Origin of the sequence: Streptococcus sp. 27098_8_186 (assembly GCF_041432055.1) — a bacterium.
Classification (GTDB): Bacteria; Bacillota; Bacilli; order Lactobacillales; family Streptococcaceae; genus Streptococcus; species Streptococcus dentalis.
This window is the reverse complement of the sequence record NZ_JAPVYV010000003.1, coordinates 115,344-173,014: the sequence shown is the minus strand read 5'-3', so window position 1 is coordinate 173,014 and position 57,671 is coordinate 115,344. Positions and strand designations below refer to the sequence as shown.

At 44.7% G+C, this 57,671-nt stretch carries 51 protein-coding genes and 2 pseudogenes (2 of these 53 cut by a window edge); 26 read left to right on the top strand and 27 right to left on the bottom strand.

The window, feature by feature from the left end; genetic code table 11:
* Both O3602_RS05010 and O3602_RS05005 read left to right on the top strand, forming a co-directional pair.
* Positions 1 to 359, top strand: the final stretch of a protein-coding gene (locus tag O3602_RS05010; protein WP_003005422.1) for a magnesium transporter CorA family protein. Its footprint begins 586 nt before the window's first position; the window shows 359 of its 945 coding nt (coding positions 587-945); the start codon falls outside the window, past its left edge; the stop codon is at positions 357 to 359.
* A gap of 27 nt (positions 360 to 386) precedes the next feature.
* Positions 387 to 1,064, top strand: a complete 678-nt coding sequence (locus O3602_RS05005; protein WP_223344914.1) for a DUF1129 domain-containing protein — start codon at positions 387 to 389, stop codon at positions 1,062 to 1,064.
* 34 nt (positions 1,065 to 1,098) lie between these two features.
* Here the strand turns inward: O3602_RS05005 and O3602_RS05000 are convergent, their stop codons facing one another.
* The 4 genes from O3602_RS05000 to rpsF all read right to left on the bottom strand — a co-directional run bounded on the left by O3602_RS05000 (position 1,099) and on the right by rpsF (position 2,995).
* On the bottom strand, positions 1,099 to 1,620 hold the full coding sequence (locus O3602_RS05000) for a GNAT family N-acetyltransferase (RefSeq protein ID WP_371611268.1): 522 nt from the start codon (positions 1,618 to 1,620) through the stop codon (positions 1,099 to 1,101).
* A gap of 285 nt (positions 1,621 to 1,905) precedes the next feature.
* Positions 1,906 to 2,145: a 30S ribosomal protein S18 gene (gene rpsR, locus O3602_RS04995; protein WP_000068664.1), complete on the bottom strand. Its 240-nt coding sequence runs from the start codon at positions 2,143 to 2,145 to the stop codon at positions 1,906 to 1,908.
* A gap of 41 nt (positions 2,146 to 2,186) precedes the next feature.
* Positions 2,187 to 2,684, bottom strand: coding sequence for a single-stranded DNA-binding protein (locus O3602_RS04990; protein ID WP_003005554.1), 498 nt, complete (start codon positions 2,682 to 2,684; stop codon positions 2,187 to 2,189).
* Positions 2,685 to 2,704: 20 nt separating this feature from the next.
* Positions 2,705 to 2,995 carry a 30S ribosomal protein S6 gene (gene rpsF, locus O3602_RS04985; protein WP_003005040.1) on the bottom strand — a complete coding sequence of 97 codons (291 nt, stop codon included), beginning with the start codon at positions 2,993 to 2,995 and terminating at the stop codon, positions 2,705 to 2,707.
* Positions 2,996 to 3,294: 299 nt separating this feature from the next.
* Here rpsF and O3602_RS04980 point away from each other — a divergent pair, with 299 nt between their 5' ends.
* The 3 genes from O3602_RS04980 to O3602_RS04970 are packed head-to-tail and all read left to right on the top strand — an operon-like array spanning position 3,295 to position 5,624.
* Positions 3,295 to 4,347 carry a GtrA family protein gene (locus O3602_RS04980; RefSeq protein WP_371611267.1) on the top strand — a complete coding sequence of 351 codons (1,053 nt, stop codon included), beginning with the start codon at positions 3,295 to 3,297 and terminating at the stop codon, positions 4,345 to 4,347.
* On the top strand, positions 4,334 to 5,236 hold the full coding sequence (locus O3602_RS04975; protein ID WP_003013470.1) for a phosphodiester glycosidase family protein: 903 nt from the start codon (positions 4,334 to 4,336) through the stop codon (positions 5,234 to 5,236). The genes O3602_RS04980 and O3602_RS04975 overlap by 14 nt, the downstream gene beginning before the upstream one ends.
* Entirely contained in the window at positions 5,217 to 5,624 is a 408-nt protein-coding gene (locus O3602_RS04970) for a hypothetical protein (RefSeq protein WP_371611277.1), read from the top strand. Before O3602_RS04975 ends, O3602_RS04970 begins: the two co-directional genes overlap by 20 nt.
* A gap of 111 nt (positions 5,625 to 5,735) precedes the next feature.
* Here O3602_RS04970 and O3602_RS04965 read toward each other — a convergent pair whose 3' ends face one another.
* Both O3602_RS04965 and hutI read right to left on the bottom strand, forming a co-directional pair.
* The gene (locus tag O3602_RS04965) at positions 5,736 to 8,120 is read right to left on the bottom strand and encodes a phosphoketolase (protein WP_371611266.1); all 2,385 of its coding nucleotides are present in this window, start codon (positions 8,118 to 8,120) and stop codon (positions 5,736 to 5,738) included.
* Positions 8,121 to 8,412: 292 nt separating this feature from the next.
* Positions 8,413 to 9,660 carry an imidazolonepropionase gene (gene hutI, locus O3602_RS04960; RefSeq protein WP_270299668.1) on the bottom strand — a complete coding sequence of 416 codons (1,248 nt, stop codon included), beginning with the start codon at positions 9,658 to 9,660 and terminating at the stop codon, positions 8,413 to 8,415.
* Positions 9,661 to 9,859: 199 nt separating this feature from the next.
* On the opposite strand from hutI, the gene O3602_RS04955 reads away from it, so the two are divergent.
* The 8 genes from O3602_RS04955 (at position 9,860) to hutG (ending at position 20,015) form a co-directional block, all read left to right on the top strand.
* A complete protein-coding gene (locus tag O3602_RS04955; RefSeq protein WP_003005205.1) occupies positions 9,860 to 11,890 on the top strand; it encodes a urocanate hydratase in 2,031 nt (676 codons plus the stop codon).
* An 83-nt stretch (positions 11,891 to 11,973) separates the two neighbouring features.
* Complete coding sequence (gene ftcD / locus O3602_RS04950) at positions 11,974 to 12,873, top strand: glutamate formimidoyltransferase (protein ID WP_003008641.1); 900 nt, start codon at positions 11,974 to 11,976, stop codon at positions 12,871 to 12,873.
* A gap of 12 nt (positions 12,874 to 12,885) precedes the next feature.
* Positions 12,886 to 13,515 carry a cyclodeaminase/cyclohydrolase family protein gene (locus O3602_RS04945; protein ID WP_371611265.1) on the top strand — a complete coding sequence of 210 codons (630 nt, stop codon included), beginning with the start codon at positions 12,886 to 12,888 and terminating at the stop codon, positions 13,513 to 13,515.
* A 35-nt stretch (positions 13,516 to 13,550) separates the two neighbouring features.
* Positions 13,551 to 15,224: a formate--tetrahydrofolate ligase gene (locus O3602_RS04940; RefSeq protein ID WP_003008645.1), complete on the top strand. Its 1,674-nt coding sequence runs from the start codon at positions 13,551 to 13,553 to the stop codon at positions 15,222 to 15,224.
* A 15-nt stretch (positions 15,225 to 15,239) separates the two neighbouring features.
* Positions 15,240 to 15,818, top strand: a complete 579-nt coding sequence (locus tag O3602_RS04935; RefSeq protein ID WP_003013270.1) for a HutD family protein — start codon at positions 15,240 to 15,242, stop codon at positions 15,816 to 15,818.
* A 21-nt stretch (positions 15,819 to 15,839) separates the two neighbouring features.
* Positions 15,840 to 17,183, top strand: coding sequence for an APC family permease (locus tag O3602_RS04930; protein WP_003005025.1), 1,344 nt, complete (start codon positions 15,840 to 15,842; stop codon positions 17,181 to 17,183).
* 215 nt (positions 17,184 to 17,398) lie between these two features.
* Positions 17,399 to 18,940: a histidine ammonia-lyase gene (gene hutH, locus O3602_RS04925; protein ID WP_070595442.1), complete on the top strand. Its 1,542-nt coding sequence runs from the start codon at positions 17,399 to 17,401 to the stop codon at positions 18,938 to 18,940.
* Positions 18,941 to 19,022: 82 nt separating this feature from the next.
* Positions 19,023 to 20,015 (top strand): formimidoylglutamase, encoded by a 993-nt coding sequence (gene hutG / locus O3602_RS04920; protein ID WP_024054987.1) that lies wholly within the window; start codon positions 19,023 to 19,025, stop codon positions 20,013 to 20,015.
* 143 nt (positions 20,016 to 20,158) lie between these two features.
* Here hutG and O3602_RS04915 read toward each other — a convergent pair whose 3' ends face one another.
* The 10 genes and pseudogenes from O3602_RS04915 to O3602_RS04870 form a co-directional block, all read right to left on the bottom strand.
* Positions 20,159 to 23,095, bottom strand: coding sequence for an AAA family ATPase (locus tag O3602_RS04915; RefSeq protein ID WP_371611264.1), 2,937 nt, complete (start codon positions 23,093 to 23,095; stop codon positions 20,159 to 20,161).
* Between the two features lie 132 nt (positions 23,096 to 23,227).
* Positions 23,228 to 24,103: a methylenetetrahydrofolate reductase [NAD(P)H] gene (metF, locus tag O3602_RS04910; protein ID WP_003013322.1), complete on the bottom strand. Its 876-nt coding sequence runs from the start codon at positions 24,101 to 24,103 to the stop codon at positions 23,228 to 23,230.
* Between the two features lie 113 nt (positions 24,104 to 24,216).
* Positions 24,217 to 26,466, bottom strand: coding sequence for a 5-methyltetrahydropteroyltriglutamate--homocysteine S-methyltransferase (gene metE / locus O3602_RS04905; protein ID WP_003013223.1), 2,250 nt, complete (start codon positions 26,464 to 26,466; stop codon positions 24,217 to 24,219).
* A gap of 604 nt (positions 26,467 to 27,070) precedes the next feature.
* On the bottom strand, positions 27,071 to 28,678 hold the full coding sequence (locus O3602_RS04900) for an alpha-glucosidase (protein WP_371611263.1): 1,608 nt from the start codon (positions 28,676 to 28,678) through the stop codon (positions 27,071 to 27,073).
* Between the two features lie 68 nt (positions 28,679 to 28,746).
* Entirely contained in the window at positions 28,747 to 30,978 is a 2,232-nt protein-coding gene (locus tag O3602_RS04895) for a glycoside hydrolase family 31 protein (RefSeq protein WP_003005408.1), read from the bottom strand.
* Positions 30,979 to 31,125: 147 nt separating this feature from the next.
* Positions 31,126 to 31,218: pseudogene (locus O3602_RS04890) on the bottom strand (CPBP family intramembrane glutamate endopeptidase); the annotation flags it as partial.
* A 355-nt stretch (positions 31,219 to 31,573) separates the two neighbouring features.
* Positions 31,574 to 32,239, bottom strand: coding sequence for a TrkA family potassium uptake protein (locus tag O3602_RS04885; RefSeq protein WP_003005075.1), 666 nt, complete (start codon positions 32,237 to 32,239; stop codon positions 31,574 to 31,576).
* 9 nt (positions 32,240 to 32,248) lie between these two features.
* Positions 32,249 to 33,631 (bottom strand): TrkH family potassium uptake protein, encoded by a 1,383-nt coding sequence (locus tag O3602_RS04880; protein WP_371611262.1) that lies wholly within the window; start codon positions 33,629 to 33,631, stop codon positions 32,249 to 32,251.
* Positions 33,632 to 33,662: 31 nt separating this feature from the next.
* A complete protein-coding gene (locus tag O3602_RS04875; protein WP_371611261.1) occupies positions 33,663 to 34,427 on the bottom strand; it encodes a nucleoside phosphorylase in 765 nt (254 codons plus the stop codon).
* Positions 34,424 to 34,993 carry a sugar O-acetyltransferase gene (locus O3602_RS04870; RefSeq protein WP_371611260.1) on the bottom strand — a complete coding sequence of 190 codons (570 nt, stop codon included), beginning with the start codon at positions 34,991 to 34,993 and terminating at the stop codon, positions 34,424 to 34,426. Before O3602_RS04870 ends, O3602_RS04875 begins: the two co-directional genes overlap by 4 nt.
* Positions 34,994 to 35,180: 187 nt before the next feature.
* Between O3602_RS04870 and O3602_RS04865 the strand changes: the two genes are divergently transcribed.
* From O3602_RS04865 to O3602_RS04850, 4 genes are all read left to right on the top strand, one after another.
* A complete protein-coding gene (locus tag O3602_RS04865; RefSeq protein ID WP_371611259.1) occupies positions 35,181 to 35,924 on the top strand; it encodes a DeoR/GlpR family DNA-binding transcription regulator in 744 nt (247 codons plus the stop codon).
* 12 nt (positions 35,925 to 35,936) lie between these two features.
* Complete coding sequence (locus O3602_RS04860) at positions 35,937 to 36,746, top strand: Cof-type HAD-IIB family hydrolase (RefSeq protein WP_371611258.1); 810 nt, start codon at positions 35,937 to 35,939, stop codon at positions 36,744 to 36,746.
* 270 nt (positions 36,747 to 37,016) lie between these two features.
* Positions 37,017 to 38,441 carry a vWA domain-containing protein gene (locus tag O3602_RS04855; RefSeq protein ID WP_371611257.1) on the top strand — a complete coding sequence of 475 codons (1,425 nt, stop codon included), beginning with the start codon at positions 37,017 to 37,019 and terminating at the stop codon, positions 38,439 to 38,441.
* Positions 38,442 to 38,595: 154 nt separating this feature from the next.
* Positions 38,596 to 41,310, top strand: a complete 2,715-nt coding sequence (locus O3602_RS04850; protein ID WP_155124649.1) for a DEAD/DEAH box helicase family protein — start codon at positions 38,596 to 38,598, stop codon at positions 41,308 to 41,310.
* A 52-nt stretch (positions 41,311 to 41,362) separates the two neighbouring features.
* Here the strand turns inward: O3602_RS04850 and O3602_RS04845 are convergent, their stop codons facing one another.
* Together O3602_RS04845 and O3602_RS04840 are read right to left on the bottom strand one after the other, a co-directional pair.
* A complete protein-coding gene (locus tag O3602_RS04845) occupies positions 41,363 to 42,400 on the bottom strand; it encodes a zinc-binding dehydrogenase (protein WP_371611256.1) in 1,038 nt (345 codons plus the stop codon).
* 78 nt (positions 42,401 to 42,478) lie between these two features.
* Positions 42,479 to 43,384: a cation diffusion facilitator family transporter gene (locus O3602_RS04840; RefSeq protein WP_371611255.1), complete on the bottom strand. Its 906-nt coding sequence runs from the start codon at positions 43,382 to 43,384 to the stop codon at positions 42,479 to 42,481.
* 282 nt (positions 43,385 to 43,666) lie between these two features.
* Here O3602_RS04840 and O3602_RS04835 point away from each other — a divergent pair, with 282 nt between their 5' ends.
* Positions 43,667 to 44,206, top strand: a complete 540-nt coding sequence (locus O3602_RS04835) for a TetR/AcrR family transcriptional regulator (protein WP_151378732.1) — start codon at positions 43,667 to 43,669, stop codon at positions 44,204 to 44,206.
* A gap of 39 nt (positions 44,207 to 44,245) precedes the next feature.
* A pseudogene (locus tag O3602_RS04830) lies at positions 44,246 to 44,577 on the top strand (glucuronide permease).
* Positions 44,578 to 44,626: 49 nt separating this feature from the next.
* On the opposite strand, the gene O3602_RS04825 reads toward O3602_RS04830, so the two are convergent.
* Complete coding sequence (locus O3602_RS04825; protein WP_270299065.1) at positions 44,627 to 45,565, bottom strand: AEC family transporter; 939 nt, start codon at positions 45,563 to 45,565, stop codon at positions 44,627 to 44,629.
* A 224-nt stretch (positions 45,566 to 45,789) separates the two neighbouring features.
* On the opposite strand from O3602_RS04825, the gene O3602_RS04820 reads away from it, so the two are divergent.
* Together O3602_RS04820 and O3602_RS04815 are read left to right on the top strand one after the other, a co-directional pair.
* On the top strand, positions 45,790 to 45,951 hold the full coding sequence (locus tag O3602_RS04820; protein WP_001062367.1) for a hypothetical protein: 162 nt from the start codon (positions 45,790 to 45,792) through the stop codon (positions 45,949 to 45,951).
* Positions 45,952 to 45,953: 2 nt separating this feature from the next.
* A complete protein-coding gene (locus tag O3602_RS04815; protein ID WP_200893080.1) occupies positions 45,954 to 46,094 on the top strand; it encodes a hypothetical protein in 141 nt (46 codons plus the stop codon).
* Positions 46,095 to 46,175: 81 nt separating this feature from the next.
* Here the strand turns inward: O3602_RS04815 and O3602_RS04810 are convergent, their stop codons facing one another.
* The 5 genes from O3602_RS04810 to O3602_RS04790 form a co-directional block, all read right to left on the bottom strand.
* Entirely contained in the window at positions 46,176 to 46,976 is an 801-nt protein-coding gene (locus O3602_RS04810) for an energy-coupling factor ABC transporter ATP-binding protein (protein WP_371611254.1), read from the bottom strand.
* Positions 46,963 to 47,799, bottom strand: a complete 837-nt coding sequence (locus O3602_RS04805) for an ABC transporter ATP-binding protein (protein ID WP_003005501.1) — start codon at positions 47,797 to 47,799, stop codon at positions 46,963 to 46,965. The genes O3602_RS04810 and O3602_RS04805 overlap by 14 nt, the downstream gene beginning before the upstream one ends.
* The gene (locus tag O3602_RS04800; RefSeq protein ID WP_371611276.1) at positions 47,775 to 48,566 is read right to left on the bottom strand and encodes an energy-coupling factor transporter transmembrane component T; all 792 of its coding nucleotides are present in this window, start codon (positions 48,564 to 48,566) and stop codon (positions 47,775 to 47,777) included. The genes O3602_RS04805 and O3602_RS04800 overlap by 25 nt, the downstream gene beginning before the upstream one ends.
* Positions 48,566 to 49,168, bottom strand: a complete 603-nt coding sequence (locus tag O3602_RS04795; protein ID WP_021153833.1) for a hypothetical protein — start codon at positions 49,166 to 49,168, stop codon at positions 48,566 to 48,568. Before O3602_RS04795 ends, O3602_RS04800 begins: the two co-directional genes overlap by 1 nt.
* 388 nt (positions 49,169 to 49,556) lie before the next feature.
* Positions 49,557 to 50,582, bottom strand: coding sequence for an acyltransferase family protein (locus tag O3602_RS04790; RefSeq protein ID WP_371611253.1), 1,026 nt, complete (start codon positions 50,580 to 50,582; stop codon positions 49,557 to 49,559).
* A 118-nt stretch (positions 50,583 to 50,700) separates the two neighbouring features.
* Here O3602_RS04790 and pabB point away from each other — a divergent pair, with 118 nt between their 5' ends.
* From pabB to O3602_RS04770, 4 genes are all read left to right on the top strand, one after another.
* On the top strand, positions 50,701 to 52,428 hold the full coding sequence (pabB, locus tag O3602_RS04785; protein ID WP_371611252.1) for an aminodeoxychorismate synthase component I: 1,728 nt from the start codon (positions 50,701 to 50,703) through the stop codon (positions 52,426 to 52,428).
* Positions 52,428 to 53,042 carry an alpha/beta fold hydrolase gene (locus tag O3602_RS04780; RefSeq protein ID WP_371611251.1) on the top strand — a complete coding sequence of 205 codons (615 nt, stop codon included), beginning with the start codon at positions 52,428 to 52,430 and terminating at the stop codon, positions 53,040 to 53,042. Before pabB ends, O3602_RS04780 begins: the two co-directional genes overlap by 1 nt.
* Positions 53,043 to 53,327: 285 nt before the next feature.
* Positions 53,328 to 54,236, top strand: coding sequence for an ABC transporter ATP-binding protein (locus O3602_RS04775; RefSeq protein WP_003013333.1), 909 nt, complete (start codon positions 53,328 to 53,330; stop codon positions 54,234 to 54,236).
* Between the two features lie 54 nt (positions 54,237 to 54,290).
* Positions 54,291 to 55,043 carry an ABC transporter permease gene (locus tag O3602_RS04770; RefSeq protein WP_021153840.1) on the top strand — a complete coding sequence of 251 codons (753 nt, stop codon included), beginning with the start codon at positions 54,291 to 54,293 and terminating at the stop codon, positions 55,041 to 55,043.
* A 20-nt stretch (positions 55,044 to 55,063) separates the two neighbouring features.
* On the opposite strand, the gene O3602_RS04765 is transcribed toward O3602_RS04770, so the two are convergent.
* Positions 55,064 to 55,951, bottom strand: coding sequence for a sensor histidine kinase (locus O3602_RS04765; RefSeq protein ID WP_371611250.1), 888 nt, complete (start codon positions 55,949 to 55,951; stop codon positions 55,064 to 55,066).
* On the bottom strand, positions 55,951 to 56,640 hold the full coding sequence (locus O3602_RS04760; RefSeq protein ID WP_371611249.1) for a response regulator transcription factor: 690 nt from the start codon (positions 56,638 to 56,640) through the stop codon (positions 55,951 to 55,953). The genes O3602_RS04765 and O3602_RS04760 overlap by 1 nt, the downstream gene beginning before the upstream one ends.
* A 203-nt stretch (positions 56,641 to 56,843) precedes the next feature.
* Here O3602_RS04760 and O3602_RS04755 point away from each other — a divergent pair, with 203 nt between their 5' ends.
* A complete protein-coding gene (locus O3602_RS04755) occupies positions 56,844 to 57,377 on the top strand; it encodes a hypothetical protein (protein WP_371611248.1) in 534 nt (177 codons plus the stop codon).
* Positions 57,378 to 57,491: 114 nt separating this feature from the next.
* Here O3602_RS04755 and O3602_RS04750 read toward each other — a convergent pair whose 3' ends face one another.
* A protein-coding gene (locus O3602_RS04750) for a 6-phospho-beta-glucosidase (RefSeq protein ID WP_223141610.1) crosses the window boundary here: on the bottom strand, positions 57,492 to 57,671 show its 3' portion. Its footprint extends 1,260 nt past the window's final position; 180 of the gene's 1,440 nt are visible here — the last part of the coding sequence; the start codon falls outside the window, past its right edge — the gene reads right to left on this strand; it ends in the stop codon at positions 57,492 to 57,494.

The window sequence follows — 57,671 nt, the reverse complement described above, 5'->3', positions numbered from 1 at the left end:
CCAGTGCCACTAGTAACATCAAGAAATACCTAGAAGACGAGGATCTGTTGGAAGATACCTTGATCGAAACCCAGCAGGCCATCGAGATGGCAGATATTTATGGAAATATCCTGCACTCCATGACCGATACCTTCGCATCGATCATCTCCAACAACCAGAACAACATCATGAAGACCCTGGCCCTCGTCACCATTGTCATGTCCATTCCAACCATGATCTTTTCGGCCTATGGGATGAACTTCAAGGACAATGAGCTTCCGCTCAATGGCGAACCCCATGCCTTCTGGCTGATTATTTTCATCGCCTTTGCCCTGACCGGGTCCCTCGTCGTCTACCTCATCCATAAAAAATGGTTCTAACCAAACTTGTACATCAAAGGAGTAACTATGTCTCACACCGACCTTCATCAACTTAGTAAGAAAAATCAAGAATTTATCCGCATCGCCAAACACCAATTGCTTGAAAACGGAAAGACAGAGGAAGAAGCCGAAAGCCTCATCCAAGAAATTCTACCAGCTATCCATGAAAACCAAGGAAAAGGAATTCCGGCACGGACCCTTTTTGGAGCTCCAACTGTATGGGCGAACTCTTTCAGCGAGAAAGAACGCTATGAAAAAGAGCATCCGAAATTAAACGATGCTCCCTCTCTCATGATTTTGGATTCCTTCCTCTTTATCTTTGGTGTTTTTGCTGCGATTAGCGCCTTTATGAACTTGGTCGCACCGCGTCGTACTGGCTATGGGTTGATCACCTTGATTCTTGGAAGTTTGACAGGGGCCCTGCTCTTGTATCTCATGTACTACTTCTTCTATCAGTATATGGATGGCACCAAAGATCGCAGCGAGCGTCCCTCTCTTTGGAAATCCATGCCGATTCTTGTTGGAGTCATGTTCCTTTGGGTCATTGTCTTGTCCTTTACTTCCCTACTCCCACAGGTTCTCAACCCAACTATTCCAGATGTCCTTGCCATCGTTTTAGGAGCTTTAGCACTTGTCCTTCGCTTCTACCTCAAGAAACGCTTTAATATTAAAAGTTCGAGCACAGCACCCGCAACTCGTCGCTAAAAAGAAACGGATGAAGTTTTCATCCGTTTTTGTTTTACTGTATTTCCCTGTTCAATCTTTTTGAAAAATAGAGGACTAAGTCATCATTGTTTTCACAAGAACTGTAAGGGGCTAAGGGGTGATCACTAAACCAAACCCCAGATCCATCTGGGATATAGCCCCGTTTGACATACAGTCTTTGAGCTGGGCCATAACCCGAGTGTAAACCAACCCCTAAAGTAACAATCTCTGATAGTAGCTGGACTCTTTTTTCTGCCTCCTCTAAGAGTTGATTCCCAATCCCTCGATTTCTAAATGGTTCAAAAACATTAAAATCAGATAGTTCAGGATAGACTCCCACGAAAGGGCCATGCTTGGCAGCAGGCAATATAGTGATATAGCCTGCCACAAATCCATCCGACTCAGCTACTAATACGTCCCTCTCTCTATTCTCCTGCTCCTGAAAATAGCTAGTCAAGATATCCTCTCTACCCGGCCACCCTTGGTGGATAAAAGCTTGAGAGATGTGCTCAATATCTGCCTTTATCATCCTCCTGATGATTACACCTTCCTTCATAGTTCCCTCCTTGATACCTTTCTCCCCTCATTATAGCATAATCAGAGCTTGGGAAAGGTCAAAGAGCTTCACACGGACCTAACACACTATCACATTTCTATGCTCGCAAAAAAAGACCCGTAGGGGGCTTAATTCGCTCTCTTGTCTTCAAGCTCATGAAAAAGAGGTCTACTGGACCTCAACTCGCTCTTACATTTCCAAGCTCGTGAAAAAAAGACCCATCTGGGTCTTAATTCGCTCTCTTGTCTTCAAGCTCATGAAAAAGAGGTCCACTGGACCTCTTTTTTAATCTTCGTTTACGAAAGGCATCAAAGCCATTACGCGAGCGCGTTTGATAGCTGTTGTTACTTTACGTTGGTTCTTCGCTGAAGTTCCAGTTACACGACGAGGAAGGATTTTCCCACGTTCTGAAACGAAACGGCTAAGAAGCTCAGTATCTTTGTAATCAACATATTCGATTTTGTTTGCTGCGATGTAATCAACTTTTTTACGGCGTTTGAATCCGCCACGACGTTGTTGAGCCATGTTTAATTCTCCTTTATAGTTTTAATTCGTTAAACCCACTCTTAGAATGGAAGATCGTCGTCTGAGATATCCATTGGATTCGCTCCAAATGGATTTTCTTCACGACCAAAGTTTGGCGCTGCATTGCTTGGTTCAGATCCACCAAAGCTTGGGGTTGCATTTCCAGCAAAACCACCATTGCCTGATGAATAGCCACCAGCTGCATGCCCTTCGCGTGCTGCACGGCTTTCCAATAGTTGGAAGCTGTCTGCTACGACTTCAGTGACATAAACACGTTGACCTTGCTGGTTTTCGTAATTACGTGTTTGAATGCGACCGGTAATCCCAATCAAAGCACCTTTCTTAGCCCAGTTGGCTAAGTTTTCTGCTTGCTGACGCCAGATCACACAGTTGATGAAATCGGCTTCGCGCTCTCCATTTTGACTCTTGAAGTTGCGATTGACAGCTAGGCTGAAAGTAGCAACTGCTTGATTGCTTGGAGTGTAGCGAAGTTCAGCATCACGGGTCATACGACCGACAAGTACAACATTGTTAATCATAAGTCACCTCTGATGATTTCTTACGCGTCAACTTTTACGATCATGTGACGAAGAATGTCACCGTTGATTTTTGAAAGACGGTCGAACTCGTTAAGAGCTACAGCGTCGTTCGCTTCAACGTTTACGATGTGGTAAAGTCCTTCACGGAAATCTTGGATTTCGTATGCAAGACGACGTTTTTCCCAATCTTTTGATTCAACAACAGTTGCACCGTTGTCAGTCAAGATAGAATCGAAACGTGCTACCAAAGCGTTTTTAGCTTCTTCTTCAATGTTTGGACGAATAATATAAAGAATTTCGTATTTAGCCATTGATAATGTTCCTCCTTTTGGACTAATGACCCCCTGTCTTTGCAAGGGGTAAGTGAGGTTTACTCACAAGAAACTATTATACCAGACTTTTCGAACAAAGGCAAGAATTATCTTTAGGATTTAAAAAATGATTCTGGACGTTCGCTTCTAAAGGAAAGAAATGCCCTAAAAAGTGATATTTTATAGTAGAAACTATTCCCACTCTTCCTCGCCTTTCCTTAAAAAAAACTGATATCAGTTAGCTTTAAGCTTGAGTCTTTATACTAGCTACAACAAATCTCAAGAAACGAGGAACGATTATGAATTATCTTATCATCCCCGCCTATCAACCGGATCTGAATCTTGTCAAACTGGTTCGCTTGGTCCACGCTAAAAGCGATCTCCACATCATCGTGGTCGACGATGGGAGTGACGCTGACAAGAAAATGATCTTTGACAAATTAGAAGGTCTTGCGACAGTTCTGACTCATGAGCACAACCAAGGAAAAGGACAAGCTCTCAAGACTGCTTATGCCTACATCCTAGAAAGAGGTACCTATGGAAGCATTGTTACAGCTGATGCAGACGGTCAGCACAAAATTTGGGATATTTTCAGGGTTGTTAACCAATCTCAAGAGCATCCTGGAACACTTATTCTAGGAGCCCGTGCCTTCTCTGGAAAAGTTCCTTTGCATTCTGCTTTCGGGAATAAATTGACCCGCTTCTTGTTCAAACAACAAACTGGAGTGGCGGTCAGCGATACCCAAACGGGCTTACGAGCTTTCACTACGAATCTCTTGCCTTTCATGCTTGAAGTTGAAGGACAGCGTTATGAATATGAAATGAATGTGCTCCTCGTAGCAAGCAAGTCCTTCCCCATCGTAGAAGTTCCCATCGAGACGGTCTATATCAATGACAACGAAGGCTCTCACTTCCGACCTATTCGAGATGGCCTCATGATCTACAAGGACATGTTCAAGTTTGCCCTCTCCTCTCTGAGTAGTTTTATCGTTGACTATCTGGTCTACGCCTTCTTCCTTTTCGTGATGATGGCCGTGCCCATTAGTCTGCGTATTCTCCTAGCCAATGGGATCGCTCGTGTAACGAGTTCCATCTTTAACTACTCGACCAATAAGCACCTAGTCTTTAAGAACAAAGACAGCGTCGCTAAAACTGGAAGTGGCTACTTTGGCCTAGCCCTCGGCCTCTTTATTCTCGATACGCTCTTGATTCGACTCTTCTATACTGCTTTCGGGCTCAATCTCCTGATCAGTAAGATTATCGTCGGCTTCCTCCTCTTTCTGGTCTCATGGGTGATCCAGAAAAAAGTGATCTTCAAAGAAAGGACTGCTCCCCACCATGAAATTCTTTAAAAAATCTTACACCTATGCTGCCTGCTTTGGCCTTCTTTTGACCAGCAGTTTTAGCTACTCGATGCTCAAGACCTTTGTCTTATCCGATGCCATCCAAACCGTAAAAGCTACGACTACGGACACCAAGGCAGCAAAAAAAGCAGCTGCATCGGCTACAACGACGGATACTAGCTATTCAGATGACAATATCCAGGTGAGCCTAACAGAAAAAACGATTGAAAATACCCAGGTTTACATTGCAGATATTACAGTCAGCTCATCTGACTACCTCAAAACAGCCTTTGCACAAAATACTTACGGAACCAACGTGACTGCTAAAACCTCTGTCACAGCCGCCAACAACAGTGCCATTCTAGCAGTGAATGGTGACTATTACGGAGCTAACAGTACAGGATACGTCATCCGAAATGGAGTGGTCTACCGCGATACCGTTCGGGAAGATTCAAGCAATGGTGACCTGGCCATTTACAAGGATGGATCCTTCAAAATTATCTACGAAGATGAGATCTCTGCGGATCAATTGGTCAAAAACGGGGTCGTCAATCTCCTCGCTTTCGGTCCTTCCTTAGTTGAAAATGGAGAAATTACCGTCGATACCAACTCAGAGGTCGGGCAATCTATGGCGTCAAATCCACGGACAGCGATTGGGATCATCGATGAAAACCACTACATTATCGTCGTGTCAGACGGACGGACTTCAGAAAGTGAAGGCCTGTCTCTCTACCAATTAGCAGAAGTGATGAAGTCTTATGGCGTTAAAACAGCCTACAACCTGGACGGGGGTGGATCTTCTACCCTTTACTTCAATGGCCAAGTTATTAACAAACCAACAACAAATGGTACTATCTCAGAAAGGGCGGTGAGTGACATTGTCTACATCGGTTACTAATCCTATCAAACAACGGTTGAAAAAAACGATTCTCTGGTATACTCTGATTTCAGCTTTCTTCTTCGTTGGAAGTCGCATCTATGAACACTTTAGTTTTGGCGAAACCTCTGCCTTCATGCACTACCTATTCTTGATTCCTTTGATCGGTGGCACCCTACTAGTGCTTCTACAGTTGATGGTGAAAGGCTTCTCTCGCCTGAGTCTCAATCTTTGGAATTCAGGAGTGGCTACGCTCACAGCTGGAGCCCTCTACCGAGGGATTGTCAACCTCTCTGGTCGATCTACCACAATGGATCAACCCTATTATTACCTTGGAGTCGCCTTTCTAGCACTAGCTCTGATCACCCTCTTCTTTGTCCGCAGTGTCTGGGTGGAGAAAACAGTCTAAGACATCAAAAACGTCCGTTTCTTTATAGAACGGACGTTTTAGTTTGAAGTCAAAGTTTTTAATATGACTTAGTCTTAAATCTGAAAAGCCGGATTGCTCCGGCTCTTTTTCTTATTTATTTACATTTTCCCATTTCCAGTTTTGAACTTCTGGAATATCGTCTCCGTTTTCACGGATGTAGTCATGGTGGAAGGCGATTGTTTCATCCATCTTCGCTGCAAATGCGCTTGCTGCTTCTCCAAGAGCTGCATTAGCTGCATCTTGTGCCAAGTGGAAGCGATCCAACTCAGACATCACACGCATATCAAATGGTGTGGTGATATCCCCGTTTTCACGGTAACCATGCACGCGCAAGTTATGGTTGTGACGGTTGAAGAAGATATCACGGATCATGCCTTCGTAACCATGGAAGGCAAAGATGACTGGTTTATCAGTTGTGAAGACTTTGTCAAATTCTTCATCTGAAAGTCCACGCGCATCAACGGATGGGTGACGCAATTTCAAGATATCTACCACATTGACAAAGCGGAGCTTCAATTCTGGGAAGGCTTTATGCAAGATTGTGATGGCTGCAAGAGCTTCTAAGTTTGGCTCTGTACCTGCAGCTGCAATGACAAGATCTGGCTCTTCATCTGCTGAAACAGTTGATGCCCAATCAATCACTTTGTATCCTTCACGTACCAATTCTTCAGCTTCATCTACTGAGTAGAATTGTGGACGTGGGTGTTTAGAAGCTACAATCAAGTTAATCTTGTCTTCTTCCTTGAAGGCTTGGTCCATCACCGCAAGCAACGTATTGGTATCTGCTGGCAAGTACTCACGGATGTATTCAGGAGTTTTCTCAGCCAAGTGAGTCAAGATACCTGGATCTTGGTGAGTGTAGCCATTGTGGTCTTGTTGGAATACTGTTGAAGTCGCAATCAAGTTCAAGGCTGGGTAGTTTTTACGCCATGTCGTGTGAGTCTTAGATTTACGCAACCATTTGAAGTGTTGAGTAATCATAGAGTCTACAACACGAAGGAATGATTCGTAAGAAGCGAAGAATCCATGACGACCTGTCAAGACATATCCTTCGAGCATTCCTTCCGCTTGGTGTTCTGACAATTGAGAGTCAATCACACGTCCAGCAGGGCTCAAAGCTTCATCGTAGTCTAGTTTCATACGTCCTAACCATTGACGGCTTGTACGAGTAAAGACTTCTTGAAGACGGTTTGATTTGGTTTCATCTGGTCCAAAGATACGGAAGTTGTCTGGGTTCGCATCCACAAGATCTGCTGCATACTTACCAAATTCGATCATATCTTGCGCCATGATAGCACCTGGTGTTTCGATCTTGAAGGCATGTTTCTTCCAATCAGCAGTGTCCATTGGCTTGATGACACCTGCGTTTGTGATTGGGTTCATAGCCATGCGTCGATCACCTTTTGGTGCGATTTCAGCAATTTCAGGAAGTAATTTACCAGTTTCGTCGAACAACTCAGCTGGACGGTATGATTCCAACCAAGAAAGAAGAGCATCCACATGCTCCATGTGGTGAGCATCTACTGGGATTGGCACTTGGTGAGCACGGAAGCCACCTTCAATTGGTGTTCCTTCCCAAGCTTTTGGACCTGTCCAACCTTTAGGAATACGAGCAATCAAGACAGGGTATACTGGTTGAGTTGCTTCTTCTGCAGAACCTTTACGAGCTTCTGCTTGGACTTTCTTGATTTCTTCAATCGCTTCGTCCAATTTTTCTGCAAACAAAGCATGAGATGCTTCGTGGTCGTCAGAAATAGCGGTTACGTCTGCAAAGATTGGTTTCCATCCAAGACCTTCAAAGAAGAGGGCCAATTCTTCGTCTGTTTTGCGTTCGAAGATGGTTGGGTTGTGGATCTTCCCACCATTGAGGTAGAAGATTGGAAGGATCGCCCCATCGTTGACTGGGTTCAAGAAGGTATTTGACAACCAACCAGCCATCAATGGACCTGTTTCTCCTTCACCGTCACCGATAACTGTGGCAGCAATCACATCTGGATTATCCAATACAGCACCTGCAGCGTGAGAAAGGGCATAACCAAGTTCTCCACCTTCGTGGATAGATCCTGGTGTTTCAGGCGCAGCGTGAGAAGCGATTCCTCCTGGGAATGAGAAGATCTTACACAAGTGTTTGAAGCCTTCTTCATTTTGTGGGATGTTTGGATTTAATTCAGTATAAGAACCATCTAAGTATGAGTTCGATACCATTACTTGCCCACCGTGACCTGGTCCTTCAATGTAGAACATATCCAAGTCGTATTTGTTGATGGCACGGTTCAAGTGAGCATAGATAAAGTTTTGCCCTGGTACAGTTCCCCAGTGTCCGATTGGGTGAGCTTTCAAGTCATTTTCAACGACTTCGCGCTTCAACAATGGGTTATCTTTCAAGTACATTTGAGCAGCTGAAATGTAGTTGGCTGCACGCCACCAAGCGTCTACTTTATCCAAGTAAGCTTTGCTGTTATAATCGACAGTCATCTTGTCTCCTCACAATTTCTAGACAGGTCTGTTGAACAACCTGTTCGTTTGATGAATAATTTAAACAATCTGTTTTCCAGTCAAACAGATGATATTGAAGAAAATATTCAATATTACTTCTATTCTATCAAGAATTTCCCTTTTTGTACATTAGAAAGTAAGAAAAATATTCTTTGAACGTCAAATTTTAATTTTCTACTAAAGTGGTCCTATTCCCTACAGGGATAGGTTTTTAAAAAAAGACTTTGCTGATTTTTGCAAACGAGCAAAGTCCCAAATGAAATGGAGTCGGTTAAATGACTTTTTGACCTTTCTTGTAGACATCTGTCACGAGATTTGTCGCAAAGAAATAGAAGAGATAATCTAGATTTGGTGCATCAAAGATGGTAATGTCAGCCTGTTTGCCAACATCAAAAGAGCCAATTGTTTTAGCACGATCAACTGAGTAGGCCGCATTGATGGTCACCGCATTGAGAATTTCTACTGGAGTTAGGCGCATCATGAAGCAACCCAGATGCATGGCAAACTGGAGATTGGCTGTCGGACAAGACCCTGGATTGCTGTCCGTTGTTAGGGTGATGGCCATGCCAGCATCCAACATCTTACGAGCCGGTGCATAGGTATCTTCCATGAGGCTGAAGGTTGTAGCTGGCAATAGATTTCCAATCACTTTTGCTGCAGCTAATTTTTGAATGCCTTCATCCGTAATCACCATCAAGTGTTCTGCACTAGTGGATTCCAATTCAGCCGCCACGTCAACACCACCAATGGATTCGATTTCATCGGCATGAATCCGCAGTTTGAAGCCCATCTCCTTAGCTTTAGAAAGAAGATAGCGGGATTCATCTGCTGTAAAGACACCTTTTTCACAGAAAATATCACAGAACTCAGCTAGCTTTTCTTCTTTCACTTTGGGAAGCATTTGCTCCACAATGAGATCTAAATATTCTTGGGAACGGCCCTTGTACTCTGTTGGGATCGCATGGGCTGCCATAAAGGTTGATACCAGATCAATTTCATGGTCACGGTCCAAGGCAGCTACTACATCCAATTGTCGTTTTTCAGTTTCCCAATCCAAACCATAGCCACTCTTGGCTTCAACTGTTGTCACCCCATGACGCAACATGTAATCCAACAGTCGTTTGGACTTGTCATAGAGAGTGTCAAAAGAAGCTTCCCGTGTTGCCCGAACCGTGCTCAGAATTCCACCGCCTTGAGCGAGGATATCTAAGTAAGAAACACCTGCTAATTTTTTAGCAAATTCATGTTCACGACTGCCTCCATAGACCAAGTGGGTATGGCAGTCAATCAGGCCAGGAGTCGCAACTTTTCCTTCACAGGATTTTACTTCCGTATGGTCATCGATCAGTTCTGGATCTGGTTGCCCTGTCCCAACTGCAAGAATCTTTCCATCTTTAATGGCGATATAAGCATCGGAAAGAATTTTTGCCTCTGCCATCTCCTTGCCATAGAGAGGATGGCCTAAATCATTTGGACAAAACAATTGGTTAAAGTGGGTTAATAGGATATCAGCAGACATATGAAACATTCCTTTCTATTTCCATTGTTATTCATTTTACAATTCTACAGAAAAAGCGTCAAAAAAAAGTCAAAAAGTTTTTCCCTCATTTTTTTTTGCTTTATTAAAAATTATATTTTTTTTTGACTCTTTATTGACGTTTCTTCGATACAATAAAGAAAATATAAATTCACAGTCCAACTATAAGGAGGGTTCTGCTATGTCATTTATAGACGAGAAAGAAATTGCAGCTGCTATGTCTGTCAAACTTGACTTTGATGTCCTACCTGAAAAGGCGACTTTTCAAGAAGGCATCCGTCGAGCACCTGATAGAGGCTTCCGCTTAACGCAAGCTCAGACTGAAATTGCCCTTAAAAATGCTTTGCGTTACATTCCTAAAAAATTCCACCAAGAGTTGATCCCAGAATTTCTGGAAGAACTAAAAACGCGCGGTCGGATCTATGGCTATCGCTTCCGTCCAAAAGATCGGATCTACGGAAAACCAATTGATGAGTACAAAGGAAAATGCACAGCTGCTAAGGCTATGCAGGTCATGATCGACAACAACTTGAGCTTTGAAATTGCTCTTTATCCATATGAATTGGTCACTTACGGAGAAACAGGTTCTGTCTGTGCTAACTGGATGCAATACAACTTGATCAAGAAATACTTGGAAGTCATGACAGAAGACCAAACCTTGGTGGTTGAATCTGGTCACCCTCTGGGCCTCTTCAAATCGAAACCAGAAGCTCCTCGTGTCGTCATTACCAACGGTCTCTTGATCGGTGAGTATGATAACATGCGCGACTGGGAAATTGCTGAAGAAATGGGAGTGACGAACTACGGTCAGATGACGGCCGGTGGCTGGATGTACATCGGTCCTCAAGGGATCGTTCACGGTACTTTCAACACCCTTCTCAATGCCGGTCGTCTCAAACTCGGTGTGCCAGATGACGGCGACTTGACCGGTAAACTCTTCATTTCATCTGGTCTCGGTGGGATGAGTGGCGCTCAAGGGAAAGCAGCTGAAATCGCAAAAGCGGTGGCCATCGTTGCAGAAGTAGACCGCTCTCGGATCGAAACCCGTCACTCTCAAGGCTGGATTAGCCAAGTGACCGACAGTGCCGAAGAAGCTGTGAAATTGGCTCAAGCAGCACTGGAAGCTGGTGAATCCACTTCGATTGCCTACCATGGTAATATCGTAGACTTGCTCGAATATGTCAACGAACACCAAGTCCATGTTCATCTTTTGTCTGACCAGACCTCTTGCCACAACGTTTATGATGGTGGCTATTGCCCAGTTGGCATTAGTTTTGAAGAACGGACACGTTTGCTGGCAGAAGACAAAGAAACCTTCCATCGCCTGGTTGATGAAACCTTGGCTCGTCACTTTGCAGTGATCAAAGCCTTGACAGCTAAAGGTACCTACTTCTTCGACTATGGTAATGCCTTCATGAAATCTGTTTACGACTCAGGCATCAAGGAAATTTCTAAGAATGGTCTCGATGACAAAGACGGCTTCATTTGGCCATCTTATGTAGAAGATATCATGGGACCTATGCTCTTTGACTATGGTTATGGTCCATTCCGTTGGGTCTGCCTCAGCGGTAAACACGAAGACTTGATTGCAACTGACCATGCAGCTATGGAAGCGATCGATCCAACTCGTCGCTACCAAGACCGCGACAATTACAACTGGATCCGCGATGCTGAAAAGAACCAATTGGTGGTTGGTACACAAGCTCGTATCCTCTATCAAGATTGCATGGGCCGTGTCAACATTGCTTTGAAATTCAATGAACTCATTCGCCAAGGTAAGATCGGACCGGTCATGATCGGACGTGACCACCACGACGTATCTGGTACAGATGCTCCATTCCGTGAAACCTCCAATATCAAGGATGGTTCGAACGTCACTTGTGATATGGCGGTTCAATGTTACGCTGGTAACGCTGCTCGCGGTATGAGTCTCGTTGCTCTCCACAACGGTGGTGGTACTGGTATCGGTAAAGCTATCAACGGTGGATTTGGGCTCGTCTTAGACGGTAGCCACCGGATCGATGAAATCATCAAGTCTGCCATTGCCTGGGACACTATGGGTGGGGTTGCTCGTCGGAACTGGGCACGGAATAACCATGCCATTGAAACAGCGATCGAGTACAACCGTCTCCATGCAGGAACAGACCATATCACCATTCCTTATCTGGCAGATGAAGATTTGGTCAAAGAAGCCGTTCAAAAATTGTTTTAACATCAAAAAATAAAAACTGAGAAAGGGGAGGAAAATACAAAGACTCCTCCTCCCCACCTTCTCCTATAAAAAGAGGTAATCATATGGCAAAAATTGTTGAGTGTATTCCAAACTTCTCTGAAGGACGCAATCAGGCTGTGATCGACGGATTAGCAGCTACAGCAAAAAGTATTCCAGGTGTCACTTTACTAGACTACTCGTCCGATGCCAGCCACAACCGTAGCGTCTTTACACTCGTTGGGGATGAAGAAAGCATTCAAGAAGTGGCTTTCCAATTGGTGAAATACGCTTCTGAAAACATTGATATGACCAAGCACGAAGGCGAACACCCTCGTATGGGGGCAACAGACGTTTGTCCATTCGTTCCGGTTAAGGATATCACTACAGCTGAATGCGTTGAGATTGCTAACAAAGTAGCCGAACGCATCAATCGTGAATTAGGTATTCCAATCTTCCTTTATGAAGATGCTGCAACTCGCCCAGAACGGAAGAACTTGGCTAAAGTGCGTAAAGGACAATTTGAAGGAATGCCAGAAAAATTGTTGGAAGAAGACTGGAAGCCAGACTACGGTGAACGCAAGATTCACCCAACTGCAGGGGTTACAGCTGTCGGTGTCCGTATGCCACTCGTTGCCTTCAATATCAACCTTGATACAGACGACCTAGAGATTGCCAATAAAATTTCTAAAATCATTCGTGGATCAAGCGGTGGATACAAATACTGTAAAGCGATCGGCGTCATGCTAGAAGATCGCAACATCGCCCAAGTCTCCATCAACATGGTCAACTTGGAACAATTCCCATTGTATCGTGTCGTTGAAACCGTTCGTTTCGAAGCGCAACGCTATGGTGTTCGCATCATCGGAACAGAACTCATTGGACTGGCTCCTGCTAAGGCTTTGATCGACTCTGCTGAATACTACTTACAATTAGAAGACTTTGACTACAGCAAACAAGTCTTGGAAAATCACTTGTTGGGTTAGAAAGGGAGTTCTATGAAACTAGTTGACTTAAGTATTACGGAGTTTGCCAAGGTCCTTGGTTCAGATGCTCCAGCTCCAGGTGGTGGTTCTGCTGCTGCCCTATCCGCTGCAAATGGGATTTCCCTTACAAAAATGGTCTGCGAACTGACCATTGGAAAGAAAAAATACGCTGAATTTGAAGACCACATCAAAGCAGTTCATGAAAAAAGCGCTCACCTCCAAGACCAATTACTAGAAGCCATCGACAAGGATACAGAAGCCTTCAACGTTGTATCAGCTGTCTTTGATCTTCCAAAAGAAACGGAAGAAGAGAAAGCTGCTCGTCGTGAAGCCATGCAAAAAGCTTTGAAACATGCGACAGTATCTCCTTTCTCTATGATGGAGCTCATCGTTGAAGCTCTTGAAACCACCAAAGAAGCTGTTGGCAAGTCCAACACCAATGCGGCTAGTGACCTAGGGGTAGCTGCTCTGAATCTTAAAGCTGGCCTTCAAGGTGCTTGGCTCAATGTCTTGATCAACATTTCAGGAATCAAGGACCAAGACTTCGTCCAAGAATACCACGGCAAGGGACTCAAACTCCTCCAAACCGGTTCTGATCTTGCAGATAACATTTACCAAACCATTTTAGAAAGTCTATCTTAAACCTAGCAAATAAAAATAAAGAAAGAAGGGATTCTATGGTTTTATCGGATATTGAAATTGCCAATTCTGTCCAAATGAAGCCAATCACTGATATCGCTGCTGAACTTGGATTGACCGAAGACGATATTTCGCTCTACGGAAAATACAAGGCAAAAATTGATAGCAACCAACTGGAACAACTAAAGGACAAGGAAGATGGAAAGCTGATTCTCGTGACAGCCATCTCTCCGACACCTGCTGGAGAAGGAAAGACAACCACCTCTGTTGGCTTGGTCGATGCTCTTTCAGCTATTGGTGAAAAAGCCGTCATTGCCCTGCGCGAACCTTCACTTGGCCCTGTCTTTGGAATCAAGGGTGGAGCTGCCGGTGGCGGGTACGCCCAAGTGGTTCCAATGGAAGATATCAACCTTCACTTTACCGGAGATTTCCATGCCATTGGGATTGCCAACAACCTCCTTGCAGCCTTGATTGACAACCATATCCATCACGGCAATGAGTTGGGCATCGATTCTCGTCGTATTACCTGGAAACGGGTGGTCGATATGAACGACCGTCAACTCCGTCATATTGTCGATGGCCTTCAAGGAAAAACAAACGGGGTTCCTCGTGAAGATGGCTTTGACATCACCGTGGCTTCTGAAATCATGGCCATTCTCTGTCTCTCAGAAAACATCCTTGATCTCAAAGAACGTCTTGATCGCATCATTATCGGCTACAACTACCAAGGACAACCGGTCACAGCCAAAGACCTCAAGGCTGGAGGTGCCATGGCAGCTGTCCTCAAAGATGCCATCCATCCAAACTTGGTGCAAACCTTGGAGCATACTCCTGCCATCATCCACGGCGGACCATTTGCCAATATCGCCCACGGCTGTAACAGTGTGTTGGCTACTAAACTAGCCCTCAAATATGCAGACTATGTTGTGACAGAAGCTGGTTTTGGAGCAGACCTCGGTGCTGAAAAATTCATCGATATCAAGTGCCGCATGGCCGGGCTCAAACCTGCTGCCGTTGTCCTCGTCGCAACCATTCGTGCCCTCAAAATGCATGGTGGAGTTGCTAAAGCAGACTTGGCTACGGAAAATGTCCAAGCCGTTATCGATGGTCTACCAAACCTAGACAAACACTTGGCCAACATCCAAGAAGTCTATGGTCTACCTGTGGTCGTTGCCATTAACAAATTCCCACTGGATACAGAAGCCGAACTAGAAGCTGTCTATGAATCTTGTAAGAAACGCAATGTAGATGTTGTCATTTCAGATGTCTGGGCAAAAGGTGGAGCTGGTGGTCGTGACTTGGCTGAAAAAGTCATTCAACTGGCTCAAGAAGAAAACCACTTCTCTTATGTCTATGACGAAGAAGACAGCATTGAAACAAAATTGACCAAGATCGTCACAAAAGTCTATGGTGGTAAAGGCATCAGCTTAACACCAGCAGCCAAACGAGAACTCAAAGAATTAGAAGCTCTTGGCTTCTCGAACTACCCAATCTGTATGGCCAAAACCCAATATTCCTTCTCAGACGATGCGAAGAAAATGGGAGCACCAAAAGATTTCACAGTTAAAATCAGTAACCTTAAGGTGGCTGCCGGAGCTGGCTTCATCGTAGCTCTCACTGGTACCATTATGACCATGCCTGGCCTACCTAAAGTTCCTGCCAGTGAAAAGATTGATATCGATGCCCACGGCAATATCACTGGTCTCTTTTAAGAAAGAAGGCGTCCTATGGTGACTCTCCTTCATCTTACCCCCGCAGATTATCAAATTTCTACCTGGTCCGGTGGCCAAACCACCCAACTCTTTCTCTCCCCAGAGGGAGGAAGCTATCCAGATCGGACCTTTGACTTCCGCCTCTCTACTGCAACGGTAGAGGTTGAAAAAAGTAACTTTACCGATCTCACGGGCTACCACCGAATCTTGATGCCCTTGAATGCCTCCATTAGGCTCACCCATCACCATAAAGAAGTGGTTTTGAACCCCTTTCAAAGCTACTTCTTTGATGGGGGAGATCCTGTATCTAGCCAAGGGACTTGTCAAGACTTTAATTTAATTTACAAACCTTCTTATCAGGGGCATATGAGTGCTATATCCCCAAAAGAGAGTGTCAAAAGTCAGAGTCGCTATCAATTGATCTACGCTCTCTGTCCACTAACACTCGAATGGGGAACCAATCATTCTCAAACCCTCCAAACTCACGAGCTCCTGGTGATCGAACAAGCATCTCCTCTTCAAGAGATGACAATCACGTTTTTACCCCATCAGTCTGGGGAGCAACCGATTGCTATCTGGACTGGACTACAATAATGTTCACAAAGGAGAAACATTATGAACGGAGCACATAAACAGTCGATTGAGGAACAAGAAAAAGCGAAATTCAGCTTTAGCGGTGCCACTCTTTACGGTATCAATGCCGTGATCGGATCTGGTATCTTCCTCCTCCCTCAAAAAATTTATTCCGGCCTCGGACCAGCTTCTCTAGCCGTCATGTTCGGGGTTGCCATTCTCGTCATGCTACTATCAGCCTGTCTGGCTGAAACAGCTGGCTACTTCGACAAAAACGGTGGAGCCATGCAATACTCAAAAGCCGCTTTCGGAGACTTCGTTGGCTTTAACGTTGGGATTCTCGGTTGGGCCGTTACTGTTATCGCTTGGGCTGCCATGTTAGCCGGCTTTGCTAAGATCTTCATCATCACCTTCCCAGCATTTGAAGGCTACAACCTTCCGATCAGTATCGGTATGCTGATTCTCTTGAGTCTGATGAACATTGCCGGTCTGAAAACCTCTAAGATGTTTACTCTGACAGCTACTGTTGCAAAATTAATTCCAATTGTCCTCTTCTCACTCTTTGCCATCTTCTTCATTTCCGGTGGCGTGAGCAAAGGCAACTTCACACCTTTCCTTCAATTGGAAAGTGGAACAAACCTCTTCAGTTCTATTTCTAGTACAGCCGTCTACATCTTCTACGGTTTCATCGGATTTGAAACCATGTCTATCGTTGCAGGGGAAATGCGCAACCCTGAAAAGAACGTTCCCCGCGCTATTCTAGGTTCTATTAGTATTGTATCTGTTCTCTACATGTTGATCATCGCAGGAACAATCGCCATGCTTGGTGGTCGCATTATGCAAACCGGTGCACCGGTACAAGACGCATTTGTCGAAATGATTGGCCCTATCGGAGCTCCACTCGTTTCTTACGGAGCCCTCATTTCAATCGCCGGTCTAAACATCGGTGAATCCATCATGGTCCCTCGTTTTGGTGCCGCATTAGCAACTGAAAAACTCTTGCCAGAAGGGCTTGGAAAAACAAACTCTAAGAATGCCCCTGTCATTGCCATTATCATTTCTGGTATCTTCGCCTTCTTACTCTTGTTATCTGGCTCTTTCGAAACATTAGCAACCTTCAGTGTTGTCTTCCGTTTCTTCCAATACATTCCAACTGCTTTGGCAGCCATCAAACTCAGAAAAATGTACCCAGACAAAAAGGTTACCTTCCGAGTACCATTTGGTCCCGTTATCCCAGTTCTAGCCGTTGTGATCAGTATCTTGATGATTGCAGGGGACAACATGATGAACTTTGTTTGGGGTGCCATCGGCCTAGTGATCGCAAGTGGACTCTACTTTGTTTTCCACGGTGATAAACTACACAAATCTAAAACCCTTCCTCACTAATTTTCTTTACACAGTAGATGGGAACAGAGACGGGAGCGAAGCTCGGTTTTGCTCCCTAACCCATCTAGGACTCCACGAATATCAAACCTGAGCCCTTTTCTCTATGACTCTTTTCAATTTTTTAGATCAATAGACAATGGGCCCATGTTTGGTATTCAAACCGAAGTAAACAACACTACTTCCACAGAACAACTATTCATAATCGGAGGTTTTATATGACTCAATTGATTCATTTAGATGGTAATAGCTTAACACTCGAAGAAGTCATCGCTGTAGCTCGGCACGGTGCCCAATGTGAGCTTGATGAACAAGCCAAAGAAGCCGTTATCGCATCCCGTAAAATCGTTGATGACATTGTCCGGGAAAAACGAGTCGTCTATGGTGTAACCACTGGCTTTGGTTCCCTCTGTAATGTCAGCATCTCTCCAGAAGATACTGTTCAACTTCAAGAAAACCTGATTCGAACTCACTCATCTGGCTTCGGTGATCCACTTCCTGAAGATGCCGTTCGTGCCATCATGCTGATCCGTATTAACTCACTCTTGAAAGGTTATTCTGGCATTCGTCTGTCAACCGTTGAAAAACTGTTAGAATTGCTCAACAAAGGAGTCACTCCTTATATCCCTGAAAAAGGCTCTCTCGGAGCTTCTGGAGACCTTGCTCCTCTTTCTCATATGGTTTTACCAATGTTGGGTCTTGGACGTGCCTATTACAAAGGAGAACTTCTCAGTGGTCAAGAAGCCCTAGATCGTGCTGGAATTGAAAAGATCCAATTGGCTGCCAAAGAAGGGCTTGCCTTGATCAACGGTACAACCGTCCTAACGGGTATCGGTGCTCTTGCGACTTATGATGGTATCCAATTGCTCAAACTCTCTGATATCGCTGGTGCTCTCTCAATGGAAGTTCACAATGGAATTACCAGTCCATTCGAAGAAGACCTTCATACCATCCGCCCACAAAGTGGACAATTGGCAACTGCTCGCAACATCCGTAACCTTCTTGAAGGAAGCAAGAATACCACTGTTGCGACTCAACAACGGGTACAAGATCCTTATACACTTCGCTGTATCCCTCAAATACATGGAGCCAGCAAGGATTCTATTGCTTACGTAAAAGAAAAAGTTGAAATCGAAATCAACTCTGTAACAGATAACCCAATCATCACCAAAGAAGGCCACGTCATCTCAGGAGGTAACTTCCACGGTGAACCGATGGCGCAACCATTTGACTTCCTAGGAATCGCCCTTTCTGAAATTGGGAACGTATCTGAACGTCGGGTGGAACGCTTGGTCAACAGCCAACTCAGTAAATTACCATCCTTCTTGGTCAAACACCCTGGACTCAACTCAGGCTTCATGATTACCCAGTATGCTTGTGCATCCCTTGCATCGGAAAATAAAATTTTGGCTCACCCTGCTAGTGTCGATTCTATTCCATCTTGTGAAAACCAAGAAGATTTCGTCAGCATGGGAACGACTGCCGCTCGTAAAGCAGCAGAAATTCTTAAAAACTCACGTCGCATCGTTGCTACTGAAATCATGGCAGCTTGCCAAGCCTTGGATCTCAAGCCAGAAAATCATGAACTTGGTAAAGGTACAAAACCAGCTTATGAGCTGATTCGTCAAAAACTGAACTTCATTGAATTTGACAAAGATATCGAAATCTTTGAAGAACTCAATAAAGCATCTGCTGTTGTCGAAAGCGAAGAATTCTTAGCAACCATCGAAAAAGCAGTTGACTTAAGCATTCAATACTGATACAGTAAGAATAAAGCAAAACAGAGGCTGGCGATCTTCTCAGCCTCTGCCTGCTTTCAGAAAAATAAGGGAGGCGACAAGCTTGCTCACAAACTACTATCCAATGACCTACAGCTACTACCAAGGTAGCATCGAGGACAATCCCTACACGGCCAAATGGGGAATGGTCACCAAATTTTTAGACCTAAACGACGAGACCCTCACTCCATTTGAGGGGATGACCTTTGGGATCATCGGCTTTAAGAGCGACAAAGGAGTCTATATCAATAATGGGCGCGTAGGAGCGGTCGAGGGTCCTACAGCCATCCGTTCTCAAATCGCTAAACTTCCATGGCACTGGGGAACCAATGTGACAGTGTATGATGTGGGAAATATTGACGGGCCCAACCATTCATTAGAAGAACTCCAAGAAAGTCTCTCACAAGCGATCCAGCGTATGTACCAATTAGGAATCCAACCTATTGTCCTAGGAGGCGGTCACGGAACTGCTTACGGCCACTATCTAGGGATTCAATCCAGTTTAGAAAAAGATGAACAACTGGCTGTGATCAATCTGGATGCCCACTTTGATTTGCGACCTTACGACCAAACCGGTCCCAATTCTGGAACAGGTTTTCGTCAAATGGCTGATCATGCGAAAGAAAAAGGTCAGGACTTCCCTTACCTCATCCTGGGGATCCAAGAGCATAATAACAACCTCTTCCTCTTTAATTACGTTGCTAAAACACCAAGCATTGATTTTTTAACTGGCCAAGATCTCTTCCAGATGAGCCACCAAGCCATTCTGGATCGAATCGATCAATTTTTAGAAAACCAAACCGCGATCTATCTGTCTATTGATATGGATTGCTTTGCGGTCGGCTCTGCTCCTGGTGTTAGCGCCATCCAATCACTTGGTGTCGATCCTAAACTAGCCCTCCTGCTTCTCCAACACATTGCTGCTAGTGGCAAACTAATCGGATTTGATGTCGTGGAAGTTTCTCCTCCTCATGACATTGACAATCATACTTCAAATCTTGCTGCGACCTTTATCTTTTACTTGACCCAAATATTGGCGCAACAAAAACTGAACTAGGAAGATTTCTACACACATAAAAAGCATAGAAACACCCATTGCTGGTGTATTTCTATGCTTTTTCTTCAATTTCAGACACAATGATCTTTGTCTGAAAGGAGGACAGGCCACTTAGCCCTCTCTTATGATTTAGGCAAGAGACACTACATGTCTTTTAATTTCTTAAGAAGCTGACGATCTCTGTAGGGATTCAAGTGTTGCTCTGCCACCTTTTTGTAGTAATTCTTATCTTCTTTCAAGAAGGTCCTTAAGGCAGGAGCAAGCTCTTCTCCTCTCTCCTTTTGATCAGATAAGTAAGCTAATAGATAATGAACCATCCCCTTATCCCGTGAATTGGCCGATTGTTTCATCGTCCTTTCTTTTCGAGCCAGATAAGCCGCAACCTTTTCTTGATATTCTTGCTGACAGGCGATCAAGGATTGATAAAATTCGAGCAATTCTTCCTTCCAAGGGAAGCGAACACTGGACAAAATCTTCTGAGCTCTGTCAAAACAGAGACGAGCTTGAATCAAATCTCCCTTCCAATAATAGGCGATCCCAAGATCAATATCAAAGACGACACGGACGGAATCAACAGCCTGATCTCCCACCAAACGCAGAACCTCTTCTAAGTGGGTGACAGCTACTTGGAAATGGCCTCTCACTTGCTCGATTTCAGCGAGGTAGGCCAAAGAAGCCGCAATTTGAATGGCATACTTGGCCTGCATGCTATTGGTCAAACTAAAGCAATCAATGGAGCGATACAGATGCCGGGTCGCCTGCTCCTCATCCCCAACCATCAGGTGATACAAGCCTTTCAAACGCAACTGGATCGCGATGACCTCATGATTATTAGCTTGGATGGCATCTTCCAAAGCCAAATCTGTATAATAGGCCATCTCAGAGATATTTTCCGTTTGAATGCAATAATAAATGATTTGCCGATAACCCTCTAAGAGGAAGTCGGATTGCTTGAGTTCCCGCGCATAGGAGATGACTTTTTGGATATCATGAATCCCCTTTTGATACTCCCCACTTCGAATAAAATAGCGACCTTCTAAGTACAAGTAACGCAGTTGTAAATACTTGTATTCTCTATCTCTTTGGTGCCTTGAAAAGAGGTTATCTAATTCTTGACGTATGCGGGATAGCTCTCCAAAAATGTCCAAATGGCTATTTGAACCATCTGATAGGAGCCCCTCATCTGCCTTGGAATAAATCGGAAACAGCTCATGCTCCAGCTGAAGGATTTCTTCTAGATAGGTCAACTCAAAAGATAAGGAACGCAAAAGATTTTGGGATTGCTTGTATTGGTAGGCAGTTTCCTTATAAAGAAGAAGGTCCGTCGAATCTTCTAAAGTTTCTTCCAATTTTTGCGCAATTTGTTGGTGGAAGAGCCGCCGTCTAGCTGGCGAAAGAAGATGGTAAAAGTACATAGCTACCAATTGCTTGCAGAATTGAACCATGAGAGCCTCTCCTTCTTCTACGATTGAGACGACCGTTCTTTCAGATAAAGGCTCGATTAATTCTATCAAAACAGGAAGCTCTGTAGCCGTCAATTCTGCCAAGATAGACAGAGAAATTGGCTTATGAAAACAAGATAAGTAGTGTAGAAGAGCCTCTTCCTCACTGCTCATATCCCCAAGTTCCTGAGAAAGATAAGCTTGAATGATATCAGGCAAGGGTTCTAAATTTTCATTTTCTTTCCACTCTTCGATATAGCTGGACAGCAAGAACGGACTGCCTTCACTCCATCCGACCATCTGCTCCATCACTGCCGGCTCTATTGCTCCCAGTTCCCCTTTCAAGAGAGCACGACTTTCACTTGGATCAAAATTGGTCAACTCTAGTTGAGACAGCCGTTTCTCTACCTTCAAGCTCCCCAAGAAGTTGACAAAGGAAGCTGGTAGAGGCTCTTCAGCTGTAAAAATCAGTTGCCATTTCTCCTGGTTTCTTCTCTCCTCTAGTTGTTTCACTTTTTCTAGAGACACTGCATCGATCCACTGGGCATTTTCAAGCAGAATCAGGAGCGGTTTTTCTTTGCTAAGGCTCTGAAGCTGATTCCATACCGAAATGAGATCATCCTCCTCTTCCAGAAGGAAAATCCCCATCTCATCGCCTAGTTTCTCTAGCGCTTGTCTGAAATCATTCCAGCTGCTTCCTTCGTAGCGCTGGCTAGTAGCTCTTCCTTCCACCTTGATAAAATTAAAACTGCGATTGGACATCAAGACTAACTGCCGCAACAGACGTTTCTTACCTGTTCCAGATTGCCCTATCACGAGAAACGGTCCTACCGCTTCACCCGTCTCCACTAAAGAGAGGTATTCCTCGAGCTGAGAGAGTTCTTGCTTCCGACCAAAGAAGGGAAGTTCATGGATATTTAAGCGATGACTCAGTTTATGAGTTCGTTTGGCTTCCAAAACGGAGTGATAAAGTTCCTCAATCGCTCGACTGGGATGCACACTGAGCTCGCGATCCAATAAATCGACTAGCTTATAATAAGTCTCAAAAAATTTTCCTAGCTGATGATGGAAGCTATAATACTCCATCAAGAGCTGGTAGTTTTTCTCTTCAAATTCATCCAGCTCTACCAAATGATGGAGCAAGAGTTCTATACTAGGATCTGCAAAACCGACTTGCTCAATTTTTTGATAGCAACTTTCGACATAGAGCTTCCTATAAGCATCTCGTTTGCGAGAAGCCCACTGGTCAAAGTCTTCATCATCCTTGACATAGAAGCCCTCTAGAAAGTCTCCCCGATAGAGATCCAAGGCACTTAGTGGATCTCTTTCAAAGAGCTGAACATCCAGCGAAAGATTCAAGTCAGGATTAAGGGCCAAACTACTCCGGCTTGGTGAGACAATGATATCTCCCTCAAAGATTTTATTGGCTTGGTAAACCGTATTCCGTAAGTTTTTGCGAGCTACTTGATTTTCCTTATCTCCCCAAAGGATACCGGCTATTTCATCACGGTTGACTTGCCCCATGACCGCCAAGTAATAAAACAAGGCCTCCATCTTAGAGAAAGAAAACCGAATAGTTTTCTGATTGAAAACAACCTTAGGGGGTCCAAATAACTTTAACGTGAGATCTTTCTTCATTGCAAGCGCCTCCAAAATCGTCTTAGTTATACTATAAAAAAAAAGTTGGCTTTTAGCAAGTGATTTATCCAAATAAAAAGAGATTGAGAACGATTCTTTCTCAATCTCTACACTTCCTACTAAAAGTGTTGATTAATTCACTTCAAAATTCGGTTGATGAGCAAATAACGCCTTTGTTGCTTGATAGACGTGGTAAGCGACATCTTCATTGTTCATGGTGTAAAGGTGGACACCTGCCACATCTTGAGTAACCAAATCAACGATTTGATCAACTGCATAAGCCAAACCAGCTGCGCGAAGAGACTCTGGATCATGCTCATACTTGTCCAGAATGGCTTTAAACTTCCGTGGGATATGAACATTTTCACAAGTCTTAAGGAGACGAAGGGCCTGATTGCGATTGAGAATCGGCATCACTCCTGCATGAATGGGAACATCGATCCCAGCCAAGGTACACTTATCTTGAAAATCATAGAAACGCTCATTGTCAAAGAAAAGTTGAGTGACCAAGCTAGAGCACCCTGCATCTACTTTCTTTTTAAGATTTTGAATATCTGAAATTTGGTTTGGAGAATCTGGGTGTCCCTCAGGATAGCAAGCACCAATCACCTCAAAATGAGGAGCTTCTGTTTTAATAAATTCAATCAGATCCGTTGCATAACGAAAGTCTTTTAAAGGTTCCACACCAGGGATAATATCCCCACGCAGAGCCAAAATCCGATGCACCCCAACTTCATTTAACTCCTGAAGAGTATCAGCCACTTTTTCCTTGCTCAAATAGACTGCTGGCAAGTGAGCAATTGTCGGAATAGACAATTCATTTTGAATGTAATTGGCTAAAGCAACAGTCGTCTCTTTGATATTGTATTTATTATTGCTAGCGGTCACACTAATAAAGTGAGGAGCTAGCTCCTGCATATTTGCCAAGGCACGTAAGAGTTTGGCATTGCCTACTTCAGGATTTGGAGGAAAAACTTCAAATGACAGAGACGGTGTGTGTTGTGACATATTCTATCCTTTTCTTTTGTTTCTTTGATCAAGAACTCTGAGCCACTATTTCTAGGATAAAGGAACGATTCGAAAACCCTCTACACGATGATAGAAGGTCCTCGAAACATTTCTTACAAGTGTCCACGCGCTTCTTTAGCAGCATTAACGAGCTTGATCAAGCTTTCTTTTGTTTCTTTAATTCCGCGAGTCTTCAAACCACAGTCAGGGTTGATCCAAACTTTGCCACTTGGTACTTTTGCCAAGATTGCTTCGATAGTATGATCAATTTCACCGTCTTGTGGGACACGTGGTGAGTGGATATCGTAAACCCCAGGTCCAACTTCTGTTTGGAAGTTTTTCGCTTTCAACTCATCCAAGATTTCAAGGTTTGAACGGCTTGCCTCAAATGAGATAACGTCTGCATCCAAGTTGTCGATAGCTGGGATGATATCTGTAAATTCTGAGTAACACATGTGAGTGTGGATTTGGGTGTCTGGTGCGACAGTTGAGTGTACCAAACGGAAGGCTGGAATCGCCCAGTCAAGGTAGTCTTCATACCAGTCGCTACGACGGAGTGGCAATTTTTCACGAAGAGCAGCCTCGTCGATTTGGATGATCTTCACGCCTGCAGCTTCAAGGTCAAGAACTTCATCCTTGATAGCAAGAGCAATTTGGAGAGTTGAGTCCTTGATAGAGATGTCTTCACGTGGGAATGACCAGTTAAGGATGGTAACAGGTCCAGTCAACATCCCTTTAACCGGTTTGTCTGTACGGCTTTGTGCGTAGCTAGACCATTTGACAGTGATTGGGTTAAGACGAGTCACATCACCCCAGATGATTGGTGGTTTCACCCCACGCATACCGTATGATTGTACCCAACCGTTTTTAGAGAAGAGGTAACCAGACAAGTTTTGACCGAAGTACTCAACCATGTCGTTACGCTCGAATTCACCGTGTACAAGTACGTCAAATCCAACTTCTTCTTGCCATTTGATCCATTCGTCGATCGTTTCAGCAAGGAAGGCATCGTATTCTTCTTGTGTCAATTCACCCTTACGGAAGGCCAAACGTTTGGCACGTACTTCCTTAGTTTGAGGGAATGAACCAATGGTAGTTGTTGGAAGTGCTGGAAGCTTGAAGGCTTCTTTTTGGATTTCTTCACGTTCTGCGAAAGCTGGCAAACGAGTGTAGTCTGCTTCTGTCAAAGCTGCGATGCGAGCATGAAGTTCAGCATTTGCTCCAACGCGTTCTGTTGCAAAGAGTTCCTTGTTGGCAGCAAGAGCTTCTGCCCCTTGACCATTGCGGATGGCATCCAAGTCACGCAATTCACCCAATTTTTCAACTGCAAAGGCGAAGTGGTTCAAAATAGCTGGTTCAAAATCTTCGTTAGCCGTTGTAAATGGCACATGAAGAAGGGAGCAAGAAGTTGTCAAAACAACCTTTTCAGCTGGAACTTGATCCAAGATTTCCAAGCTCTTTTCATAGTTGTTGCGCCAGATGTTCTTCCCATTCACAATACCAGCATAAAGGGTCTTATCAGCTGGGAAGCCACCTTTCACCAATTCAAGTGTTTTCTTGCCTTCAACAAAGTCAAGACCAATACCATCAACTGGCAAGTTCACAAGGTCATTATAGACATCACGAACATCACCAAAGTAGGTTTGGATCAAGACTTCAAGGCCTTTCTTGTCAGCCAAGAGTTTGTTGTAGAGGTTCAAGAAGAGAGCTTTTTCTTCAGCTGACAAATCTTTGACAAGAGCTGGCTCATCGAGTTGAATACGAGTCGCACCAAGCTCAGCCAATTTGGCAAAGACTTCTTGGTAAGCAGCAACCAAGCTGTCTACGAAGTCTTCAGCTTTCACACCATCTTCAAAGTCAGATAATTGAAGGAAAGTGAATGGTCCAACCACTACTGGACGAGAGTTGATTCCCAATTCTTTGGCTTCTTGGTACTCATCAAAAATCTTGTGACCAGCCAATTTCACTTCTGTTGTTTTTTCAAATTTAGGAACGATGTAATGGTAGTTGGTGTTGAACCATTTTTTCATTGGAAGGGCACGAACATCCCCTTTTTCACCTTGGTAACCACGCGCCAAAGCGAAGTATTGTTCAAGGTCTGTCAAATCCAAGTTTTGAACAGATGCAGGCACAACGTTGAAAAGGAAGGCTGCATCAAGGAAATTGTCGTAGTGTGAGAAGTCATTTGAAGGAATCTCTGAGATGCCTTGTTCTTTAACGATATTCCAATGTTTAGCACGCAAGTCTTTAGCAGCTGCCAAGAGCTCGTCTGCTGAGATTTCTTTTCTAAAGTATTTTTCAGTTGTAAATTTTAATTCACGGAATTCACCCAAACGTGGGAAACCGATAATTGTAGTTGACATGTTGTGTCCTCCAAAAATTCTAATTGACACTATCATATCAGAAGATAGCTGTCTTGTATAATTGCTTTTACACGAATTTTGATATAGCCAAAAACTATAACACAGATTTAATGGGCCTTGAGAGCAGAAATCAAAAGCAAAAACTAGGACTTCTTATAAATATTTCCTATAACCCAAGCATCCCCAAAACCATTTTTGAGCGGATTTTGAGCGGATTTTTGAGCGGATTCTGCTAGAAGAACAGCCCCTAAAAAGTAAAGAAGGCCTTCTCTGCTGAGAAAGACCTGTGCAAGCATAAACAAATTACTTCTGTTTACAAATCTTAGAAATTCTATAAAAATGTATTCGTTAAAATGATTCTATCATCTAGTGAAACTTTCCGCCGTGAGAAAAGTGCTAGAAACACTATTGTTTCTAGCACTCGGAATTATTGAGACCTAAGGCTCAATAATTAGTCTTGGAACTTCGTAGAAGTTCGCTGACGTCCGTCCTCACCTAAGGAAAGTTTTTTAGATGACGTCGTTCCCAATCTGACAGGCCTTCTCTATCGAGAAAGACCTGCTTCTACGAGGAAGTAATTTCCCCTATTTTTTCATTTGCTTCATTAGGCTAATTTAACACAGAAGGCATCCCAAGGGGCCAACTTGCCTGATTCGAGGACTTGCTCTACCTTGGTATTGGCAATGAGAACCTCTTCAACCCCATTAACGAGCGGTAAGTCTTGCTCTTGACTGGAGAGATTGACAACCACCAGATAGGCTTGCTCTCCTTCTACCCGCTTGTAGGCAAAAACCTTGTCTGCTGCGTCCACCAATTCATAATCAGCAGTCACAAGCCAAGGGTACTCTTTTCTCAAAGCAATGAGGGCTTGGTAGGTATAGAAAATAGAGTCTGGATCTGCTAGGGCAGCCTCCACATTGATCTCTTTGTAGTTTGTGTTGACCGCAAGCCATGGACGACCTGTCGTAAAGCCAGCTTCTGCTTCATCATTCCACTGCATCGGTGTCCGGGCATTGTCCCGACCAATATGGCGGATTTGATCCATAATCACTTCGAGCGGCACGCCTTTTTCTAGGGCTTCATGAGCATAGTTGATTGACTCAATATCTTCTACGTCCTCAAGGGTCTTAAATGGATAGTTGGTCATCCCGATTTCTTCGCCTTGATAGATATAAGGAGTTCCCTTCATCAAGTGAAGCAGAATCGCTAAAGCCTTGGCAGATTTGACACGATAGTCGCCATCATCCCCCCAAGTTGACACAATCCGTGGCAAATCATGGTTGTTCCAAAAGAGGGAATTCCAGCCTTCCTCTTCTCCTAATTCCGTCTGCCACTTGGTGAAAATTTCTTTCAATTTTGGCACATCCAATTCCTTAGCATAGTGCCATTTTGGTTGACCCGGTTGGTATTGAAGACCAATATGTTCAAATTGGAAAACCATGGACAATTCTTGATTTTTTGGATTGGAATATTGCTTAGCAATCTCTGGAGTCGCTCCCCAAGTTTCTCCCACGGTGAGCAGATCCTTATCGCCAAAGGTAGCTTGATTCATTTCCTTCAAATAAGGATGGAGCATGGGTCCATTGCTGATGATTTCCTGATCTGGGATCTTACCGATCATATCGATGACATCCATACGGAAGCCACCAATTCCCTTGTCAATCCAGAAATTCATCATGTCATAGATCTGATGACGAAGCTCCTCGTTTTCCCAGTTGAGGTCTGGTTGCTTCTTACTGAAGTTATGCAGGTAGTATTGGCCTGATGCTTCATCCAATTCCCAAGCAGAGCCACTAAAAGCAGAAATAATGCCATTGGGCTTATCGCGCCAAATATAGAAATCCCGCTTTGGACTATCTGGATTTTCACGTGCTTCGATAAACCAAGCATGCTCATCAGAGGTATGGTTGACTACCAAGTCCATAATGATTTTGATCTTGCGTTTATGGCCTTCTGCGATCAATTCTTCCATATCTTCCATGCTACCAAAGATGGAGGCGATATCCTCGTAATCCGAGATGTCATAGCCGTTATCATCCATGGGACTCTTGTAGACTGGTGAGAGCCAGATCGCGGTAATCCCTAATTTTTCCAAGTAGTCTAGCTTGCTCGTGATCCCCTTGAGATCCCCGATGCCATCGCCATTACTATCCTTGAAACTCTTTGGATAAACTTGGTAAATTACGGCATTATGCCACCATTTTTGTTCCATTTTTTCTTCTCCTTTATGATTGTGAAATCACTTTCATCATACAAAAATAGGGGTGAAATTGCAAGAATTTACAAGTCTTCATTCTCTTCACTGGAATAAATCACTTCAAAGAGACGTTGACGCAAACCTTCCTCTAAAGATGTAATGATCTTCATCAACTGTTTCCAATCCTTGGCTGTTGAACAAGCCGCAAATAATTCATTCTTCCTATCGTAGGCCAGGTTGGCAGATTTCAAGAGCTCAAACATCCGATCTTCTTTGGCAATAGGACGTGATCGCAGCTCACCCATCGCAATTTCCTGACTGTGATTATCCACTAAGATAGGGGCTGTCTCAAAGGTATGGAGGAAGAACCGGTGCTGTCTCTTTTCAGGAAGCAGCGTTCGATCATCTGTTACATCCAGCTTAATCTTTCTTTCATCCCAATTGACAGTTAGGCGGGTTTCAACCTTGTTATCTCCTTCTCCTTCAACGAGTACGAAGGAACGATTGTCACCTGGGAAAAGATGCCAGTCCAGCATTTCTGGGAGCTCTACCCCTGTCTGCGGTTGTGCATCCATAGGGATGATGGCTCCTGCACGCGCAAAGACCGGAATATCCTTGCTAGCTCTAAAGACTGTAAGCTTGCCTTTTCCTTCGTATCTCCAATCGTGGAAGAAATCATACCAAACTCCGTCTGGGAACCAAACACTCACAGAAGCACTATGATAGACAGGATCCAGAGCCTCTGTAATTGGGGCCACCATGAGTTCACTACCAAAGAAATATTGATTTTTAGCCTCATAAGCCTCTTCTTCGTTTGGGTAATGGTAATAGAGAGGCTGAATCAAAGGCAGTCCTTCTTCATGCGTCGCCACATTCATGGTGTAAAGATAAGGCAGTAAGCTGTGACGCAGGCGCAAATACTGCTTCATCCAGCGACAGGTCTCAGGCGAGTAAAACCACGGTTCCTTGCTGTTAAAGGCATTACAAGAACTATGGAGACGATTGATCGGACTAAAGACCCCAAATTGCAACCAGCGAAGAGCCAAGTCTTCATCATAGTAACCCCGCATATGGCCACCAATATCGTGACTCCACCACGTATAACCGATATTTGAAGCTGTGCTGGTAAAATAGGGTTGAAAGGCTAGGGATTCCCAAGTCACAATGGTATCCCCTGAAAAACCGATCGGATACCGGTGGCTACCAGGACCCCCATAACGCGATAAGATGAGACCAGCTTGGCCTTTTCGGCAATTGTCTAGATAATGATAGTGATTTAACAACCAAAGGGGATCCATCTTGCCATGACTTCCCTGTTGCCAATCAATCCACCAAAAGTCGACTCCTTGATTTTCCAAGGGATGGTGGACATCTTCGAAATAAGCTTCGCGAAAGGCTGGACTGTAAAAGTCAAAGCTAGCCGCTTCTTCTTTTTCCGCATCTAATCCCAAGCGTTTTGCGACCAAGGGGTAAGCATCTTCGAAGGCGCGAATGCCATCTGCTGGATGGACATTTAAGGTCACCTTTAAACCACGCTCATGCAGACCATGTAAGAAGGCAGCTGGATCAGGAATCAAGTCCCGGTTCCAACTATAGCCCGTCCAACCACTTCCAAAGCGAGCAGGAATCGCTGTCTTGTGCCAGTCCATATCGATCACACTGACAGCTAAAGGCACCCCTTCAGCCTTGAAACGATCCATTAAATCTATGTACTCCTGACTGGTATAAGGCCAATACCGACTCCACCAGTTTCCCAGAGCATAACGTGGCAAGAGGGGGGGTTGTCCCGTTAGATGGTAAAAATCTTTCAAGGCCCCTAGATAATCGCGCCCATAACCGAAGAAATACAGATCCACTTCTGGACATGGCCGTGCTCTAAATCCGCTTTCGACATCATACAAGTAGGAACTGGAATCGTCCAAAAGAGCATAACCGGCCTTGCTCAAGATCCCATCTTCCAACTCCATAGCTCCATCGACCTCGTCAAGCGTCCGACTGGTCCCTTTCAAGGTCTCAGGCTGATCTCCATAGTGCCACCGGCTACCATAGACTGCATACTGACCCTTGAGCTCGATAAAAAGCCGATCCGGTGTAAAAGGTCCCTTTTCAAAATGAAGGTGGAGATGCTCCGTATGCAGATCGAGGACCTCTTCTGTCTCTACGACCTCACAGGCTACAGGTCCAAAATCACGATTTTGCACAACTTGCGTCTGACCATCTTCAAAAACACCACCCTCTGAATATTCCAAGCGCACCAAAGATTCCGTTAATACGGAGATTCGGTAGTTCTCTCCCTGTATCACTGATCCTGCCATTTGTCTTTCCTCCTCTTTTTTATGGGGCACCTGACTGCCCGCTTTTTATCTGCTTCGCATCTTTGTGTAAACGTTTACGATTTTACTATAGCACTCAAAAAAAGGCCTGTCAACACCTGACAGAGCCTTTCCTAAAATTTTATAAGATTAACTTCCCCAATGGATCAAGAGATACGTGAGACTCGATCCAAACATATCTGCCAAGGCATACATGAGGAAAAATGACAAGAGATTCTTGACGACCTTGAGGACGGACGTTAGGTGAAATTATCCAGCGGATGATTTCAGCAATCCAGGAAGTTCCATGACTAAATTAAGATACAGAGGGTGTCTGCGGAGTAAAAATTAAAAATCATTTTTCTGCAGAATCATTTCACCTATTTTAGTTAAAAAATAGGTGAAATGATTCTGAGGCTGGGACAAAAGTCCCAGCCTCTCAATTGTTTTTGGATTGTCGAGCAAGACGCAGTGGTTGAGTGGGCTCTACTACGCTGATTTCATCAGCTTTTACAGCCCTACTCAACTGTGCGGAGGTGGGACGACGAAATCGAATTCTAATGAATTACCGATTTCTGTCCCACTCTCAATTACACGATTAGTCTAACAAGTCTTGGATTCTATCCAGATACTGGTTGTCTGTCACCGCCATCACGCGTACCTTAGCTGGCCAGATAAAGTCGGGAGCAATCTGAATATGAAGCGGTTGATCTTCCGCATCTCGATAACCAATAATGTTGAGATGGTACTCCTCTCTGACAGCCAAGTCCTGAAGGCTTTTTCCTACCCAGCTGGATGGAACCGTAAACTCGACTACTACCACTTCTTCATCCAACTGGAAAACTTCAATCCGGTGTTGGAAAAGAATCATTTTAGCGAGGGACATGCCTGCTTCTACCTCTGGCAGGATGACCAAATCAGCCCCAATCTTTTCCAGAATTTCTTTGGTCACTTCATTTTTGACCTTGGCAATGACGTGCTCGACTCCAAGCGCCTTACAGTGCATGACCGCCAGCACACTGGACTCCAGGTTTTCACCCGTCGCGATCACGACTGTGTCACAGTTCCCAATATCTGCTGCATCCAAGAGGTCCAACTCCGTAATGTCTCCAACAATTCCAGTTGTAATCATGGATTCATACTGATTAATCACATCTTCGTGATCATCAATTGCAACAATATCCACATCCTGGTCCTGCAGAGTTTTTAGGACACTCTGTCCAAAAATTCCTAATCCTAAAATTCCAATGGTTCGATTTGCCATAAGTCTCTCCTATCCGATAATGATGTCTGCTTTAGCATATTGCAAGGCATCTGCCTTCTTAGCTTTGTAATTGTTCAAACTGACCATAAGGGTCAAGGGGCCGATCCGACCGATAAACATAAGCACCATGATGATCCCCAGCCCTGCTCCATTTAAGGTTGAGGTCACATTGGCTGTCACGCCTACTGTCGCTAGAGCCGATACTACCTCAAAGACCAGGTACAAAAAGCGTTGACCATCCGGAGTCACGAGACAAAGGCCAAAGAGTCCAAGGAGAAAAGTCAACTGGAAAATCACTGCCGTCCCCAAAGAGCGTTGGACCAAGTCTGGTGCGATGGTGCGCTTACCCAGGTTGGTATGTGGCAAGCCAAGCAACTCTTTGCGCGCTAAGAGAATCAGCACCAAGAAGGTGGTGATCTTCATCCCTCCTGCTGTCCCGCCTGGTGCTCCTCCTAGGAACATCTGTAAGAGATAGATAAAGAGCGTCACTGGCCGGACTGCTGTATAATCCAACGAACCAAAACCAGCTGTCCGCATACTGACAGTTTGGAAGAAGCTGACCAAGATCTTCTCTCCTAATGGAAGGGACCCAATCGTTGCTGGATTATTAAACTCGGTCAAAAGACTAGTCACTGTCCCAAAGAGAAGGATCGCAGCTGTTAACCAGAGAACCACCTTGGTATGGAAGCGAAGAGTTCGCCGTCCCGATTGATTACGGGCCTTGGTGGCCAGGTCAAACCAAACCATGAAGCCCAAGCCCCCAGTAATAATAAGGGCAGACAAGGTCAGATTGACCAACCAATCGGTCTGGAAGCTCATCATACTATCGCCTCCAAAATTATCAAAGCCCGCATTACAAAAGGCCGAGACCGCAACAAAGATGGAGTTAAAGATCCCATGCCCCCAGCCAAAGCGAGGGATAAAGCGGGTCATGAGGAGCAAGGCCCCCACCCCTTCGATGGTAAAGGTGGTAATAAAGATGGAGCGGACAAAACGGGCCAAGCTCTGGTTATTGCTAAAACTAAAACTGTCTCGAATGGTCTGCCGGTCCTTGTAACTAAGTTTTTGGCGACCTTCCATAAAGAAGAGACCGATAAAGGTCAAGATCCCTAGGCCCCCAATCTGAATCAAGAGCATACAAATCAATTGCCCCCAGCCGTTATAGGTCGAAGCCACCGACTGAGTAAAGAGCCCTGTTACACAGACCATAGAGACTGCTGTAAAGAGGTGGTCGATATAGCCTGCTGTTGAGCTTACTTGCTGAACAAAGGGCAGACTCAATAAGAGCGAGCCCACCAGGATAACCAAGGCAAAGCTGAGAAAGATTCGCCTTGCTGGAGACAGGCGAGTCAGCTTAGCCTGCCATTGTTTAAAATATGATTTCACTAACATAGCTTCATTGTATCATAAAAAGAGAATAGACCTACAAGTAATGAACCATTTCTAGGCATAATTCTAAGGCCTTCTCGAATGCTTCAGAGCCCCAGTCACGCTGGTCATAATTTTCCAGGTCTGCAAGAGAATCTGCGGTAAATAGGAGCAAGCCCCAAACCGCATCACGAAGCTGGGCCACTGCAGCAAGTGAAGCGCACTCCATCTCCACCACACTACACCCTTCTTCGATGCGATAGGCTACCTTGTCAGGTGTTTCTCTATAAAAGCCATCCGTTGACCAGGTCATAACCTCTTGATAAGGAATGGACGCTTGTTTGAGAACTGTTTCAATAGCAGTCAGGGCACGGCCGTCCATCTCTATATAACGAGAAGGAGCGACATAATGGTAACTGGCTCCCTCATCTCGCAAGGCCTTGGTCGGGATCAAGAAGGCATTTTCTTCTATGTCCACCAAGACGCCACAGCTACCTGCCGATATGATCTTCTTCACCCCATAGCCAATCAACCAATCCATGAATTGAGCAGCAGGGGCAGATCCAACTGGCGCTTGGGCCAAGCAGATTTCCTCTCCTTGGTGCTCCATAACATAGACCGGATAGGTCTTGGTAGCTGAGACAAAGCTAGCTACTTGTTTGGCTCCGACAGCTTTGGCAAAGCGCTCAATCTCATCCTCCAGGAAAGCATACACACATTTTTCAGGTAGGTGCAGATCGAGTCCCTCATGGGTCGGCATAATGACCGCCTGTGGATTGTCGTCAAACTCTAAAATAGGAATTTCATGTTTATGGATCATTTCTTCTCCTTTTTGACGGGTATTTCTTTAATGACACGGGCTGGATTTCCTGCAAGGACCACATTGTCGCCGAAAGACTTGGTGACCACTGCTCCTGCGCCAGCAACCACATTGTCACCCAGCGTCACATCAGGGAGAATGGTGACACCTCCTCCTGCCCAGAAATTGTCCCCAATCGTAATCGGAGCTCCGTACTCAAGACCAGAATTGCGCTCGTCTGGATCCAGTGGATGCAAGGGCGTCAAAAATTGGCAATTAGGACCAATCATGGCATTCTTTCCGATCGTAATGGGACATACATCCAACATGGTCAAATTGTAATTGGCATAGAAATTTTCTCCTAGATGGATGTTGACCCCATAATCCACAAGAACCTGACGATTGAGATAGAGGTTTTCACCGGTTGATCCAAACCACTCTTTGATGATAGCTACGCCTTTTTTAGGATCCACCTCTTGGTTAAAAGTTTCTTGTTTCTCCCGAGAGGCTTTTGCCAAAGCCCGTAATTCAGGGTCCGCAGGTCTATAATAGTCACCTGCAATCATTTTTTCATATTCACTGGCCATAAGGAAACCTCCACTTTATTTTGACATATTATAGCAGAATTCCCCCTTTAAAACAAACGTCAAAATAAGGGTTTGCAAGAAATAAGATCAGAAACACTTAAAAACAATTAAAAACACTTAACAAAACTTGCATCCGCTTACAAAATGGTGTACAATGAAGACAAGAACAGAAATAAGGAGCGAATTCATGTACCAGGAACAACGGCTCGAAAAAATCCTAGAACTTTTAGAAGAGCGAAAACAGCTATCAGCTAAAGAAATGGTTGATTACTTTAAGGTCTCAAAAGATACTATTCGCAGAGACTTTGCCCTCCTTAGCCAACGCCAGCTGGTCCGTAGGACCCACGGTGGGCTCCTTCCCTTAAACAAAGAACCTGGCCCTTCTTATCTAGACCGCAGTCAAAAGGCTAACAAGGAAAAGACTGCCATGGCTCAAAAGGCCCTGCAATTGATCCAAGAGGGACAAGTGATCTTTCTCGACGTTTCCACTTCGATGACCCTGCTTGCCGGCTTACTTAATAAGGAAGTCACAGTCTATTCGCATTCCCTTGACAATGCCATCCAGCTCAGTAGCCATTCCCAGGTTGACTTTCATCTTTTAGGAGGGAAATTCTACCCTAAAAACCGCTTCTACTATGACGCGAATCAAGCACAAATACTGGACAATCTTCGCTTTGATCTCGCTTTTTTTGGAGCAAGTAGCTTAGCCAATGGCGAAGTCACCTTTGAAGATGCTGAAGACGTTGCCGTCAAATCCCTCGTCTTTGAACGGGCTCGTACCAAGGTGCTGGTGGCAGAAAGCAGCAAGTTCTCCCAAAATGCCAACTACTATCTTGCTCGTCTCAAGCAATTTGATTATTGGATTACCGACCAAAAACCAAGCCCTGAAATCCTTAAACAAGTCGGCAACGAAACCACTATTCTCTATTAGGAGGTAATCTTTATGTCTCACATTCGTCTCATCATCAGCGATATCGATGGCACCATCTTAAATGACCACCATCAGATCGATCCACAGTTAGCATCATTGATCCCGGATTTAAAGCGTGAAAAGATTCCTTTCGTGCTGGCCTCTGCTCGCTCTCCAAAAGGGATGGCACCCATTGCCAAAGAGCTCGGCATAGAAGTCTGTCCTATGGCCTGCTACAATGGAGCCTTGATCCAAAAAGGAGAGCAGGTTCTGTTTGAGCATCCCTTAGACAAGATTGAAGCCCGTCAATTTATTGATTGGGCCAACCAACACTTTCCTCAGGTTTCGATCAACCTCTATAGTGGAAAAGACTGGATGACCGATCATCTCGACCAATGGAGCCAAGAGGAGGCCCGGATTACAGGAGAAAAACCTATCATTCTTCCCCTATTGGATCCTTTACTGGATGCGACAAAGCCCCTCCACAAATTGCTCTTAATTGGGGAAGCAGAAGAGATCCAAGCCCTCTATCGTGCTATTTCTACCGACGACTTCCCTTCTACCGCCTTTTATCTCTCCAAAGCCAACTACCTAGAAGTCACGGCTAAGCACGTCTCTAAAGAGGATGCTCTGGTTGAACTCGCCAACCACTACCACTTGAGCTTAGAAGAAGTCCTCACCATGGGAGACAACTTCAACGACCTCCCTATGCTCAAAAAAGCAGGCATCGGGGTCGCTATGGGCAACGCTCCACAAGAAGTGAAAGAGGGAGCGACTGTCGTGACAAAGACCAACAATGAAAACGGGGCTGGGCAAGCGGTTGAAACCTATGTGTTGATTTAGAAACATAAATAAAGTGACTAGCTAGTATTTTTTACGGATAAAAAATATAGTAGAAATAGCGATAAAGTAAGGATTCCTGCGAATTAGTAGGAATCCTTTTTCTATTACACTATTTGTATATTTAAATTATTTTATGAATATTTTCCTCAATCGGTTCTTTATCAATAACTAGGGATAAAAGAAAACCAAAAACCCTTGATTATTATACCGTTGACAAGTTTTTCAAAAACCTGTATGATAGAAAAAAGTTTATTAAAAAGGGGACGTATTTTGAAAAAATATACTATTTCACGTAAACAAACTTTAACTTTAGCTTCCGTTGTTTTAGGAACGGTCTTCACAGGAACGACTATCGCTTCTGCTGATGACGTTGCACCTAGCACAACCCAAGCCGCTCCTGCAGCTACTACAGCCACAAAATCACCTATCACCGCTGCAACAGAAGAAATTAACGCCAAAGCCAATACACCAGTTGTTCCCGCTGATAAAGCAAAAGCTGGAGATGTCATCGCTGTGGACGTCAAGAAAACTGGCCCATCTGCTAAAACAGACGGCGCAGACACAACCACTACTTCAACAGCAACCATCAAAACGACTAGCTTATCCGATCAAGACACACCTGTTGGCACTTCAAAACCAGTGTCATCTACCAAGACAGCTACATCAACCAAAGAAACAGCTGACTACACTGAGACAACAACTGAAACAGTTAATAAAACAACTGTAGTCGAAGTGACAAAAGAAGCAGATGTGGTCAATAAAAAAGAAGTCCAAGGAACATCCGACATCGTCTTTGTCATTGATAAATCGTTCTCAATGGACGACCATATTAATAATACGATGAAAAATGTTGAGACCTTCGTTCGCAATCTTTCTGCTAAAAATATTCAAGCCCGTTTAGGATTGGTTGAATATGAACGATCAGACCGTACAAAATACCATGATTTTAATGGATCAAAATTCACAACAGATCCAGAAAGTTTCATTTCTGCTCTGAAAACCATCAAAACTTTTGGTGCTGATGAAAATGCTACTGTTCCATTGCACCACATCGCTACTTCAGCGGACTACAACTGGGGGACTGGGGCAAACAACCATCGCTTTGCTTTCTTGATTACAGACGAGGACATTGATCTTACAAAAGATACACCAACGAAAGAAGCGACTCTGAAGGCCCTTCAAGATGCAGGTATCTCTTTGACCGTAGTTGGTAAAACATATAAATCTATTAAAACAGACTTTGATCCATTGGTCAATGGAACAAATGGTCTTTACCTAAATATTAACAAAAACTTTGCTGACTTGTTGAACGTTCAATTTGCCAATAAAGTCGTTGAAACCGTCCAAAAAGGTCGTGTCTTCAAGGTACAAACAGACAAATATGAGTTGATTTCAAAAACTCATCGCGTGGCGAAAGCAAAACCACAAACACCTAGCATCCAAACGCCTGCAACACCGACTCCTACTCCTCAAAAACCGGCTGTTGTAACACCTGCGAAACCGACAGTATTCACACCAGCTAAAAACGAGCCTGCCAAAACAGCAGTCTATATCGCACCTGCAGCTCTTCCTCAAAAAGAAGCAAGTCTTCCAAATACAGGAAGCAAAAACTCCATTGCTTTGACGACTCTAGGTCTTGGTCTTCTTAGCATGGGTGCTGCCTTTGGACTCTCTCGTAAAACAAAACAAGACTAACATGAAAAAGCCTAATCAAATGATTGGGCTTTTTCGCTCTGTCCGAATGATTCCTGTTTGCCATTCTCATTAGAAAGTAGAAATCTTCAGCTTCTACCAAAAGATTCTTGTCCTTCGCTATGTTATAATGGGGACAGTACAAGGGAGGAAACCAATGTTACAAGAACTAGCCTTTATAGGCCAATGGAGACACTATCAAAAACGCGTCCTCGATAAGAGTGAGGCTTTTATGGCGGATGGCCACCTGCATTTGGTGGCGGCTCCTGGCTCTGGAAAAACAACCCTGGGAATCGAATTTATCCGACGCTTTGGGCAACCAACCCTTATCCTGGCACCTACAGTCACGATTCGCCAGCAATGGGTCGACCGGATTGTCCAAGCATTCTTGAAAGATGAAGGCGAAGCGGAGCACTTGATTTCGCAAGACTTAAAACATCCTAAGCTGATTACAGTGGCTACCTATCAGGCCCTCCACAGCGCTATGAACCAAGTCGTTGGTCAATCGCAAGCTGAAGATACCGATGACCAGGCAGAGATTGAAACATTTGATTTCAAAGGCTTTGATATCTTTACTACTTTCAAAGCCATCTCACTCGGAACCCTTTGTTTGGATGAGTGTCACCACTTGCGCAATGAATGGTGGAAGAGCTTGGAAGCCTTTCGCCAAGCCTTCCCTGACTTAAAGATGATCTCCCTCACTGCTACCCCTCCCTATGAAGGGGACCCTGCCCTTTGGGAACGCTATATCCGCATGTGTGGTGAGATCGATGAGGAAATTACGGTTCCCGAATTGGTCAAGGAAGAGACCCTTTGTCCTCATCAGGACTATGTCTACTTTGCCTTTCCAACAAAGGAAGAGCAGGCTCAGTTGGACGCCTTTAGCCAACAAAAGAATGCTCTCTTGCAACAACTGACTTCCGATCCCCTCTTTTGTCAATACCTGCAATCCTGTCAGGCCTTATCGGGTCAGATCAGCGATGATGAATTGCTCAATGATCCCAAGTATCTCTCTGCTACCCTGATCTTTCTTCGAAGCAGGGGAATCGCCTTTCCCAAACGTTTCCAAGACCTTTTAGGAGCCAAGAAACTTCCTGCTTTCACCATGGACTGGCTAGAAATTCTCCTGCAAGGCCTGCTCTTTCAGGTTCCCCACTGGTACAATCTACCAGAAGAATACGAAAAGCAACTCCTCCATGAATTAAAAGCAGCCAGCTTAATCGATCGAAAACAAGTCAAACTGGTCCGCAACAAAAAACAAGACCTCCTGCTCAATCAATCCCTCGGAAAACTCAATGCGGTTCGAGAGATTTTCAAGGCGGAATACCAGGCTCTTGGAAGTCAACTGCGCCAACTGGTCCTAACAGACTATATCCGCCAAGATTTTGAAGTTCATCTAGGAGATAAGGACGCCCAATTTACTCAATTGGGAGTACTCTCTTATTTCGAATCCATTCGCAGGGAAAGCTTAGAGCAAGCAACTCCTCCTGCCATCGCTGTCTTAACCGGTAGCATCGTCATCATCCCGACGGTTGCTAAGCCAAGACTAGAAGAGCTACTTGGAGGGAATCGACTGACTTACCAAAACGTCGGCCAATTATCTCCAGATAATTTTCTCAAGGTTCGCTTGGTCGGTTCTCAACATGATTTGGTGACAGCCGTGACCCAGCTCTTTCAAGAAGGGATTATCCAAGTCGTCATTGGAACCAAGTCACTTCTAGGAGAAGGCTGGGATGCTCCTTGCGTTAATTCCCTGATCCTAGCGAGCTTTGTCGGCAGTTTTATGCTCAGCAACCAAATGCGAGGTCGTGCCATCCGAGTGTGGCCTGAGGATCCAGACAAGACCAGTAACATCTGGCACCTGGTCTCCATTAATCTTTCCCTAAAGAAATGGTATGAAAAGTCCGATCTTGAAAAGGAAGAGATCGAGGCCATCACTGATCAGTTGAAAGAATACAGTCCTGATCTGGAGCTCTTAGAAAGACGGATGAAGCAATTTTTAGGTCTCCATTACAAGGAGCCCTTCATCGAATCTGGCATTGAACGTCTAGCCTTTGACAATATCCGCTATACCAAAAAACAGTTGCAAAAACTCAATGAAGAGACCTTAGAGCGCTCCACTCACCGCCAAGAGCTCCGAGACGGCTGGCAAAAAGCCCTTCCGATTCTGGAGAATATGGAGATTGCAAATGAGGTCCAAGTGGATAAACACTTCCTGCCCCTGGCTCTATTTTTTGACGCCAGAAAGCTAGCTCGATGGCTGACGGCCGCCACTTTGACCGATGCTTTCGCCAACCTTTTTTACTATTCATATAGAGGAGGAGGGAATAAAGCGTCTCTAATTCTTCTATTCGTCTTAGCTGTTTTCGCTCTCCTTGCTTGGCTCCGCTACTATCTCTATAAGAGTCCTTATAAACGGCTAGAAGTCTTCGGCCAGGCTATTCACCAAGCCCTCCTCCTTTCTGGACAGATCCAGACCCAAGAAACCCGCATCCAAGTCGTACGAGACAGAAAGGATGCCATCAACACGCTTATCTATTTGAAGGGCGGAACCATGCGGGAGAAGGAACTCTTCTCGCAAACCATGATCGAATTCTTCGCACCGATTGAAAATCAACGCTATATCTTGAAAGCACAGGAAAAGGTATCCGATCAAACTGAATATTTCGCTGTACCAAGCCTCTTTGACAAACGGAAAGAGGATGCCCAAGCCTTTGTGGAGCAAATCCGAAAGAGCCTAGGTAAGTATGACCTCGTCTATACCCGAAGTGCAGAAGGCCGTGCTATTCTCCTAGATGCGCGCATCAAGGCCCTAGCCAACAAACAAGAGCGTACCTTCACCAAGAAACAAGTCATGTCGGATTTGAAATAAGATTTTATTTCACTACAAAAAATTCTAGTAGACATCCTCTACTAGAATTTTTTTAGTCAAGTACAATCATAGCCTTAATGGTCTTACGTTCATCCATGTCCTTATAAGCTTGGTCGATATCTTCCAATTTATAACTTGTGGTAAAGACGCGTCCTGGATTGATATCGCCATCAAGGACCGCTTTTAACAAAACTTGTTTATCATAAGTAGTAACTGAGGCTGCTCCACCTGCCACTGAGATATTTTGGGCGAAGGTCGAACCAAGGGCACGGTTATTGTAATGAGGCACACCGACAAAACCTAAACGTCCACCATTGTGAAGGACCCCAAGGGCTTGATCGACAGCTGCCGCGGTACCGACACATTCAAGGGCCGCATCTGCTCCTCCTCCTAGGATTTCACGAACCTTGGCAATCCCTTCTTCACCACGCTCAGCCACAACCGCTGTCGCGCCTGACTCCAAGGCCATCTGTTGACGGTCTTCGTGGCGACTCATAAGGACGATTTGAGACGCACCACGCATCTTAGCTGCAATGACAGCACATTGGCCAACAGCACCGTCACCAATGACCACGACTTTGTCACCTTTTTGCACATCTGCTACACGCGCCGCATGATAGCCCGTCGGCATGACATCTGCTAGCGTCAAGAAGGATTTAAGCATAGCTTCTGTATAATCAGAAGGTTGCCCTGGAATTTTGACAAGAGCCCAATTAGCGTATTCGAAGCGCATGCACTCTGCTTGAACCCCATCAGACCAGTTGGTGCCGATATGGCGGTCACACGTCCCATCATAGCCTGCACGACAGGCATCACACTCCCCACAGCCATGGGTGAAAGGCGCGATGACAAAGTCTCCTGGTTTGACCGTGGTAATGGCCTCACCGATTTCTTCGACAATCCCAATAGCTTCGTGGCCACTATTTTGATGGCCCGCTTCAATATCTGGATTGCGGTAGCTCCATAGATCGGATCCACAAACACAGGTGCGGACGATACGGAGAATGACATCATCTGGTGCTTCAATGTGTGGACGCTCCACTTCTACAAGGCCCACTTGCCCAGCTTTTGTATAGACTGTTTTCTTCATAGGAACAACCTACTTTCTATTGCTTACTTACCTACAGTATACACTTTTTCTTAGGCTTCTGCTCATACCAAGTCGTCATTAATGGTGGTGATGATCATGCCCATGACCTTGATCAGCTTCCAGTTCTTCGATCTTGCGTTTATGGGCTCGGTGGGTTGCTAAGTCTTCATCAACCTCAATGGTGACGTTTTGAAAACCGCAGTCTTTGAGCAAGTCTCGGATAGACTCTTTACAGACCTCCATGTGGTTGACATGCTCTAGACAAACATGGACAATGGCGTTTTTTTCCAGGCCATCCATGGTCCAGAGATTAAGCTGATTGATACTAGCCACATGGTCCAACTGCTCCAAATCACTCTTGACTTGCTGGATATCTACTCCTTCTGGCACGGCATCCAGGAAAATCCTGAGCGTGCTCCAAAAACGTGGAATGGCTTTGGACAGAATAAAGAAGGAAATAGCAAGGGATAAGAGCGGATCCAGAATATACCAGTCGGTAAACCGGAGAACAATGGCCATTAGGATGACAGCCACCCAACCCAAGGTATCTTCCAGAAAATGCAGGCTGAGAATGGATTCGTTCTTGGTTTGCCCCTTGCGAATGACGAGACTCGCTAGCACATTGATGCTGACGGCTATGATTCCAAGCCAGAGAATGCCCTCATCGTTGACAGGTTGTGGATGAAAGAGTTTCGTTATATTTTCTAAAATAACCAGAACGGACCCTGTCATGAGAATCACAGCTGTTACCATGGCTCCTAAAAGGCTAAAGCGCTTGTAGCCCAAGGTATAGTGGCTGTCTTCTTCACGATTGGAAATACTCTCCAGAAAGGCGGAGATCCCAATAGCGATCGCATCCCCCAAGTCATGGACCGAATCCGCAAGGACAGCGCTGGAGCCAAAAATCCCTCCTGCAATAAACTCAACAATGGCATAACTCAAATTCAAGAAAAAAGCGATCCAGACCGCATGTTTTGTCTTCATAATCCTTAATCCTTTGTTATAATGGGAGTGGGACAGAATAAATTTTTATAAAAAATTATTCCTATTCCCACCCCCGCAAGGCTGATTAGGTACTCTTTGGAGTTAAAGAGCGAAAAAGAGACCAATCAGCTACTGCGTCACACATTTATTTCTATAGATCTTCTGAGAGATGAGACTACTATCTCTTCCCTTCATGATCTATTATCCACTACTATCAACAGAAAGGATAGGAGCAAACTGTTTAGGGTGTAAGTTACTGAACAGTTTGTTCAAAGTGTTCATATGACTGTACAGGATCGTCGCATTACTAAGACTCGAAAAGCCATCTATCAAGCTTTTTTACAATTACTCAACCAAAAAGACTACGAGGCCATCACCGTTCAGGAAATTATAGACCTTGCTGATGTGGGGCGCTCGACCTTTTACAGCCATTACGAGAGTAAGGAATTATTGCTTGATGAGCTCTGTCAAAAGCTCTTTCACCACCTCTTTGAGCGTGCTGAACACCTCTCTCCACAAGACTACCTGGCCCATATCTTCCAGCATTTCAAGAAAAATCAAGACCATGTGACCAGTCTCTTGCTCTCTAAAAACGATTATTTCATCCGGCAACTGCGAAAAGAGCTGGAACACGATGTCTATCCAATGGTAGCAGATGAACTCATCAAGTCCCATCCAACCATCCCTCACTCCTACCTCAAACACCTGGTCGTCAGCCATTTCATCGAAACCCTCAGCTGGTGGTTGAAAAAAGGCAAGTCCTACACCGAACAAGAAGTGACCCAGTTTTATTTGGAGATTTTAAAAGTGGGGCCGAACTAAGAACAGACTTCACATCATTCATCATAGAAAGGAAACCCTATGTTCTTCTCCATTCTTCTCGACTTTTTTACAGCCTTCTTTGCCCTTGCTTTTGTTCTTCTTCACTTATTGGCTTCTCTTTCTGAAGTTAAAAAAGGAAATCACACTCTAGGAAATACATTTCTCCTCATCGGAAGTAGCCTTGCGACCTTATCACTCATCCTCTACTTCTTTTTACCGATTGTCGCTCTAGTCCTATGGCTGATCAGCTGTTGTTTGATTTGCTACGGGGCCTATTGGAATGGGAAACACAAAGGAAACCTCCATCCAGCCACCACCTGATTCGGATGGGCATCGCTCTAGTCCTTACCATCTTGTTAGCCTTGTTATAAGAAAAGCTCAAGTTTGCAGAAAAACTTGAGCTTTTGTTTTTTCTATTTGTTAAGCCATCAACAGCATGAGAATAGGGATCACCACCATGGTTGCAAGGGTCGTCTCTGTCACCATGACTGCTGCATAGTCACTATCAGCACCGTAGAGTCTGGCAACAACCGGCGCATTGGTCATCACAGGCATGGCGGACTGGATGATAAAGACCTGCTTCATCAAGTTTGGAAGAGGCACCCAGTAGACGATGGTCGCCATCAAGATAGGGGCAACCAGGAAGCGACCTAGCAGAATCAATAGCTGATCTTTTCCCAGAACCAACTGCTTCACACCTACATGAGACACTGACAAACCGATGAATATCATGGATAAGGGGGTCGTTAAATTGCCCAGATACTGCAAATCACTGGCTAGAAAGGTTGGCAGCTTGATATGAAGGATCACCAAGACTATCCCTAAGAGAAAGCCCATCAGGGGCGGAGAAAAGACTTTTTTCAGACTGGTTTTGAGATCAAACTGTGCTTCTCCCTCACCATCTCGCTGAATGAGATAGGTCCCCAAGGTCCAGAAAAAGGTCGTATTACACATGTAATAGATCAAAACATAGGGAATACTGGCATCTCCAAAGAGAGCTTGGTTAATAGGAAGCCCCACGAAGATGGTATTGGAGTTAAAAAACATGGAAATAAAGAGGCCACGACGGTCCTGTCTTACTGCAAAGATCCTGGCTACTCCTGTCGCGATGCCAAGCAAAACAACCATAGACAGGGCAGGAAACCGCAAGGCTGGCAACATTTTAAGTAGATCTGCTGCTGTGAAGCGCTGCGTAATGGTGTAAAGCATATAGCAGGGCAAGGCAACTTGAGTGACCAATTTAGCGAGTAGGCCACGCGACTTATCATCGAACCAGCCTTTTTCACCAATGACAAAGCCCACTAAAATCATGTCCAGGATGACGAGGATCCCTGATATGCTCCTCAAAAAGATGTCCATGTTCTCCCCTTTTCTTTTTTAAATTTGAACTAGAAAATCACATTTTTTACAAATCTCAAAAACTACTCTAGTATATCATAAAAAGAGGTGGGGCAATATGCCCAACCTCATGTATTTTATTAATTGCCACTAATATCCCTTCTTAGCTGCCTTGCTCCATTGGTACCATCCAACGAGACTGTTGATAAGGTAAATCAAGAAAAACCAATAAAATGGTGGGGACTATGGCGAAAATAGATGATTCAGTTAAAAAGAAAGTTCCAGAATTGCGATTTAAAGGATTCACGGATGAATGGGAACAGCGTAAGTTGGGAGACGAAGTTCGAATAGTGATGGGACAGTCTCCTAATTCAGAAAATTATACTGATGATCCTAATGGACGCTAAAAATGCGAAGACCTATGAAGACCTATTTTGTATTAGTCAAACAAAAGATCCAAAAGAAATGGTATATGATTATGACCATGAAACAAAGTAAAACCAAACCGAGTGATCTGAGGAAGCACCCGATGATCATGAAACGTTATTAAACACAAAAGTCACCCATGTGAGTTCTTGCCAGAAGCTGAAGTTAATCCTTCAACCTGGAAAACCCGCAGAGGTGACTTTTTCTATACATCTCGATTTTTCTGGTAATAATCATTAACCGATAAATATGTCTGTGAATCACCCAGCGACTCCGCTATGTCCATAATCCGCGGTGGTAGTAATCCCACTCGCTGGACAAGTTCGTGATCGCTGAACAATTCCCGTGGACTGCCGGCGAAGCCAAACTTCCCGTGTTCCATAACATACACCGACTCAAACTCGGCGGCGACCCAATCCATGTCATGGGTGATGGTCACAACTTGGTGGCCCGAATCAGCCAACTGATGGAAAATTGCGGTCAACTTGCGCCGGCTTTCCCAATCAAGCGACATCATCGGCTCATCAAATAAATAAATCGCCGGATCCACTGCCAAAACTGTGGCAACGCTCAACAGCTTGCGTTCCGACAATGACAGGTCATATGGACTTTCAGCTGTTTTATCATCCAAGCCAACTCTTTTTAGAGCCGCTAAAGCCCGCCTCGTAATCGTGTCGTGGTCATCTATGACCTGCGCGACACTCCACTCCACCTCTCGTTGAACGGTCGGGTTGAAAAGCTGATCGTCAGGATTCTGAAAAGTAATCCCAACCTTCAGTAACTTTTCGACTGGTTTAAGATCATTAAAATTTTCTCCATCGATCTTAATCACACCGGTTTGTGGTGTCAGCAAGCCCGTCAACAATTTGAAGAGCGTTGATTTGCCGGCACCATTTTGGCCGACAATCGCCACCATCGGATCGGCGAAGTGTTTGTCTTCAATATCCAAGCTAAAGGACCGTTCCGGATAAGTGAACGTCAGGTGGTTCAGTTCAATTGTGGACATAAAAAACCTCCTTCAGTTCAGCGTCATTCACCGGATACCGGCCATCAGCCAAGTGCCAATCCATTTTTTGAGCAAGTTGCTGGATTGTCGGGGCTGGAATCTGCCAGTCAGCTGCCAAATGATTAAACACCTCACCCGGCCTGCCCTGGGCTACCATTTGACCCTCGTGCAGCACCCACACAACGTCGGCGACTTCGCACAAATCGTCAATTTCACTGGTGACAATGAAGACAGTCGTCTCTTTGACTTGGGCCAGCCATTGGAAAAATTGTCGGCGGCCAAGGGGATCCATCTGACTGGTCGGATCATCCATAATCAAAACAGCTGGGTTAGCTACAATCGCCGTGGCAATTGCCAACCGCTGGCTCTGACCACCGGAAAGGCTCTCGGGACGCAAATTCAGCTGTTCAATCAGCCCCATTTGCGTGGCAACTTCTTCAACCCGTTTTTGAATCAGTCCTTCAGCCATTCCCTGATTAATCAAGTCAAAGGCGATTTCATCGGCAACCGTGTCTGCCAACCCGCTTAGTTGGCCAGCTGGATTTTGCAGTACAACTCCATTCATGGCATTATAAACGGGCCAATTGTCGGACACTCGCTGGCCAAACATGTGCCAGTCACCCTCAATCTCAGCAGACACCATTTTGGGAATGACCCCTGCCAGCACACGGCACAAAGTCGATTTGCCGGAGTGGCTATTCCCGATAATCCCAACCACCTGGCCGGTATGAACCTCCGCGTTAATCTGACGCAGTTGTGGTTGCTCAGTACCCGGATAACGGGTGGTCAAATTTTCAATTACAATCCGTTTATCTTCGTCCATATATTCCACCCAATCAATAAAATTGCCAATCCAGTCAGACCAATGTGCAGCGTCCGCGACAGGCGATACACGCGCTGGGAGGTTCTGACAGTCCGGTTGGGATTATCAAAACCTCTCAGTTGGAGAGAAATCGACCGCGCCATCGATTGATCCAAGGTCTTAATCACCAATGGAATTAGAACCGGCAGGACTGACTTTAATTTCTGAATCAACGTTTTTTGCGGATTGGTTCCGCGAACTTTTTGTGCCTGCTGGATTTTCCGCATATTGCGCATCATTTCCGGCAAAATATAACACACCGACATCAGAACGTAGACGGTTTTATAAGACAATCCGGACAGTTCCAAATAGGCCGCGTTTTCTGAAATACTCGTGGTCACCATAAAAAAGCCACTGGTCAAAATAATCACCAATACTCGACAACCCAGAGTGGTGGCGTAAATCAGGCCTTCTTTGTAGAACGACACCCCAAGCACAGAAAACAGCACAGTTTGATTCCAACTGTAAAATAACCCTTGGATGATCAGCATGGTGCAAATCAGAAACAGGCTGAATCCCAGCGCCTTAAAGATGGTAGAACTCAATTTGGAAAATAACAATAGCAGTGTTGCGACAAAAATTAATCCGGCCTGAAGCAATAAATTCATACTGGCAAAGCTCAACAACGTCATGTCCAAGATGAACAAGAGCTTAGTAATCGGATCGATCATCTGGTACCACTTGAGCTTGACCCGTGGCGCTCCAGAAATCAATGTTTGATCAGTCATCATTTATCACCGCTAAAGAAGTGCACCATCCGCTTCGGCAGCTGACGATAGATGAAGAATGCCAGGTAGGCCACGCAGACTTTATCCAAAATATCCAAGACAAACTCATCGGTAAATGAGGCCAGCCACACTGGTGCATGATTGGCGACCATTACCGCAAACAATGAGTCACCCCAAGCGATACCGGTCTGACCACCCCAAAAGATGACGTTGAGTGGCGTTGAAATGACAGCTGAAACGATGGCAATAATAATAGCAGAAACAAATACTCGTCGCGCTGACGAGAACCACCCATTGGCGTGCAAAACTCCGACAGCAATCCCAATTCCGATGCTGGTAATCGCATACACGGTTGAAATTGGCGATAAGGTCAGCCCATAGATCACGTTGTTGATGAAACCACTGATGGCACCGGCAACCGGCCCAGCCAACATGCTGGCAAGAAAGGTTCCCAAAGACCCCAGCCAAACGGGCAACTTTAACCCCTCCGCCAAGGCTTTGGCAACATAGTTAATCCCCACGGCAGCGGGAATCAAAGTCATGGTGGCAGCACTTAACTTAAATTTCCACATACTGGTACGATGAATCGGTTCTGTTTTCATAATCTTCTCCTTTTGTTTTTAAAGAGCCGTGTCTGTTTAGACTTTCGGACGCAACGCTCTATAGATTTTTATGGTTGAACTGCCTTCATTCTAGCAGAATCCCCTTAGTCGACATCAGGAACTCTATTGAAAATGGTTGTTCAACAGTTCACAACTAATCATACGCCGATTTCATCAGAAGTCAAGAATTTTCTGAAGTTTTCTTGAAAACGTTCGGGAATTGAAAAAAGCTACACAAAGCTAGAGGGTATTGCCCTTCAGACAAATGTGAACATTCTCTATAAACACTCCACAAAGAAATGCGGTACTACTCCTAAAAACGACCGCAAACAAATGGACATCAAAAAAGGATTGCCCCTACAAGTCATAAAAAAGACTTCACCTTATCCTAGATTGGTGAAGTCTTTTGTTTTTCCCTTCTCTCTCGTACCCACAGCATAGCTAGTCCAAAAAGGTGGCTGCCAAACAAGGCGGTCACAAAAATCAGCTTGCCCCTGTCTGGATAAGAGAGAGGGAGAGCTCTAAAGCCATAGCGTGCCAACTCGATAAAGATCGGATGCGAAAAGTAAAGGGCTATACTCATTTGCTTTAAATACTGTAAATCATAGCTTTTCAAAAAGGACGATCGCAGGCAGGCATTGACCAAATAAACGGTCACAAAAGGAAGGAGAAAGAAAAAGTTCTTATCAATTCCTTCGTGTTGAAAAATGATGATGCCTTCTAGACAGAGCAAACCAAAGGCAAGAGCTAGCTTTTGCCAACGGTGAATGCTAAAAGTTTGTGCATGAAAATGATCATACAGATAGTACCCCATATAGATAAAAATGGGCGTGTAAAAGAGACCATTTCGCGCTGTAAAAAATAAATTGCTGTAGAGCTGGTAACCTTTGAGAAGACTTGTGGTGTCCAGATAAGCCGAATAGGTCTCGATCAAGCCCCAGCAGTATAGGAGCAAGGTGATCAACCCCGTCCAAACCATACCTAGGTGTTTGACCAGTTGATTGACCAAAAACAAACCCAGCAAAAAGGCCGGGATATACCAGAGTTGGTAGCACATTCCCAGATAGATCAGTGCGATGAGAACACCTGCTGGAAAAAGATAGACAGGAAGACGAAGACTAGAGAAAAAGAGCCAAGCATAAGGAAGGTAAACAAAACTCCAAAACAAATAGGTTTTTACGATTTTGACCAGATAGGCCTTCATTTTCTGAGAATTCCCTAGGGAGTGTTTGAGGAAAAAGCTGGCACAGACGATAAAAAATGGCACCGCTAGCCGGCTGAGCATACTCTTGAGACCAAAATGCAGTGGCTCATAGGAGGTCAAGCGACCACTATGCACCAATATCACTGCAATCGCAAAGAGGTATTGAAAAAAGCTAATACTAGAGGTGTTATAGAGGGGATTCTTTTGCATGGTCCTACTCCTTGCCCAAAGCAGTTTCTATGGTTATTTTAGCACGAAAGGGAAGGCCAAGCAAGGAATCTTACATCCTTATCTACCTTTTTTCCTCTATTTTTGATATACTCAAAGCATGCATAAACAAACGATTATTGATTTTAAAGAGCTTGGATTGCGCCACCTTTTCACCAAGCCTATAAAGGAATTAAAAACTAGAAACCTCGACCAGGTAGAGACTCTTCTTAGAGAAGTCGAAGCCTACCAGGAGCATGGCTTTTATGCAGTCGGCTATGTCAGCTATGAGGCTGCTCCTGCTTTTGAGAAGAAGTTTGCTGTCCATCCAGCACCTCTCATGGGAGAGTATCTCCTCTATTTTACTATCCACGAGGAGGTCGAAACCCTTCCTTTTCCCGAGGACTATGAAGCTGTGGATCTTCCAGCCAATTGGAAGGAAGAGGTAGAGGCGCCTGCTTATCAAGAAGCCATCAAGACCATCCATCACCATATTCGCCAGGGAGATACCTACCAGGTCAACTACACCGTCCAGCTTTCTCAAGAGCTAAAGTCTGACCCTTTGGCCATCTACAACCGCTTAGTGGTTGAGCAAAAGGCCCATTACAATGCCTTCATCCAGCACGATGATGTCTCCATCCTCTCTATCAGTCCTGAGCTCTTTTTTGAGCAAGACGACCGGCTACTGACCACACGCCCGATGAAGGGAACGACGCACCGTGGTCTCACCAACCAAGAGGATCTTCAAGAGGCTGCTTGGCTAAAAGCTGATCCGAAAAATCGAGCAGAAAACATGATGATCGTCGACCTCCTCCGCAATGACATGAACCGGATTTCGGAGATTGGAAGTGAGCAGGTGGCTCATCTCTGCCAAGTCGAGCAATACTCCACTGTTTGGCAGATGACCTCGACCATTGAAAGTCGATTGCGAGCTGAGATCGACCTGGTCCAAACCTTCCGAGCTCTCTTTCCTTGTGGCTCGATTACAGGAGCACCGAAGATCTCCACTATGGAAATCATCCAAAAGACGGAGAAGGCTCCTCGAGGTGTCTACTGTGGAACGATCGGCATCCTTCTTCCAAAAGGGAAACGGATTTTTAATGTAGCCATCCGGACCCTTCAAATGCAGGGAGATCAAGCCATCTATGGCGTGGGAGGAGGCATCACTTGGGACAGCAAATGGGAAAGTGAATACCAGGAAACCAAGCAAAAATCAGCTGTCCTTTACCGTCAAGAGCCTCGCTTTGAGCTCCTGACGACCGGCCGCATCCACCAAGGAGAGTTGACTTTCTTAGACCAACACCTAACCCGTTTGAGAGAGGCTAGTCGCTACTTTGCCTATCCTTATGATGAGCCAAAACTCCTGAAAGAACTGCAAGAAGAGCTCGCTCATTTGGAGTCCAACCTTGACTATCGTTGTCGGATCGCCTTACAGAAAAACGGGGCCTTCCACCTAGTGATCACGGAGCTGACAGACTTGCCAGCTAGCTATCTACAGGCCCAACTGACAGAGCAGAAGCTTGATTTAGCGACGCCATTTACTTATTTCAAAACGAGTCAGAGAGACCATCTCAACCAGTCAGATCACGAGCAAATTTTCCATCTGCCAGATGAAACCTTACTGGAGACGACGATTGGTAATCTCGTCCTTGAAATCAAGGGCAAGCTGTATACCCCACCAGCTCACCTCCCTTTACTCGATGGGATTTACCGCCGCCATCTTCTTGAGACCCAGCAGGTGGAAGAAAAACTCTTAACTCTGAACGATTTAACAGACGCTGATCGTATTTATGCCTGCAATGCTCTTCGTGGTCTCTACGAACTCGATTTTCAAGGAAAGGATTCCTAATGAAACTTATTCTTTTACATGGACTAGGGCAAGATGTCCTCTCTTGGCAAGGAGTCCAATTTGCACTTTCACCCTTGCACTCCAAAACTTTTGATATTTTCTCCCATCCAAAAGAAAGCTATCAGGAAGTCAAAGAAAGGTTGATGGAGCGCCTCCAGCAAGAAAGCGACCCCTTTATTCTGGTAGGACTCTCACTAGGTGGCGTGCTCGCTCTTGATCTCTCAAGACAAGACTTCCCGCAACTCAAGGGCTTGGTCCTTGTAGGAACACAATACAAACTCAACACCAATCCCCTCTATCGGCTCCAGATTCTCCTCTTTCGTCTACTTCCCAAGCATGTCTTTGAAAAGCAAGATGCCAATAAACAACAGATGCTTCAAATCTTGACCGAATTAAAAGGGCTCAATTTAACCGATACCGTTAAAGCTTGCCCTCTTCCTAGCTTGGTTGTTTGTGGTAGCAGAGATTGGGCCAATCAATCTTCTTCTAAAAAATTGGCCAAACTCCTGCCAAAAGGTCGCTATCAAGAAATCACAAACGGAGGCCATCTACTCAATACCGAGAAACCCTATGAACTCGCGCAAGCCATCAAAGAGTTTGTCGCTGTGTTTTAAAATGAAGAGGCTGGGACAAAAGTCCTAGCCTCTCAATTATTTTTGGATTGTCGAGCAAGACGCAGTGGTTGAGTGGGCTCTACTACGCTGATTTCATCAGCTTTTACAGCCCTACTCAACTGTGCGGAGGTGGGACGACGAAATCGAATTCTAACGAATTACCGATTTCTGTCCCACTCTCTTTTTTTAGAAATATTTGAGAATTGCTTGATAGTTATTTGAAAAGCAAGCTGTATACTAAGAGTGTAAAGAAAACAACTAGTCATTTGGACGAAGGAGAAAACCATGGAAAAAGTATTAGAAATTTCCCATTTGAGTAAAAAATTCGGTCATCAATACGCCTTAAATGATGTGAATCTCACCATTCGAAAAGGCGACGTCTACGGCCTCATCGGTAAAAATGGCGCTGGGAAAACCACCCTCATCAAGGTCATCACCCAACTAATTCAGGAAACTGACGGAAGCGTCTCTCTCTTTTCTTCTACAAATCGCTCCCAATGGACCCAAGCGCTTAAACGGGTTGGATCCGTGATTGAGAGTCCCGTGGCCCATAAGCATATGACCGCTTATCAAAACCTGGTCTACTATTGCAAGGCTCGCCATATCCCCAATCCCGACCAGGTCATCAAAGAAACCTTGAACTATGTCGGCCTGAATAATACGGGTAAGAAGAAATTCCGCGATTTTTCACTAGGAATGAAACAACGGTTGGGAATTGCGATTGCGCTCATTGCCAAGCCCGACTTCCTCATTTTGGACGAACCCATCAATGGTCTCGATCCTGTCGGAATCAAGGAATTCCGTCAGATGATCAAACGCCTCAATGATGAACTTGGCATGACCATCCTCATTTCCAGCCACATCCTCTCCGAACTCTATCTGGTTGCCAATCGCTTTGGCATTGTAGACCAAGGACACCTGATCAAAGAAATTAGCAAAGCTGAGTTTGAAGAACAAGGAGAAGATTACATCATCCTCAAGACTAGCCAGCTAGCCCTTGCCAGTCAACTGATCCAGGATCAACTCCATCACCGCATCAAGGTCATCGATAAGGACGGAGAAATCCATATCTTCGGACAGACTCATGATATTAAAGTCATTGTCAAAGCCCTCGTTCAAGCGGATATTGATGTGGACGAAATCTACTATGCCCGCCAAGATCTGGAAAAATTCTTTACGGACTTGGTCGACTAGTCAACCCACCGTCTCGTATTACTTATCCCACATATTTCATTTAGGAGATTTATCATGTTGCATACCATTCAAGCAGATTTTTATAGACTTTTCCGCTCCAAAGGTTTTTGGATTACAGAAGCCATTCTCGTTCTCAACATCCTGTCTGGAGTCATCTTTGGAGCTACTGGCCACGTCGGCGTCAATACGGAATCCAAATTACCCCAAGCGACCGAAGTTTGGACGGGCTTTAAAGCCTTGACCAACTACTCTTCCAGCATCAGTGTGACTATCCTCTTTACCATTATTGTCATCACCTTGGTCCTGGGAACAGACTTAACACAAAACTTATACAAGAATAGTCTGGCCTATGGCGTTTCGCGCACCAGCTACTACTTTGCTAAAAGCGCTGTTGTCCTGACCATTGCTCTCTTTCAATTTCTTGTTTCTTATGGTCTCGTCTTCTTGATCGCGACTCTCTACAATGGACTTGGCACCATGCCAGAGCACTTCCTTGCTCATTTTGGACTGACCGTGCTGATTCAGTTCCTTTCCACCTTGGCTTGGGTCAGCATCATTTCCTTCCTTCTTTACGCTAGCCAATCCATCACCTTGGCCTTCGTTGGCTACTTCATTGGAAATATCCTCTTAAGCCTTCCTGCGCTCTTCTTTAAAGATATTGATATTCTCCACTACCTAAACTTGGAATTCCAATATTCCATGGTACAGAGCACAACAGCAACGAACAACACTCTCTCGATTGCCCTTGGATTCATCCTTGTTTTCGGCTTCCTAGGACTCGCTACTTTCAAACACAAAGATTTATAACAAAAAGGTTTGAGCAATGCTCAAGCCTTTTTTCTTAGTGTAATGGTTAAGATAAACCAGTCTGCCTCCGTTGCCAGTCGCAAGTCTCCCCCTAAAATCTCTACAAAATTTTGAATGATGTAGAGACCCAAACCAGAAGACTCTTCTGTATCCGATAGATTTTCTGAGTAGAATCGACTAGCCAGTTGGTCTAAGTGCTGAATCGGTTGTTGCACAATATTGCGCAGCTCGACTCGAATCGTGTCCGCGTCCGACATCAGGGTCAAACGAGCCTCTTCCTTCCCATGCTTGAGGACATTGCTGAGCATATTTTGCAAGAGGCGCTCCCAGAGCTCAGGATCGGTAGCATAATGGAGATGTTCTTCTAACTCTACCTCTAAGGCAATCCCCGCCTCAGACAAGCTATCATAATACTGGAATAACTGCTGGGTTAGCACTTGGCTGAGATTGACGTCTGAAAGCCGAGGCTGGATGGCTCCCTCCATCAAGCGTCTGTACTCCAAGAGAGATTCCAAGCGTTTGGAGACGACTTGAAGATTAGAAGCAATTTTCTTCAGCTTTTCCTCTTCTTGCGTCCCTCCTTTGATGATTTGTTGAGTATAGCCCGAAGCAATGGTCAAAGGCGTCCGAATATCATGAGCAATATTACTGATGGCCATATCCAAGGTCTTTTTCTCTTGAAAGGCAATCCGATTGGTCCGCTCGATCTGGTCAAAGAGATCACTGACCTGCTTGGTCAAGGCGACCAATTCTTTTTTTGAGACCTGAGAGGTCAGCCGTACCCCACTCCCGCTTTGAAGCTTCTTTTGAATCTGCTCCTGCAAATCCCTTAAGGCAGAAAGCAAGCGAGCATAACCCAAGCCCAAGAGAAGGACAAGGACGACAAGAAATAGAACTAAAACCCACATTACTTGTCTCCTTTCAAGCGAACACCCAAGCCCCAGACCGTTTCAATATAGTCCTCATCTGGATCAAGCTGGGCAATTTTCTTTCGAAGATTGCTTAATTGAGCATTGAGGGTATTGTCTCCAGGCAGATAAACTTCTTCCCAGACCGCCTCATACAATTCTTCTTTGGTAAAAATTTTCTTTGGATGCGCCAGCAAGGTCTCAAAAATTTGAAATTCTTTTTTGCCCAAGCGAAGCGTCTGTTCGCCGGACTCCAGTTCAAAGGTTTCTGGATTCAGAACCAGATTTTTAAAGGAGAGCTTTTGCGACGCTTGAGCTTTCTTTGCTGGTGAGACGTGATTTCTCAACTGCACCGTCACCCGAGCGGCCACTTCGTCCAGATTAAAGGGCTTGACAATATAATCATTGGCACCTGCAAGGAGATACTGGCTAATGAGGTGTTTGTCTCCAAGAGCCGTCATCATGATAACCGGTGTCTGACTCTGCAAACGGATCTCCTCCAGGACCTGGTCCCCATTCTTCCCTGGAAGCATGATATCCAGAAGGACCAAATCAACAGCTTCTTGCTGGAAGAGCCGTAGCCCTTCTGTACCCGAAAAGGCTTGAAGCACCTCATGGTCTTCACTTAAGAGACTATACAAAATTTCTTGGATATCATTATTGTCCTCGATTAATAAAACCCGTGCCACTTGCCTCGCTCCTTTTTTCTTTTCTTGCGAAATCAGTTCTATTCCCCTAGCCTATCAAATAAAGGGACCTTCGTCAATGAAAATCTGATAAAATTCTATTGTCCCCAGGTAGATCTGCATGTTAGGTCATCACAAGATGAACTTGACGATCCTTTCTTTCAAAGGGTATAATAGGACCAATGACACAATAGGGAGACTCATCTATGAAAAATAATGCTAAAACTAAAATCAGTCTTGTATCCATCCTTGTCATCCTGGGCGTTGCTGCAAGAATGATGCGAGTCATCCACCGCCAGCAAATCAGGGAGCAAAACAGACAAACCATTCAAACGACTAAAAAGGTTGCAGAGTTTCAGAAAACACTAGACGAGGAAGAAACGAAGAAACGCAACGAAACCTTCAACAAGATTTATAATGAATCCCTTGTTCGGACAAAATTTGAGAACTGGCAAAAAGTCGATGAACTTCATGGTTTGGGGCAAAGAGCTGGGCAATTTTATATCTATAACTTTGAAAAAAAAGAAGAGATTCTCTTAGAGAATACAGATCAAGCATTTGTTCTACCCATTCGAGACAAGAGCAATAACGTCACATTTGAGGCCATCTTTGCCCACAAGGACGGTCAGTGGCACATCATGAAGCCAGACGGAAGTTCACAGTTGCAACTAGGAGAAGCCAACATTTCCGCTGAATCTAAGTTTGTCATCGAGAACAACGTCTTAGATTACGACCAGTAAATCCGTAACGACTTAGCTAAACTACATACAAAAAGCTTAGGACCCCAGCTTGTGAGTGGGATTCTAAGCTTTTTCGTTTATAGGAGAGAGTTGGCGAGCAAGTACCGAAAACTTTTATTTAACAGAAGCCCCATTGGTCGCAATGACTTCTTTGTACCAATAGAAGGATTTCTTACGTGAGCGGGCTAAAGTTCCTTTTCCTTCGTTGTCCCGGTCGACATAGATAAAACCGTAGCGCTTCTTCATTTCTCCTGTCCCGGCAGAGACCAGGTCAATACAGCCCCAAGTCGTATA

Bases quoted from the DNA above. Each gene is read 5' to 3' on its own strand.
- O3602_RS05005 (WP_223344914.1), top strand. From the start codon at position 387: ATGTCTCACACCGACCTTCATCAACTTAGTAAGAAAAATCAAGAATTT.
- O3602_RS05000 (WP_371611268.1), bottom strand. From the start codon at position 1,620: ATGAAGGAAGGTGTAATCATCAGGAGGATGATAAAGGCAGATATTGAG.
- rpsR (WP_000068664.1), bottom strand. From the start codon at position 2,145: ATGGCTCAACAACGTCGTGGCGGATTCAAACGCCGTAAAAAAGTTGAT.
- O3602_RS04990 (WP_003005554.1), bottom strand. From the start codon at position 2,684: ATGATTAACAATGTTGTACTTGTCGGTCGTATGACCCGTGATGCTGAA.
- rpsF (WP_003005040.1), bottom strand. From the start codon at position 2,995: ATGGCTAAATACGAAATTCTTTATATTATTCGTCCAAACATTGAAGAA.
- O3602_RS04980 (WP_371611267.1), top strand. From the start codon at position 3,295: ATGAATTATCTTATCATCCCCGCCTATCAACCGGATCTGAATCTTGTC.
- O3602_RS04975 (WP_003013470.1), top strand. From the start codon at position 4,334: ATGAAATTCTTTAAAAAATCTTACACCTATGCTGCCTGCTTTGGCCTT.
- O3602_RS04965 (WP_371611266.1), bottom strand. From the start codon at position 8,120: ATGACTGTCGATTATAACAGCAAAGCTTACTTGGATAAAGTAGACGCT.
- hutI (WP_270299668.1), bottom strand. From the start codon at position 9,660: ATGTCTGCTGATATCCTATTAACCCACTTTAACCAATTGTTTTGTCCA.
- O3602_RS04955 (WP_003005205.1), top strand. From the start codon at position 9,860: ATGTCATTTATAGACGAGAAAGAAATTGCAGCTGCTATGTCTGTCAAA.
- ftcD (WP_003008641.1), top strand. From the start codon at position 11,974: ATGGCAAAAATTGTTGAGTGTATTCCAAACTTCTCTGAAGGACGCAAT.
- O3602_RS04945 (WP_371611265.1), top strand. From the start codon at position 12,886: ATGAAACTAGTTGACTTAAGTATTACGGAGTTTGCCAAGGTCCTTGGT.
- O3602_RS04940 (WP_003008645.1), top strand. From the start codon at position 13,551: ATGGTTTTATCGGATATTGAAATTGCCAATTCTGTCCAAATGAAGCCA.
- O3602_RS04935 (WP_003013270.1), top strand. From the start codon at position 15,240: ATGGTGACTCTCCTTCATCTTACCCCCGCAGATTATCAAATTTCTACC.
- O3602_RS04930 (WP_003005025.1), top strand. From the start codon at position 15,840: ATGAACGGAGCACATAAACAGTCGATTGAGGAACAAGAAAAAGCGAAA.
- hutH (WP_070595442.1), top strand. From the start codon at position 17,399: ATGACTCAATTGATTCATTTAGATGGTAATAGCTTAACACTCGAAGAA.
- O3602_RS04915 (WP_371611264.1), bottom strand. From the start codon at position 23,095: ATGAAGAAAGATCTCACGTTAAAGTTATTTGGACCCCCTAAGGTTGTT.
- metF (WP_003013322.1), bottom strand. From the start codon at position 24,103: ATGTCACAACACACACCGTCTCTGTCATTTGAAGTTTTTCCTCCAAAT.
- metE (WP_003013223.1), bottom strand. From the start codon at position 26,466: ATGTCAACTACAATTATCGGTTTCCCACGTTTGGGTGAATTCCGTGAA.
- O3602_RS04900 (WP_371611263.1), bottom strand. From the start codon at position 28,678: ATGGAACAAAAATGGTGGCATAATGCCGTAATTTACCAAGTTTATCCA.
- O3602_RS04895 (WP_003005408.1), bottom strand. From the start codon at position 30,978: ATGGCAGGATCAGTGATACAGGGAGAGAACTACCGAATCTCCGTATTA.
- O3602_RS04885 (WP_003005075.1), bottom strand. From the start codon at position 32,239: ATGGCAAATCGAACCATTGGAATTTTAGGATTAGGAATTTTTGGACAG.
- O3602_RS04880 (WP_371611262.1), bottom strand. From the start codon at position 33,631: ATGTTAGTGAAATCATATTTTAAACAATGGCAGGCTAAGCTGACTCGC.
- O3602_RS04875 (WP_371611261.1), bottom strand. From the start codon at position 34,427: ATGATCCATAAACATGAAATTCCTATTTTAGAGTTTGACGACAATCCA.
- O3602_RS04870 (WP_371611260.1), bottom strand. From the start codon at position 34,993: ATGGCCAGTGAATATGAAAAAATGATTGCAGGTGACTATTATAGACCT.
- O3602_RS04865 (WP_371611259.1), top strand. From the start codon at position 35,181: ATGTACCAGGAACAACGGCTCGAAAAAATCCTAGAACTTTTAGAAGAG.
- O3602_RS04860 (WP_371611258.1), top strand. From the start codon at position 35,937: ATGTCTCACATTCGTCTCATCATCAGCGATATCGATGGCACCATCTTA.
- O3602_RS04850 (WP_155124649.1), top strand. From the start codon at position 38,596: ATGTTACAAGAACTAGCCTTTATAGGCCAATGGAGACACTATCAAAAA.
- O3602_RS04845 (WP_371611256.1), bottom strand. From the start codon at position 42,400: ATGAAGAAAACAGTCTATACAAAAGCTGGGCAAGTGGGCCTTGTAGAA.
- O3602_RS04840 (WP_371611255.1), bottom strand. From the start codon at position 43,384: ATGAAGACAAAACATGCGGTCTGGATCGCTTTTTTCTTGAATTTGAGT.
- O3602_RS04835 (WP_151378732.1), top strand. From the start codon at position 43,667: ATGACTGTACAGGATCGTCGCATTACTAAGACTCGAAAAGCCATCTAT.
- O3602_RS04825 (WP_270299065.1), bottom strand. From the start codon at position 45,565: ATGGACATCTTTTTGAGGAGCATATCAGGGATCCTCGTCATCCTGGAC.
- O3602_RS04820 (WP_001062367.1), top strand. From the start codon at position 45,790: ATGGCGAAAATAGATGATTCAGTTAAAAAGAAAGTTCCAGAATTGCGA.
- O3602_RS04815 (WP_200893080.1), top strand. From the start codon at position 45,954: ATGCGAAGACCTATGAAGACCTATTTTGTATTAGTCAAACAAAAGATC.
- O3602_RS04810 (WP_371611254.1), bottom strand. From the start codon at position 46,976: ATGTCCACAATTGAACTGAACCACCTGACGTTCACTTATCCGGAACGG.
- O3602_RS04805 (WP_003005501.1), bottom strand. From the start codon at position 47,799: ATGGACGAAGATAAACGGATTGTAATTGAAAATTTGACCACCCGTTAT.
- O3602_RS04800 (WP_371611276.1), bottom strand. From the start codon at position 48,566: ATGACTGATCAAACATTGATTTCTGGAGCGCCACGGGTCAAGCTCAAG.
- O3602_RS04795 (WP_021153833.1), bottom strand. From the start codon at position 49,168: ATGAAAACAGAACCGATTCATCGTACCAGTATGTGGAAATTTAAGTTA.
- O3602_RS04790 (WP_371611253.1), bottom strand. From the start codon at position 50,582: ATGCAAAAGAATCCCCTCTATAACACCTCTAGTATTAGCTTTTTTCAA.
- pabB (WP_371611252.1), top strand. From the start codon at position 50,701: ATGCATAAACAAACGATTATTGATTTTAAAGAGCTTGGATTGCGCCAC.
- O3602_RS04780 (WP_371611251.1), top strand. From the start codon at position 52,428: ATGAAACTTATTCTTTTACATGGACTAGGGCAAGATGTCCTCTCTTGG.
- O3602_RS04775 (WP_003013333.1), top strand. From the start codon at position 53,328: ATGGAAAAAGTATTAGAAATTTCCCATTTGAGTAAAAAATTCGGTCAT.
- O3602_RS04770 (WP_021153840.1), top strand. From the start codon at position 54,291: ATGTTGCATACCATTCAAGCAGATTTTTATAGACTTTTCCGCTCCAAA.
- O3602_RS04765 (WP_371611250.1), bottom strand. From the start codon at position 55,951: ATGTGGGTTTTAGTTCTATTTCTTGTCGTCCTTGTCCTTCTCTTGGGC.
- O3602_RS04755 (WP_371611248.1), top strand. From the start codon at position 56,844: ATGAAAAATAATGCTAAAACTAAAATCAGTCTTGTATCCATCCTTGTC.